57 protein-coding genes, 1 other RNA gene and 2 riboswitches (2 of these 60 running past the window's edge) are annotated in these 57,671 nt (G+C 45.1%); of the genes, 16 read left to right on the forward strand and 42 right to left on the reverse strand.

What is annotated here, in order from left to right; all coding sequences use genetic code 11:
• The 4 genes in view from CW370_RS09590 to CW370_RS09605 are tightly spaced (at most 22 nt apart) and all read right to left on the reverse strand, a layout consistent with a single transcriptional unit that may run on beyond the window.
• On the reverse strand, positions 1-107 hold the start of the coding sequence (locus tag CW370_RS09590; protein WP_024573172.1) for a cob(I)yrinic acid a,c-diamide adenosyltransferase. The gene continues 475 nt to the left of window position 1, outside the view; 107 of the gene's 582 nt are visible here — the first part of the coding sequence; it begins with the start codon at positions 105-107; the stop codon falls past the left edge of the window.
• A gap of 22 nt (positions 108-129) precedes the next feature.
• Entirely contained in the window at positions 130-1,458 is a 1,329-nt protein-coding gene (locus tag CW370_RS09595; protein ID WP_088327491.1) for an ABC transporter ATP-binding protein, read from the reverse strand.
• Entirely contained in the window at positions 1,458-2,519 is a 1,062-nt protein-coding gene (locus CW370_RS09600) for a FecCD family ABC transporter permease (protein WP_009968147.1), read from the reverse strand. Before CW370_RS09600 ends, CW370_RS09595 begins: the two co-directional genes overlap by 1 nt.
• Positions 2,482-3,426, reverse strand: a complete 945-nt coding sequence (locus CW370_RS09605; RefSeq protein ID WP_024573377.1) for an ABC transporter substrate-binding protein — start codon at positions 3,424-3,426, stop codon at positions 2,482-2,484. The genes CW370_RS09600 and CW370_RS09605 overlap by 38 nt, the downstream gene beginning before the upstream one ends.
• A 105-nt stretch (positions 3,427-3,531) precedes the next feature.
• Positions 3,532-3,670, reverse strand: a riboswitch (cobalamin riboswitch).
• A 152-nt stretch (positions 3,671-3,822) separates the two neighbouring features.
• Here CW370_RS09605 and CW370_RS09610 point away from each other — a divergent pair.
• Positions 3,823-4,614 carry an SDR family NAD(P)-dependent oxidoreductase gene (locus CW370_RS09610; protein ID WP_015384617.1) on the forward strand — a complete coding sequence of 264 codons (792 nt, stop codon included), beginning with the start codon at positions 3,823-3,825 and terminating at the stop codon, positions 4,612-4,614.
• A gap of 37 nt (positions 4,615-4,651) precedes the next feature.
• Here the strand turns inward: CW370_RS09610 and CW370_RS09615 are convergent, their stop codons facing one another.
• The 5 genes from CW370_RS09615 to sigO all read right to left on the reverse strand — a co-directional run bounded on the left by CW370_RS09615 (position 4,652) and on the right by sigO (position 8,979).
• Positions 4,652-5,530, reverse strand: a complete 879-nt coding sequence (locus CW370_RS09615; RefSeq protein WP_024572125.1) for an SMP-30/gluconolactonase/LRE family protein — start codon at positions 5,528-5,530, stop codon at positions 4,652-4,654.
• Positions 5,531-5,601: 71 nt separating this feature from the next.
• On the reverse strand, positions 5,602-7,344 hold the full coding sequence (gene yvrG, locus CW370_RS09620) for a two-component system sensor histidine kinase YvrG (RefSeq protein WP_015714690.1): 1,743 nt from the start codon (positions 7,342-7,344) through the stop codon (positions 5,602-5,604).
• Positions 7,341-8,054 (reverse strand): two-component system response regulator YvrH, encoded by a 714-nt coding sequence (gene yvrH, locus CW370_RS09625; protein ID WP_003243545.1) that lies wholly within the window; start codon positions 8,052-8,054, stop codon positions 7,341-7,343. The genes yvrG and yvrH overlap by 4 nt, the downstream gene beginning before the upstream one ends.
• Positions 8,055-8,205: 151 nt before the next feature.
• Positions 8,206-8,445: a sigma-O factor regulator RsoA gene (gene rsoA, locus CW370_RS09630; protein ID WP_003228484.1), complete on the reverse strand. Its 240-nt coding sequence runs from the start codon at positions 8,443-8,445 to the stop codon at positions 8,206-8,208.
• Between the two features lie 3 nt (positions 8,446-8,448).
• On the reverse strand, positions 8,449-8,979 hold the full coding sequence (sigO, locus tag CW370_RS09635; protein WP_014477957.1) for an RNA polymerase sigma factor SigO: 531 nt from the start codon (positions 8,977-8,979) through the stop codon (positions 8,449-8,451).
• Between the two features lie 201 nt (positions 8,980-9,180).
• Between sigO and CW370_RS09640 the strand changes: the two genes are divergently transcribed.
• The 3 genes from CW370_RS09640 to rsiO all read left to right on the forward strand — a co-directional run bounded on the left by CW370_RS09640 (position 9,181) and on the right by rsiO (position 11,082).
• Positions 9,181-9,333 carry a YvrJ family protein gene (locus CW370_RS09640; protein ID WP_003244090.1) on the forward strand — a complete coding sequence of 51 codons (153 nt, stop codon included), beginning with the start codon at positions 9,181-9,183 and terminating at the stop codon, positions 9,331-9,333.
• A 120-nt stretch (positions 9,334-9,453) separates the two neighbouring features.
• A complete protein-coding gene (gene oxdC, locus CW370_RS09645) occupies positions 9,454-10,611 on the forward strand; it encodes an oxalate decarboxylase (RefSeq protein ID WP_024572127.1) in 1,158 nt (385 codons plus the stop codon).
• A 60-nt stretch (positions 10,612-10,671) separates the two neighbouring features.
• Positions 10,672-11,082 carry an acid stress-sensitive anti sigma factor RsiO gene (gene rsiO / locus CW370_RS09650; protein WP_003243579.1) on the forward strand — a complete coding sequence of 137 codons (411 nt, stop codon included), beginning with the start codon at positions 10,672-10,674 and terminating at the stop codon, positions 11,080-11,082.
• 33 nt (positions 11,083-11,115) lie between these two features.
• Here the strand turns inward: rsiO and CW370_RS09655 are convergent, their stop codons facing one another.
• The 6 genes from CW370_RS09655 to CW370_RS09680 form a co-directional block, all read right to left on the reverse strand.
• Positions 11,116-12,345, reverse strand: coding sequence for an ABC transporter permease (locus tag CW370_RS09655; protein ID WP_024572128.1), 1,230 nt, complete (start codon positions 12,343-12,345; stop codon positions 11,116-11,118).
• On the reverse strand, positions 12,338-13,027 hold the full coding sequence (locus CW370_RS09660) for an ABC transporter ATP-binding protein (RefSeq protein ID WP_014480848.1): 690 nt from the start codon (positions 13,025-13,027) through the stop codon (positions 12,338-12,340). Before CW370_RS09660 ends, CW370_RS09655 begins: the two co-directional genes overlap by 8 nt.
• Complete coding sequence (locus CW370_RS09665; protein WP_024573358.1) at positions 13,011-14,204, reverse strand: efflux RND transporter periplasmic adaptor subunit; 1,194 nt, start codon at positions 14,202-14,204, stop codon at positions 13,011-13,013. Before CW370_RS09665 ends, CW370_RS09660 begins: the two co-directional genes overlap by 17 nt.
• A 170-nt stretch (positions 14,205-14,374) precedes the next feature.
• The gene (locus CW370_RS09670) at positions 14,375-15,184 is read right to left on the reverse strand and encodes an ABC transporter ATP-binding protein (RefSeq protein ID WP_024573357.1); all 810 of its coding nucleotides are present in this window, start codon (positions 15,182-15,184) and stop codon (positions 14,375-14,377) included.
• Positions 15,185-15,199: 15 nt separating this feature from the next.
• Positions 15,200-16,210 (reverse strand): FecCD family ABC transporter permease, encoded by a 1,011-nt coding sequence (locus CW370_RS09675; RefSeq protein ID WP_024573356.1) that lies wholly within the window; start codon positions 16,208-16,210, stop codon positions 15,200-15,202.
• Positions 16,210-17,256: a FecCD family ABC transporter permease gene (locus tag CW370_RS09680; protein WP_029946323.1), complete on the reverse strand. Its 1,047-nt coding sequence runs from the start codon at positions 17,254-17,256 to the stop codon at positions 16,210-16,212. Before CW370_RS09680 ends, CW370_RS09675 begins: the two co-directional genes overlap by 1 nt.
• A 207-nt stretch (positions 17,257-17,463) precedes the next feature.
• Between CW370_RS09680 and CW370_RS09685 the strand changes: the two genes are divergently transcribed.
• Positions 17,464-18,411, forward strand: coding sequence for an iron-hydroxamate ABC transporter substrate-binding protein (locus CW370_RS09685; RefSeq protein WP_024573093.1), 948 nt, complete (start codon positions 17,464-17,466; stop codon positions 18,409-18,411).
• Between the two features lie 286 nt (positions 18,412-18,697).
• On the opposite strand, the gene CW370_RS09690 is transcribed toward CW370_RS09685, so the two are convergent.
• Positions 18,698-20,107 (reverse strand): amino acid permease, encoded by a 1,410-nt coding sequence (locus CW370_RS09690; RefSeq protein WP_024573094.1) that lies wholly within the window; start codon positions 20,105-20,107, stop codon positions 18,698-18,700.
• A 103-nt stretch (positions 20,108-20,210) separates the two neighbouring features.
• Positions 20,211-20,390, reverse strand: a riboswitch (Lysine riboswitch).
• Positions 20,391-20,506: 116 nt separating this feature from the next.
• Positions 20,507-20,647 carry a small acid-soluble spore protein SspJ gene (gene sspJ, locus CW370_RS09700; RefSeq protein ID WP_003221612.1) on the reverse strand — a complete coding sequence of 47 codons (141 nt, stop codon included), beginning with the start codon at positions 20,645-20,647 and terminating at the stop codon, positions 20,507-20,509.
• A 166-nt stretch (positions 20,648-20,813) separates the two neighbouring features.
• Here sspJ and CW370_RS09705 point away from each other — a divergent pair, with 166 nt between their 5' ends.
• Together CW370_RS09705 and CW370_RS09710 are read left to right on the forward strand one after the other, a co-directional pair.
• Positions 20,814-21,296: a metal-dependent hydrolase gene (locus tag CW370_RS09705; protein ID WP_017696394.1), complete on the forward strand. Its 483-nt coding sequence runs from the start codon at positions 20,814-20,816 to the stop codon at positions 21,294-21,296.
• Between the two features lie 99 nt (positions 21,297-21,395).
• Positions 21,396-23,249: an LTA synthase family protein gene (locus CW370_RS09710; protein WP_101169599.1), complete on the forward strand. Its 1,854-nt coding sequence runs from the start codon at positions 21,396-21,398 to the stop codon at positions 23,247-23,249.
• A 27-nt stretch (positions 23,250-23,276) separates the two neighbouring features.
• Here the strand turns inward: CW370_RS09710 and CW370_RS09715 are convergent, their stop codons facing one another.
• On the reverse strand, positions 23,277-24,203 hold the full coding sequence (locus CW370_RS09715; protein WP_024572858.1) for a substrate-binding domain-containing protein: 927 nt from the start codon (positions 24,201-24,203) through the stop codon (positions 23,277-23,279).
• Positions 24,204-24,313: 110 nt separating this feature from the next.
• Here CW370_RS09715 and modA point away from each other — a divergent pair, with 110 nt between their 5' ends.
• A complete protein-coding gene (modA, locus tag CW370_RS09720; RefSeq protein ID WP_024572857.1) occupies positions 24,314-25,099 on the forward strand; it encodes a molybdate ABC transporter substrate-binding protein in 786 nt (261 codons plus the stop codon).
• Entirely contained in the window at positions 25,071-25,763 is a 693-nt protein-coding gene (gene modB / locus CW370_RS09725) for a molybdate ABC transporter permease subunit (RefSeq protein ID WP_154217723.1), read from the forward strand. Before modA ends, modB begins: the two co-directional genes overlap by 29 nt.
• 30 nt (positions 25,764-25,793) lie before the next feature.
• On the opposite strand, the gene pgoN is transcribed toward modB, so the two are convergent.
• Positions 25,794-26,624 carry a glyoxal/methylglyoxal reductase gene (gene pgoN, locus CW370_RS09730; protein WP_015483687.1) on the reverse strand — a complete coding sequence of 277 codons (831 nt, stop codon included), beginning with the start codon at positions 26,622-26,624 and terminating at the stop codon, positions 25,794-25,796.
• A gap of 222 nt (positions 26,625-26,846) precedes the next feature.
• On the opposite strand from pgoN, the gene yvgO reads away from it, so the two are divergent.
• Positions 26,847-27,332 (forward strand): stress response protein YvgO, encoded by a 486-nt coding sequence (gene yvgO / locus CW370_RS09735; RefSeq protein WP_014480858.1) that lies wholly within the window; start codon positions 26,847-26,849, stop codon positions 27,330-27,332.
• Positions 27,333-27,378: 46 nt separating this feature from the next.
• Here the strand turns inward: yvgO and CW370_RS09740 are convergent, their stop codons facing one another.
• From CW370_RS09740 to helD, 4 genes are all read right to left on the reverse strand, one after another.
• The gene (locus CW370_RS09740; protein ID WP_015714699.1) at positions 27,379-29,391 is read right to left on the reverse strand and encodes a Na+/H+ antiporter; all 2,013 of its coding nucleotides are present in this window, start codon (positions 29,389-29,391) and stop codon (positions 27,379-27,381) included.
• A gap of 254 nt (positions 29,392-29,645) precedes the next feature.
• Complete coding sequence (gene cysI / locus CW370_RS09745; RefSeq protein ID WP_029946327.1) at positions 29,646-31,361, reverse strand: assimilatory sulfite reductase (NADPH) hemoprotein subunit; 1,716 nt, start codon at positions 31,359-31,361, stop codon at positions 29,646-29,648.
• Positions 31,362-31,386: 25 nt separating this feature from the next.
• On the reverse strand, positions 31,387-33,204 hold the full coding sequence (locus CW370_RS09750; RefSeq protein ID WP_101169600.1) for an assimilatory sulfite reductase (NADPH) flavoprotein subunit: 1,818 nt from the start codon (positions 33,202-33,204) through the stop codon (positions 31,387-31,389).
• Between the two features lie 170 nt (positions 33,205-33,374).
• Entirely contained in the window at positions 33,375-35,699 is a 2,325-nt protein-coding gene (gene helD / locus CW370_RS09755) for a DNA helicase IV (protein ID WP_029946403.1), read from the reverse strand.
• Positions 35,700-36,277: 578 nt separating this feature from the next.
• Between helD and CW370_RS09760 the strand changes: the two genes are divergently transcribed.
• Entirely contained in the window at positions 36,278-36,712 is a 435-nt protein-coding gene (locus tag CW370_RS09760) for a hypothetical protein (RefSeq protein ID WP_024573317.1), read from the forward strand.
• Between the two features lie 109 nt (positions 36,713-36,821).
• Here CW370_RS09760 and CW370_RS09765 read toward each other — a convergent pair whose 3' ends face one another.
• From CW370_RS09765 to csoR, 7 genes are all read right to left on the reverse strand, one after another.
• The gene (locus tag CW370_RS09765) at positions 36,822-37,433 is read right to left on the reverse strand and encodes a trimeric intracellular cation channel family protein (protein ID WP_003228419.1); all 612 of its coding nucleotides are present in this window, start codon (positions 37,431-37,433) and stop codon (positions 36,822-36,824) included.
• Between the two features lie 186 nt (positions 37,434-37,619).
• Positions 37,620-38,036, reverse strand: coding sequence for a disulfide oxidoreductase (locus CW370_RS09770; protein WP_024572513.1), 417 nt, complete (start codon positions 38,034-38,036; stop codon positions 37,620-37,622).
• Positions 38,037-38,040: 4 nt separating this feature from the next.
• The gene (bdbD, locus tag CW370_RS09775) at positions 38,041-38,709 is read right to left on the reverse strand and encodes a disulfide bond formation protein BdbD (RefSeq protein WP_003228414.1); all 669 of its coding nucleotides are present in this window, start codon (positions 38,707-38,709) and stop codon (positions 38,041-38,043) included.
• A 119-nt stretch (positions 38,710-38,828) separates the two neighbouring features.
• A complete protein-coding gene (locus CW370_RS09780; RefSeq protein WP_154217714.1) occupies positions 38,829-40,937 on the reverse strand; it encodes a heavy metal translocating P-type ATPase in 2,109 nt (702 codons plus the stop codon).
• Positions 40,938-41,096: 159 nt separating this feature from the next.
• Positions 41,097-43,508, reverse strand: a complete 2,412-nt coding sequence (gene copA, locus CW370_RS09785) for a copper-exporting P-type ATPase CopA (protein WP_024572511.1) — start codon at positions 43,506-43,508, stop codon at positions 41,097-41,099.
• Between the two features lie 83 nt (positions 43,509-43,591).
• A complete protein-coding gene (gene copZ / locus CW370_RS09790; RefSeq protein ID WP_003244260.1) occupies positions 43,592-43,801 on the reverse strand; it encodes a copper chaperone CopZ in 210 nt (69 codons plus the stop codon).
• A 73-nt stretch (positions 43,802-43,874) separates the two neighbouring features.
• Positions 43,875-44,180, reverse strand: a complete 306-nt coding sequence (gene csoR / locus CW370_RS09795) for a copper-sensing transcriptional repressor CsoR (RefSeq protein WP_003228404.1) — start codon at positions 44,178-44,180, stop codon at positions 43,875-43,877.
• Between the two features lie 127 nt (positions 44,181-44,307).
• On the opposite strand from csoR, the gene iolW reads away from it, so the two are divergent.
• Positions 44,308-45,384 carry a scyllo-inositol 2-dehydrogenase gene (gene iolW, locus CW370_RS09800; protein ID WP_024572510.1) on the forward strand — a complete coding sequence of 359 codons (1,077 nt, stop codon included), beginning with the start codon at positions 44,308-44,310 and terminating at the stop codon, positions 45,382-45,384.
• 36 nt (positions 45,385-45,420) lie between these two features.
• Here the strand turns inward: iolW and azoRB are convergent, their stop codons facing one another.
• The 11 genes from azoRB to secG all read right to left on the reverse strand — a co-directional run bounded on the left by azoRB (position 45,421) and on the right by secG (position 55,304).
• Positions 45,421-46,056 (reverse strand): FMN-dependent NADH-azoreductase AzoRB, encoded by a 636-nt coding sequence (azoRB, locus tag CW370_RS09805; RefSeq protein WP_024572509.1) that lies wholly within the window; start codon positions 46,054-46,056, stop codon positions 45,421-45,423.
• 159 nt (positions 46,057-46,215) lie between these two features.
• Entirely contained in the window at positions 46,216-48,111 is a 1,896-nt protein-coding gene (locus tag CW370_RS09810; RefSeq protein WP_029946052.1) for an FUSC family protein, read from the reverse strand.
• 165 nt (positions 48,112-48,276) lie between these two features.
• Positions 48,277-48,678, reverse strand: coding sequence for a YvaD family protein (locus tag CW370_RS09815; protein WP_017695155.1), 402 nt, complete (start codon positions 48,676-48,678; stop codon positions 48,277-48,279).
• A complete protein-coding gene (locus CW370_RS09820; RefSeq protein ID WP_024572579.1) occupies positions 48,675-49,034 on the reverse strand; it encodes a DMT family transporter in 360 nt (119 codons plus the stop codon). The genes CW370_RS09815 and CW370_RS09820 overlap by 4 nt, the downstream gene beginning before the upstream one ends.
• Complete coding sequence (locus CW370_RS09825) at positions 49,031-49,603, reverse strand: TetR/AcrR family transcriptional regulator (RefSeq protein ID WP_024572578.1); 573 nt, start codon at positions 49,601-49,603, stop codon at positions 49,031-49,033. Before CW370_RS09825 ends, CW370_RS09820 begins: the two co-directional genes overlap by 4 nt.
• 109 nt (positions 49,604-49,712) lie before the next feature.
• Positions 49,713-50,507, reverse strand: coding sequence for an SDR family NAD(P)-dependent oxidoreductase (locus tag CW370_RS09830; RefSeq protein ID WP_003228388.1), 795 nt, complete (start codon positions 50,505-50,507; stop codon positions 49,713-49,715).
• A gap of 182 nt (positions 50,508-50,689) precedes the next feature.
• Positions 50,690-51,052: a transfer-messenger RNA gene (ssrA, locus tag CW370_RS09835) on the reverse strand.
• Between the two features lie 176 nt (positions 51,053-51,228).
• Positions 51,229-51,699 carry an SsrA-binding protein gene (gene smpB / locus CW370_RS09840; protein ID WP_003220025.1) on the reverse strand — a complete coding sequence of 157 codons (471 nt, stop codon included), beginning with the start codon at positions 51,697-51,699 and terminating at the stop codon, positions 51,229-51,231.
• A gap of 144 nt (positions 51,700-51,843) precedes the next feature.
• Entirely contained in the window at positions 51,844-54,183 is a 2,340-nt protein-coding gene (rnr, locus tag CW370_RS09845; protein ID WP_101169601.1) for a ribonuclease R, read from the reverse strand.
• A gap of 18 nt (positions 54,184-54,201) precedes the next feature.
• Positions 54,202-54,942, reverse strand: a complete 741-nt coding sequence (locus tag CW370_RS09850; RefSeq protein ID WP_157829190.1) for an alpha/beta hydrolase — start codon at positions 54,940-54,942, stop codon at positions 54,202-54,204.
• Positions 54,943-55,073: 131 nt separating this feature from the next.
• The gene (gene secG, locus CW370_RS09855) at positions 55,074-55,304 is read right to left on the reverse strand and encodes a preprotein translocase subunit SecG (RefSeq protein ID WP_003220028.1); all 231 of its coding nucleotides are present in this window, start codon (positions 55,302-55,304) and stop codon (positions 55,074-55,076) included.
• A 149-nt stretch (positions 55,305-55,453) separates the two neighbouring features.
• Between secG and CW370_RS09860 the strand changes: the two genes are divergently transcribed.
• On the forward strand, positions 55,454-56,224 hold the full coding sequence (locus CW370_RS09860) for an alpha/beta fold hydrolase (protein WP_003228381.1): 771 nt from the start codon (positions 55,454-55,456) through the stop codon (positions 56,222-56,224).
• Positions 56,225-56,263: 39 nt separating this feature from the next.
• Here the strand turns inward: CW370_RS09860 and CW370_RS09865 are convergent, their stop codons facing one another.
• Positions 56,264-56,497, reverse strand: a complete 234-nt coding sequence (locus CW370_RS09865) for a helix-turn-helix domain-containing protein (protein WP_009968172.1) — start codon at positions 56,495-56,497, stop codon at positions 56,264-56,266.
• Positions 56,498-56,648: 151 nt separating this feature from the next.
• Between CW370_RS09865 and rghR the strand changes: the two genes are divergently transcribed.
• From rghR to catR, 3 genes are all read left to right on the forward strand, one after another.
• Complete coding sequence (rghR, locus tag CW370_RS09870) at positions 56,649-57,056, forward strand: transcriptional repressor RghR (RefSeq protein ID WP_003220034.1); 408 nt, start codon at positions 56,649-56,651, stop codon at positions 57,054-57,056.
• 29 nt (positions 57,057-57,085) lie between these two features.
• Complete coding sequence (locus CW370_RS09875; RefSeq protein WP_014480905.1) at positions 57,086-57,505, forward strand: helix-turn-helix domain-containing protein; 420 nt, start codon at positions 57,086-57,088, stop codon at positions 57,503-57,505.
• Between the two features lie 91 nt (positions 57,506-57,596).
• On the forward strand, positions 57,597-57,671 hold the 5' end (the start) of the coding sequence (catR, locus tag CW370_RS09880; protein ID WP_003242888.1) for a catDE operon transcriptional regulator CatR. 252 nt of this gene lie beyond the right edge of the window; the window shows 75 of its 327 coding nt (coding positions 1-75); its start codon is at positions 57,597-57,599; its stop codon lies beyond the right edge, outside the window.

Genomic DNA, 57,671 nt, shown 5'->3' on the forward strand with positions numbered 1-57,671 from the left:
AGCTCGTCAATCGTGCCGTAGCTTTCGACGCGTAGGCTGTCCTTGTCCGTTCTGCCCCCGACTAAGCCCGTTTGTCCCTTATCGCCTGTTTTTGTATATAGTTTCATACCCTGAATCTCCTTTACAGACTTATTCAAACAACTCAGCAGCCTCTTCTACACATTCAGCCGTCCCTTTCTTTATCAATTGGTTCAGCCGCTGTTCTATGTTTTCGGATTGCTGAGTTTGAGTCGCGGCGATGAGAATATCACCTGTGCCTCTTCCGTCTCCCAGCACTTTCGTCCGTTCTGCTTCGGCAGCCATAAGAGCTTTGATGAAGTATTGATCTGCCGCATAGCCGTTAATCAAAATCCAAATCGAAAAGCCGGTCTGAACGCATATGAAAACGGATAACTCTCCGTCTTCATACGTTCGATACACGAAACGGTCAAGTCTTTCTGAAGAAGCCATCGCACACGTCTCCTGCAGTTGAAAACCGCTTTCTGAAAGATAGGCCATAAGTCCTTCTATCGGATCTGGCTGATCTGGCAGCCGTTTATGGATCAGCGTCCTGCTCCACGAAAACCCTGCACCGATAGGCGTCGAGGACAATGTTCGAAGCGGAATTTCCGTTTGCAGAAGAATGTCATCACGTCCCGCTTGGAGCAATGCTTCAAATGGGATAGACTGCCGCTTTACGCTATCTTTTTCAGGCTGAATCACAATCATCGGTTTAGGTGAGCTTTGATGTATCAAGGCGGTGACATCTGTATCGTACACCGCCTTTATGCTTTGTTCTGTAACAGCATATTCCGGTTTTTGCTTAGGCCCGGCGGTACCGTTTTTCATAAACATGAGCTCATCACAGTACAGGCTTGCGGTGTTCAGATCATGAAAAACGCTGACAGCTGCCAATCCGCTTTCTCTCGTCAGGCGTTTGATCAGATCAAGCAGGTCTTTTTGATAAGCCAGATCGAGAAAATTAGTCGGCTCGTCCAAAAATAAAATACGCGGCTGCTGCGCCAAAGCTTGTGCCAAATACACCCGCTGCTGTTCCCCTCCGCTTAGTTCGCGAATCGGCTTTTGCGCAAAATCGGCCACTCCTGTTTGCTCCATTGCTTCCTGTACAATGGCTTCATCCTTTTCAGTCTGCTGTCTGAACAGCCCCGTTTGGAATGGATATCTGCCAAAGGCTACAGTTTCTTCGACGGTAAAGGTGAAGGCTTGATCCATTTTTTGCGGCAGGACAGCCATGATTTGCGCCAGTTCCTTCGGTTTATAGTCCGCCAGCAGTTTTCCGGCCAGATAAACCCTGCCTTTCTTGGCCGGCAGCGTACCTGTCAGCAAGTGCAAAAGCGTGGTTTTTCCGCTTCCATTAGGGCCGAGAATTCCGAGAAATTCTCCCTTCTCCACGGTTAAGCTGACATTGTTAATTAGGCGGCTGTCGCCGTATCCTCCCGACAGCCCTTCTGCCTTCATCATAAGCTTCTCCCCCCGCGGTGCTGCCGAATTAAAATAAGAGCGAACACAGGCGCTCCCGCCAAGGACGTAATGATCCCGATCGGCAGTTCAATCGGCTCAATGATGGTTCTGGAAAGCAGATCGGCTAAAACAAGAAACCCTGCCCCAAGCAAGGCGGACAGCGGCAGTAAATGCCGATGGTCCGTTCCCCACAAAAGCCTTGTGATATGCGGAATCACAAGGCCGACAAAACCAATCGTACCCGATACTGCCACAGCGCTTCCCGTCAAAAGAGATCCGGCTATTAAAATCATCATCTTCCTCTGCTGAACGCTGACTCCAAGAAGCTTTGCTTTATCTTCTCCATATGTCATCACGTTCAGTTCCCTTCCGTTTATAATCAATAAAATGGTTCCCAAAAGAAAAAACGGGAGAAACAAAATAACATAGCTCCAGCCCCTCATTGAGACGCTGCCAAGCAGCCAATGCACAATCGGAAGCAGGTTGTCTCCTGTCAAGGCGATGATAAGAGAAATAAATGCGCCTAAAAAAGAGTTGGTGATGACACCGGTCAAAATGAGGGTGGAAACAGACATCGAAGCATGAACGAGGCGGCTGAAGAAAAGGACCGCCGCCATCGTGGCCAGTGCCGCGGCTACACTCAAAACCGGGAGTGTAAACCCTCCGATGACAGGAAGGTGCAAACCTAAGAACAGAGTCACAACAGCTCCGACTGAAGCACCGGATGACACACCTAGCGTATAGGGATCAGCAAGCGGATTTTTCAACAATCCTTGAAAAGCGGCCCCTGCAATAGAAAGAGCCGCCCCCACAAGGGCGGCCAGCACAACTCTCGGCAGTCTGATATTCATCATAATATTAGTGTACATCGGATCATCAGAACCGATAGAGCCGCCGAAACCTTGATGCCAAAAGACACGAAAAACAGCGGGAATAGGAATATGCAGGCTGCCGCAAGAAATTCCTAAGATGATGCTCACGGCTAAAAATGAGAAACCAATGATATATGCGGCATAACGATTATTCCTTAAACGTATCCGGGTAAATGCTTTCCGCAAGTTCTTCGACCCCTTCGATCAGACGGGGACCGGAACGTGTCACAAGATCAGGGTCCACATCATATACACGATGATGTTTCACAGCATTGATTTCGCTCCAGCCATCGCGTTTTTCCACAGCTTTCGCTTTCACACCGTCCGTTGTAACAATTGCATCAGGATTGAGTTTTACGATCGCCTCGTCTGTCATTTGCACCCATCCTGCCTGATCCGCAGCTGCGTTTTTAGCATGGATGACATTCAGCATTTCATTCATAAACGTATCTTTTCCGGTTGTATAAATGTCAGGATCAGGAGAAACCTCGATAAATACGCTTTTCTCCTCGTCTTTTGAAATGGTTTTCGCTTTTTCTTGAATATCCTTTAGATCTGATTTCATGCTTTTCACGAGCTGATCGGCTTTTTTCTCCGCCCCGCCAGCTTCTCCGATCATTTCGATTGATTTGTACACCTCGGAGAATGATTGTGCATCATTGACAGTCAGCACTGTAATGCCCGCGTTTTTCAGCTGTTTGATGGCATCCGCTGATGCTGACATGGAAGACTCATGGGCCAGAACGAGATCTGGTTTTAGAGAAATGACTTTTTCAACGTTTACATTCATATCTCCGACTTTCTCAACCTTTTTGACTTCCTTTGGATAGGTATCGTTTGTGGTGACACCGACCACTTTGTCACCAAGGCCGAGTGCGTATGTAATTTCTGTGTTGCTCGGCATTAATGAAACAATCTTTTTTGGCTCTTTTTTGATGGTTACATCTTGGTTTGACGCATCATCAATGGTGACAGGGAACGCTTCTGTTTTTTGTTTTGCCTTTGAATCCTTCTGATCCGCAGGATTGCCGCAGCCTGCCAGCATAACAGCAGCCAACAGGAGCGCAGTCCATATCCCGGCTCGTCTTTTCATAATCTTTTCCTCCTAAACGAACTAAAAAAGCATCTCTACGACGGTAAAGATGCTGTAAACAACACAAAAAAGCCTATTGTTTACACATCATCTGTCCTCGCAGAATTCGTGCTGATCAAACAGGCAGGTATCCTGGCTCTTGGCGCTTGGCCAATTACAGTGGCGGGACCGCACCGGCTTTTACCGGTTTCCCTTTTAAGCCGGCTGTTGTTCACGGACCGGCACCTATTTGACATTCGTATCCTTTTTTCGGAGTAATTATACTATATGACTGACAGGCTTGTATATGCGTCCTGAATGACTTTTCCCCGTATTATGCATGGGAGCAAAATCCTCGTAAACACTAAATTTGATCTTGTATACTTAATACCATCATCTACAAAAGGAATGATTCTTATGGATTTACAGCTAAAAGACAAACTCGTCTTAATCACCGGCTCGACGTCCGGCATCGGGAAAGCCGCCGCAAAAAGCTTTCTACAAGAGGGTGCGGCAGTCATTGTCAACGGACGCAAACAGGAGACTGTCGATCGCACGATTGAAGAGCTTTCTGGCTATGGAACAGTGCACGGTGCTGCTGCCGATTTGTCAAAAACAGATGAAGCAGCGGCTTTTATTGAAAAAGTAAATGAAATCGGTGATATCGATATCCTTGTCAACAACCTTGGTTTCTTCGAGGTAAAAGACTTTGCCGATGTGACAGATGAAGAGTGGAATCAATATTTCGAAGTGAACGTGATGAGCGCCGTTCGGACAAGCCGTCACTTCCTTCCAAAAATGCTTGCCAAAAACAGCGGCCGTATTTTAAATATTGCAAGTGAAGCAGGCGTCAAACCGCTGCCAACGATGATTCCATACTCAATGACAAAAACGGCACTGATCAGCCTTTCAAGAGGAATGGCTGAAATGACAAAAGGCACAAATGTGACGGTCAACTCAGTGCTCCCGGGACCTACTTGGACAGAGGGCGTGGCATCCTATATGGAAGGCGCCGCACAAGCAGCCGGCCAGGATACAGATACATTTATCAAAGACTATTTCAAGGTCAATGAGCCAACCTCGCTTATTCAGCGATACGCGACAGCAGAAGAAGTCGCCAACACAATCGTATTCCTCGCGTCTGACGCCGCATCCGCCATTAACGGCACGGCACAGCGTGTGGAAGGCGGCATTATCCGTTCTCTGTAGTATAAAAAACGCATCCGTTGTTTCGGATGCGTTTTTTTTATACGTCTCCAGCAAATGGTACCGGCTGATATCCGCCTGTTTCCAATTGTGCTGAAAACAACCCTCCAGCGTGAGGCTGCTCGTATCTCTCTTTTTCTGTCATTTGTTCTGTTGCCGTTGTAATGTAAAGGGTTTTTAAGTCTTTGCCGCCGAACGCGCAGCACGTGACATATTTAGCCGGCACGCTGATTGAATTGATTTCTTTTTTCTGAAACGGGTCAATGTGAACAACGCGGCTGCCGCCAAACAGCGCCACCCACAGCATGCCATTTTGGTCAATTGTCATGCCGTCCGGCAATCCGTCTGACTGATCAAAACGATAGACAGGTTCTGGATTCGAAACATCTCCGCTTTGAGGATCATAGCTGTAACGCACAATCTCCTGCGTCGGCGTGTCGATGTAATACATCAAATTCCGCTCGCGGTCCCAATCCAAACCGTTTGAGGTGGAGACTTGATCCTTGATTTTGACAAGACTGCCGTCTAGATTCAAACGGTACAGCGACGCCTGTTTTTGCTCGCCTTCCATGCTCGTCGTCCCCGCCCAAAGCCTTCCGTACGGGTCACATTTAGCATCATTAAATCTCAGGCTCTCATGCATGTCCTTCGGCTGTTTAATTTTTTCCAAGCTGTCATCCCGAAGATGATACAGGTAAAACCCGTCCTTCATCGTCATAATCAGTTCATCCTTTGAATATTTCGCAAGCGCCGTCACAAAGGATTTGAATTTGATTGATCGGTTGATTTTTTCTTCAGGGTCAAAGATGTGGAGCTCGCTCCCCAGGATATCAACCCAATATAAGCGACCGTTTTCTTCATCCCATAACGGGCCTTCTCCAATCACTGCCCGAGTGTCTGCTTCCAATACTGCATCCATGTGTTACACCTCTTTAGCTTCAGTCTATATATTGTTATTCCCGGCAAAGAGGTGTCCAAACCACATGATGTTTATTGTTTTTTAAAAAGGATGGTAATGACCGTTCCAATGTCCATTCTGCTGTTCACATGGATCGTTCCGTTATGCAGATGGACAAGCTCCTTGGCAATCGCGAGCCCGAGACCCGTTCCGGCAGTTGAATCTTTTGTGTTCGTCCCTCTGTAGTAACGGTTAAACAAATGGGTAATGGTTTCTTCATCCATTCCTTTCCCATTGTCCTTCACCTTTAAAGAAATATGATTTTTTGTTTGCTCCAGAATGACTTGAATCTCTGTTCCTTTGCCGTTGTGCTTCACGGCATTCCCAAGGAGGTTTTCTAATATGCGCCTGAACCACGCTTCATCAAGGGCAAATTCAATATGCTCTTCTTTGGATACAAACGAGATATCATACCCTTCAGAAAACGGATTTTTCTTAAAATCCTCAATGACATTTTTAAAAAACGGGATAAGGCTAGTGAGCTTTCTCTCAATAGGAAGAGCATCATTTTTCAGGCGATACGTTAAATTTAAGTCTTCAATCAGCTTGGACATGTATTCAGATTTTTCTCTGACAACCTGCCCCATTTCTTTCACTTCTTCCGGCGACCAGTCATACTGCTTCGACTCGAGCATCATGCTGTAGCCGTAAATGCTGCTGAGCGGTGTTTTTAAGTCATGTGACAAACCGGCAATCCATTCTTCCCTTGTCGCCTGGATTTTTTCTCTGTTTCTTTTATCCCTTCTCAGCGTTTCAGTCAGCTGATCCATTGATTCAAATATCTCACCGAAGAAGCGGTACGGCTGTTTGATTTTTCCCTTTTTATTTTTGCTGACAGGACGGCCTTCCCGGTTTCTGGGCTCCTCAAGCTTCCCTTTTGACAGATTGACCAGCCATCTAATCGTGTGAAAAATCGGCAGCCCGAATCGGAACATATACCAAACGGTCATCCAAATGATATACATGAACAAAACGGCCATCACGAGAAACATCGCTTTTAATACAACCTTCAGGAATGATTTGTTAAACTCCTGATCGGTTACATAGACAGGGTTCGGCACCGTAGCGACCATCCATCTGTCTTTATTGAGGATCTTAACGGAAATTTCCCGCTTATAGTTCCAAGGCTTAGAGCTGTATTTAAGCAGCTCCAGCTGGTTCATCGTTTTTCTTTCGCTTTTTGTGCTGTTGATGCTGTCGAGAATCTTTCCATTGCTGTCTAACAGGTAAATGGCGCCTTTTTTCCGTTTAATATAGTCGATGGTACTGGACTTATAGTGCGCTAGTGAGTCTATCTTTTGTTCGCGCTTTTCAACGGAAGTCAGGAGCTGTTCACTTTTTGATTTCCAGCCGGACAATAGAAGATACGACTTATCTTCAATATTGATGGCCCAATAATTCAGTTTATAGTTATGAAGCTTTTTGGTTTTATAAATAGACAAAAGCTCTTTCTTGGTATAGGTGCCCGGCACGTCTTTTGGCACGCCGTAGGAATAATCAGTGTTTCCTTCCGAATCAATGATTTGCATCCAGCCGTGCTGTTTATCAACAGATTTCTTCAGGAAATTATCCACTTCCCATGTCCCGTCTTCGTTTACATCGAGATATGCCTCAAGTGTGTCGGTCGTTGCTTTCGTCAGCCCTGAATTGGATTCCGCATCGCTAAAACGAGCGTCTAAATAGAAAAACGACGCAACAAGCATAACCGTAAGCAGCAGGATCACAATCAGCATCTGGCCGAAAAAGTGAAACAAAAACTTCCATCTTAACCTCATGACCGCTTGCCTTCAGGATTTGGGATAAAACGATAGCCGAGACCTCGAACGGTTACAATATACTCCGGATTGCTCGGATCGCGCTCAATCTTCTCCCTAAGCTTGCGAATATGAACCATGACGGTGTTGTTGTCACCGTAGGAAGGATAGCCCCATACTTTTTCATATATTTGATCTTTGGAAAGCACCACGTTAGGGTGTTCACAAAAATACTGCAAAAGCTGCAGAAGCTGGGCTGAACAGGCAACGGCTTCCCCGCCTACGATCAGCTCGGCATTTTGCGGAGAAAAAGTAAAATAATCATATGTGTAGGTTTGATTTGAACTTGTTTCTTTTGATTGATATGTACGCTTGAGATGTGCTCTGATCCGCGCCGCTAATTCCAGCGGATTAAATGGTTTTGTGATATAGTCATCAGCTCCAACCGCAAAGCCCGATAATTTGTCCGCGTCGGATGATCTTGCCGTCAGGAAAAAAATCGGAGCGTCTGAATACTCTCTGATAAGTGTGCAGGCTTCAAAACCGGACATTCCGCCCATCATGACATCCAGCACAATCAAGTCAACCTTATTGGCCTTCACAACGGGAATCGCTTCTTCTGCGCTTGCCGCATCCAGTATATTTCGATAACCTTCTTTTTCGAGAACGCGTTTGATCATGTCCACAATCGCTTTCTCATCGTCTACGATTAAAATTGACGCATTTTCCACTTTTATGTTCCTTTCTGTCACTGTTTTTTTCATCTTATCATTATATCGTTTATTTATGGTACATTTTTGAATACATTGGAGCTTGGCAAATCAAAACAGCAAAAAAGGAGCAAACAAGCGCTCCCTTTTGATGTTTTTTCATATGAAAATATTATGAGTTCTCATCCACCATGTACAAAATAAACTCCCAAAACCCCGGGACATCCTGACACAAAAGCATATCAGCCTTTTCAAACATTTTGATCTTCAGCTCTTGCTCTAAATCTTCTCTTTCTTGATAGGACGTATTGCTGAGTTTTTTTCTGATCATCGGTGAAAAGCATGCAATCAGATGCTCAATGTCATAAGTCTCGTCTTTTTGTTTCTTTTTTTGTTCAAACTGGCCGTCCACAGCTTACTTTTCCCCCTTTTTTTGCGCCGCTAGCTGCTTTCTGATATTCTCCAGCCCCTTTTTATGAATGTTGGAAATGTTTTGTCGGGACTCCCCTAATGAATCTGCAATCTCCTGCATCGTGGCACCGTGAAGATACACTTTCGTCAGCACACTTTTTTGTTTGTCAGTCAGCTTCTGAATCGCTTGGTAGAGCTGGTAATCCTGAACATGCTGGCTCAAATCATCCTGCCTGTCTAAAAATTCTTCAAATGCATCGCTTCCTGTTTCGGAAGGAAGCCGATCTCCTGCCTCCGGATGATCAACCGTCAGCGGATACCGTTTTTGATTTTTGCGAACCCGCTTATCAAAATCAATAGAAAAGATGCGGATCATTGAATTCATATACTTGACGATGCGGATTTCTTTATAAAACTGCTTAAATAGCTCGTCCAATGATTTTGCATCTTTTTCGTTAGGGCTTTCCATTACGTTTTTGAACAAACGGTAATGCTGAGGATTGCTCAAAAAATGCTTCACGATGGGATGCTTCATTATCTCCTTACATTTTGACCGTAAAAGACTTTGATAGTCCATCAAACCGCCTCCCTACTAAATTAAATGAAGGAAAGCAAAAAAAAGTAAACTACTACTTTCCGACTAGTGTCTTCCAAAATACTTTGCAGCAGTTTACGTTTTATCGGATTTCCTTCACTTACATACATGACTGCAGAAAAAGAAGGGAGGTATTTTCCTATGGATCAGGTTTTTATAGAGGAAGTCGTAAAACAGATCGGCAATTTGGGGTTTCCCGCGCTGATTGCAATGTATCTGCTGACCCGATTCGAAAAGAAGTTTGATCAACTAATAGAACTAATGACAGAACTGAAAGATCATGCAAAAAAATAATTTTTCAATCGAAGTTGACTTTTCACTGGTTTTTTTCACTTAACAAAACAGAAGGGAAAACGAAAGGCCTTTCACCTTCTCTTTCTGCTATCACATTTAAATTTAAGGAGGAAACATTTCATGAAAAAACAAAATGACATTCCGCAGCCAATTAGAGGAGACAAAGGAGCAACGGTAAAAATCCCGCGCAATATTGAAAGAGACCGGCAAAACCCTGATATGCTCGTTCCGCCTGAAACCGATCATGGCACCGTCAGCAATATGAAGTTTTCGTTCTCTGATACACATAACCGATTAGAAAAAGGCGGATATGCCCGTGAAGTGACAGTACGTGAATTGCCGATTTCAGAAAACCTTGCATCCGTAAATATGCGGCTGAAGCCAGGCGCCATTCGCGAGCTTCACTGGCATAAAGAAGCAGAATGGGCTTATATGATTTACGGAAGTGCAAGAGTCACAATTGTAGATGAAAAAGGGCGCAGCTTTATTGACGATGTAGGTGAAGGAGACCTTTGGTACTTCCCGTCAGGCTTGCCGCACTCCATCCAAGCGCTGGATGAGGGAGCTGAGTTCCTGCTCGTGTTTGACGATGGATCATTCTCTGAAAACAGCACGTTCCAGCTGACAGATTGGCTTGCCCACACTCCAAAAGAAGTCATTGCTGCGAACTTCGGCGTGACAAAAGAAGAGATTGCCAATTTGCCTGGCAAAGAAAAATATATATTTGAAAACCAACTCCCTGGCAGTTTAAAAGATGATATTGTGGAAGGGCCGAATGGCGAAGTGCCTTATCCATTTACTTACCGCCTTCTTGAACAAGAGCCGATCGAATCTGAGGGAGGAAAAGTATACATTGCAGATTCGACAAACTTCAAAGTGTCTAAAACCATCGCATCAGCGCTCGTAACAGTAGAACCCGGCGCCATGAGGGAACTGCACTGGCATCCGAATACACACGAATGGCAATACTACATCTCCGGTAAAGCTAGGATGACCGTTTTTGCATCTGACGGCCATGCCAGAACGTTTAATTACCAAGCCGGTGATGTCGGATATGTACCATTTGCAATGGGTCATTACGTTGAAAACATCGGGGATGAACCGCTTGTCTTTTTAGAAATCTTCAAAGACGACCATTATGCTGATGTATCTTTAAACCAATGGCTTGCCATGCTTCCTGAAAAATTTGTTCAAGGGCACCTTGACTTGGGCAAAGACTTTACTGATGTGCTTTCAAAAGAAAAGCACCCAGTAGTGAAAAAGAAATGCAGTAAATAAAAGACTTGCGGCTTGCAGAGAGCACTCGTTCTCTGCAAGCCTTCATAAGGAGCTGAACCAGTGAAACATCAAAACCCTTCAAAACGCTTATTGCGGCTCTCCATAAAGTACTTGCTGGCCGCAGCAGCAGTGGTGTTGACCTATTTTGCTGTCATCTATATATTGTTTTCTTTAGCGGGAACGAGCTACCGCTCAGCAGCTCATGTCCTGCTTTTTGCCGTGGTATTTCTTGTTCTCGGATTATGCTTTGAACCATTTGAACGGCTGATGATACATAGCTTTACATTTTTCAAGACAGGAAAACGTCTATTCATTCTCCTTGCCGGCATCGTACAGCTGCTGTTTTTGTGGATGACTGCTCATACAACAGACCAATTGATCAGCGACATCTGGCTGTCCACCACAGAAGAAATGATCGTCGCAGCCGTTTTTTTGATTTTAGACAAATGCAACTCGGCTCTTCCCAGCTAAAAAAAGAACGCATTCCAATTGGATGCGTTCTTTTTATTCATAGCGAAGCGCGTCTACAGGCTGAAGCTTCGAAGCCTTGATAGACGGAAGCAAGCCGAAGATAATACCGACTGCCATTGAAAAGATGAGTGCTCCGACAACAGCTGGAATGGAGACGATAAAAGGCATCGGAAAAATGACCGTCAGCAGCTTGGCGATGCCGAAGCCCGCCAGCACACCGAGTATTCCGCCAATGCTTGTCAGCACGACAGCCTCGGTTAAAAATTGAAATAAAATCACACGCCGCTTAGCACCGAGCGCTTTCTTAATTCCGATTTCCCTCGTGCGCTCCGTTACGGAAACGAGCATAATGTTCATGACGCCGATACCGCCCACCAAAAGTGAAATACTGGCGATACCGCCAAGCAGCAATGCAAATGACTGATTAAAGGACTCCACTTCCTGCGCGATCTCCTGAAGATCCATTACACTGTACTCTGCTTTTTCCAGCTCAGCTTCTGACAGTCCCTGATTTAAAAGATCTGCAGCCATTACACCCGCTTCTTGGATATGCTCAGAAGAATCAGCCTGCACGGCAATCTGCGTTGGCGCGTCAAATCCTTCAATAAGCGGCCACACTTTTTTCGGCACGTACAAAACCGGGTTCGCATAGTCGCCTTCAAACATGCTTTCCTGTTGATTTTTTTCTTTAAAAACACCGACGACCTTAAACGGCACACCATTCATCTCAATGTTTTTATGCAGAGCTTCTCCGTCTGGAAACAGTTCATCTCTGACAGCTTCATTGATCATCACTACTTGGTGTGTGCTGTTTAAATCGTTTTCCGTCAGCTTTCTCCCTTCGGTTATTCGGATTGGAAACATATCGAAGTAATCATCGTCCACTCCATACACTTGGGGATACGAAACGTTTGTTAAATGAAAAACGCTCGCGCCTTCTGACAAGTAATATAAGGATAATCCTTTGACCATCGGATCTGATTTGATCGCCTTTACTGTTTCTTCCGCTACAGGCGGCGCGGACGCATACGACACCTGAGGGCCGCCGCTCTCCTCTTCTCCGCCAGACGGCTGGTAGACAACATTGATGGCGTTGTTTCCCATGCCGATCATACTTTGCTTTAATTGCTCACTTTGGCCCTTCAGCATTGAAACAATCGCGATGATTGCCGCTATGCCGATAATCACGCCGAGCATTGTCAGAATGGATCTTAATTTATGAGAGAAAATGGATTGAATGGAGATTCGAATATGTTCAAGCATGGCTGATATCCCCTCTCTCATCTAATACCAGCTCTCCGTCTCTGATAAAAACGGTTCTGTCAGCTTTTTTGGCGACGTCCGGGTCGTGGGTTATCATAATAATGGTCTTGCCTTCCCGATGCAGTTCAGAAAACAGTGACAAAATTTGTTCACTTGATTTGGTATCAAGCGCCCCGGTCGGTTCATCAGCTAAAATAAACCTCGGCTGATTGACAAGGGCCCTCGCTATCGCCACCCGCTGCTTTTGGCCGCCGGACAGCTTAGGCGGTTTGTAGGAGACCCTGTCTTTTAATCCGACCTTTTCCAGCGCTTCATATGCCCGTTGCCTTCTCTCTTTTTTCTTCACTTTATTGTAGATCATCGGCAGCTCGACATTTTGCAGCGCGGTGAGACGCGGCAGCAAATGAAAAGTTTGAAACACAAACCCGATTGATTCATTGCGAATTTCGGCTAAAGCTCCATCTTTCCCTTTCAATATATCGATCTGGTCAAGCGTATAGGTTCCTGAGGTTGGCCTGTCCAAACAGCCGATAATATTCATTAACGTTGACTTTCCAGAACCGGAAGGCCCCATAATAGCTAAAAACTCCCCCGCCTGAACAGTCAGATTGATATGTTTCAAGATTGGAACTTCTTCTTTTCCCAGCTTGTACGACTTCGAAATATTATTCAGTGTCAGCATTGACTGTAACCTGCTTTCCTTCCTTGACCGCGGGATCAGGATAGATCACATAATCTTCCGGCGTCAGGCCGCTTTTAATTTCCACCATGTCATTTTCATCAGTCTCTCCGATTTCAACAGGCTGCTTAACCGCTTTCTGATTCTCATCAGCTTTCCACACATACGGTTCGCCGTCATCCTGAATGACCATGTCGGACGGCAGCTTGATCGTGTCCGCATCAGCATTATCACTCATCACTTCGATGTTGACATGATAGCCGACTTCAAGACCTTTATGGCTGTCTAATAAAATGGTGAAAGGATAGTTAGAGGACTGGGGATTCATTTCTTCATCAGCAAAGCTTTCTGATTCTTCACCCTCGCCTGCTCCCGCTGGAAGCTTGCCGATCGAGGTGACCTTTCCTTTCCACTCGCCCTCACCGCCTGTTTTCAGCGTGACCCTGACTTTGCTGCCTTTTTTGATCGTGTCCATTAACAGCTCATTGATTTGGCTTTTGACCAGATATTTGCCCGTCGAAACAATCTGGATATACGGGCCCGTTGCCTGGTCGCCTGTTGCACCGTCAGCGATATCCTGATTGACGCTTTGAACGATTCCGTCATGCTTGCTTGTAATGACATTGGAACCTTTGTTTTTCGTCAGGCCAGCCAGTTCTTTTTGATGCTGCTTCAGTTCAAGCTGGCTTGTTTTCAAATCGAAATTGGCCTGATCAAGTTCATCTTGAAGCTGGGTTTTCTCTTCTTTTCCTGCCGCTTTCAGCTTCTTTTCCGTTTCCGTTATTGATTTTTGCAAACGGTTGATTTGCAGATTTGTCATTTCAATTTGCAAATTGGCTTGCTCCACTTCATCAGAATGATCCTCGCCCTCATACTCAAAAAGCTTATCGCCCTTTTTAACCTGATCGCCTTCTTTGACGTATGTTTTTTTAATGCTGCCTTTTTCTGAATCTATGTATACTTTCTGCTGTTTCTCAGGTTCAACCTTTCCAGAAAACGTTTGGCCTGATTCTGAATCTCCTCCCATGTATACCGCGACCGATTCAGCATAGGGCTCCGATGATACGGCAACTTGGTTCATGTGGGTAAAAAAGTAAAAACCGCCAACGCCGATCCCAGCCAATACAAGCACACCGGCACATATCGCACCGCCAATAAGCCATTTTTTCTTCTTGGACACAACGATCTCCTCTTTCTGTAAACTATGTAATATTTTCGAAACATTCTAACCAATATTATCTATTAATTCAAAAAGACTTGCAATCCTTTTATTGAAATGACGGAATCAAATAGAAAAATTGTATTTTCAAAGCCGAATAAAAAAAATCCCGGCTTCAAACCGGGAGTTTTTCATACAGTAACTAGCTCTTTTTCATTTTTAATCAAGTCATATGTCAAGCATACAGGTTTATTTGTACGGGGATCAGTCACGATTTCGGCATCAATCTGAAATACCTGCTTCAAAATGTCCGGTGTCATGACCTCCAGTGCAGTTCCTTCCTTGATGACCGTGCCTTTTTTGAGCGCGATCATATAATGAGAAAAACGAGCTGCATGGTTAAGGTCATGAATGACCATTAAAATCGTCCGCCCTTGCTCTTTGTTGAGTCTGTCAAGCAGCTGCAGAATTTCAAGCTGATGTGCAAGATCAAGATACGTTGTAGGTTCATCCAGCAGAAGCAGTTCCGTCCCTTGCGCAAGCGCCATGGCAATCCACACGCGTTGACGCTGTCCGCCTGACAATGCCTCAATCGGCCGTTCAGCATATTCAGCCATGCCTGTTTCTTCAAGCGCCCATTTGATAATCCGGCGGTCTTCGTCATTTAATCTGCCGAATCCTGATTGATGCGGAAACCTGCCGTACGACACCAATTCGTGCACTGTTAGGCCGCTCGGCGCTTCAGGTGTCTGTGGAAGAATCGCCATATCTTTCGCAATGTCCTTTGTAGACATTTTATGAATCGCTTTGCCGTTTAAATAGACGGCACCTGCATGTGAACGCATAATTCTGGACATTGTTTTTAAAATCGTTGATTTCCCGCAGCCGTTCGGGCCAATTAAGGTGGTAATTTTCCCTTTAGGAATCGATATTTTTAAATCCTCTACAATCACCCTGTCGCCATAACCGATTCCAAGCTGTTCCGTTGATAATGAATTCATATTCGGCCCCCTCCTCTAATTCGCTTTCATCAATAAATAAATAAAGTAAGGCGCACCTAGCACGGAAATGACAAGTCCGACCGGAATTTCTGATGGTGCCAATACATTTCTCGCCAGCGTATCAGCAAGCAAAAACAGGAATGAGCCGATGAAGGCGGAGACCGGTATCAGCGCCTGGTGACGTGGACCGGTCAGCCTTCTAGCCACATGCGGCGCGATCAATCCGAGAAACGCAATGCCCCCCGCAGCTGCCACGCATGAAGCGGCAAGAGTGACCGCTGCCAGAAGAAGAATCCGTCTTTCCTTTTCAACAGCGGTGCCCAGCCCGGTCGCCAATTGGTCTCCGAGCTGCATAATGTTCAAATAGCGTGCCTTATATAAAGTAAACAGAAGCAAGATCACAATCCAAGGGAGAATCGCCCAGATCATATTCCAGTTCGCCCCCCATATTGAGCCGGATATCCAAACCGCGGCTTGCATAAAATCATGAGGGTCCATCTTGAGCTGAAAAATCAGCAACAGGGCATTGAATCCGGCATTCACCCCTATGCCGACTAAAATCAGCCGAATCGGTGTCACGCCTTTTTTCCATGCCAGAATATAAATGAGAAACGCAGCGAGGATTGCTCCTGCCAAAGCACTGAACGGCAGCATAAATGTTCCGAAAAAGCTGAGATCTGAAGCTGACCCTTGAAAAAAGTATATAAAAAGCACTACAGCAAGTGAACCGCCGGCGTTAATTCCGAGAATACCAGGCTCGGCAAGTTCATTTTGAGACACGCTTTGCAAAATGGCTCCAGCTACGGAGATCCCTGCTCCAACAAGCAAAGAAAGGATGATCCGGGGCAGCCTGAACTCAAATAAGACAAGTTCATCACGCGCCGTTCCTTGGCCGAAAAAGACCTGAAGCGTTTTAAGCGGTGCAATTTTGATAACGCCCAAATTGAGACTGATAAAAAAGACCACCACGATAAGCAAAAAGGTCACAGCCATTACGACGAGCGGTTTGTTTGTTTTTGTTTTCATTACAGCCCTCTCCTTTCACGACGTGCCAAATAAAAGAAAAAGGGAACGCCGATAAGAGAAGTCAGCGCGCCGACAGGCGTTTCAAAGGGTGCATTTACGAGTCTGGCCGCTATGTCAGCAAAAACAAGCAAAACAGCACCGAGCACCGCCGAGCAAGGAATGATCCACCGATAATCCACACCTACCAAAAAACGGGTAATATGCGGAATGATCAGCCCAATGAATGCGATGGTGCCGGCAATGGAAACCGCAGCTCCGGTCAGAATTACTACAATAAGCATGCCAACCAGTTTCACCGCTGATGTATATTGTCCAAGCCCTTTTGCCAGATCGTCACCGAGACTTAACACTGTAACAGACCTGGCGATGAAAAACGCGAGCGTTAAACCGACAGCCCCTGCAATAAGCAAAAGCTGGACCCCCGGCCATTTCACACCCGCTACCCCGCCTGCGTACCAAAAGCTGATATCCTGAGCGACATCAAAGCGGATTGCAATGGCAGTTGAAATGCCGGTAAAGAAATAAGTAACTGCCGTACCCGCCAGAGCAAGCTTTACAGGCGTAAGTCCGCCCCTTGAAAACATGCCGATGCCCATTACCGTCGATGCCCCCAGCCCCGCTCCCGCAAAGGACCATAGCACAAGCCCCATTGCAGAAAGCCCGGGAAAAAAGGCAAACGCAATCGAAACCGCAAACGCAGAGCCTGAAGTCACACCCATAATCGAAGGCTCTGCCAAAGGGTTTCTCGTCATCCCCTGCATGATTGCTCCCGACACTGCCAACAATGCGCCTACAAGCGCGGCAGCCGCCGTTCTCGGCAGCCGAAGATCATGTATAATTTGGTGAGATGTCTTTGTCGGCTGATAATGAAAAATGGCGTCCCATACAGTGCGCAAATGAATATCCGCTGCACCGAGGGATATGGATAAAAATGCGCCAAGGCAAAGCAGGCATAGACCTGCAATAAGGACGATGACCCCGCCATATGTCCTTGACGTCCATTGGATTTCTTCTGATGCAGTCTGTATATTTTTATGTTGACTCAACTGCCGTACTTCCTTTCTGTTACTGATAATGATTATCAATTGCTGTTTCAGTATATCACTTTTTTCAGCTGATTTAATAGAGTGTTTTGAACAAAAATGAAAATGCATTTGCAAAAAATATCGTGTCAACCGGCACTTGCAGTGGTATAATCACAGATGATAATGATTCTCTTTTTCATCTATTTTTTTAGAAAGAAGGTATGTGATATGACCCATATATACAAGAAACTCGGAGCCGCGTTTTTTGCCCTGTTATTGATTGCAGCGCTGGCAGCCTGCGGGAATAACTCAGAAAGCAAAGGTTCTGCCTCTGATTCAAAAGGCGCAGAAACCTTTACATACAAGGCTGAAAACGGAAATGTAAAAATCCCGAAGCATCCTAAACGGGTGGTTGTCATGGCAGACGGCTATTACGGCTACTTCAAAACACTCGGCATCAACGTTGTCGGTGCGCCTGAGAATGTATTTAAAAACCCTTACTACAAAGGAAAAACTGACGGCGTCGAAAACATCGGAGACGGCACTTCGGTTGAAAAGGTCATTGATTTGAACCCTGACCTGATTATCGTCTGGACAACACAGGGCGCTGATATTAAAAAGCTTGAAAAAATTGCGCCGACTGTCGCAGTAAAATACGATAAGCTCGACAACATCGAACAGCTGAAAGAATTTGCAAAAATGACGGGAACTGAAGATAAAGCTGAAAAATGGCTGGCCGAGTGGGATAAAAAAGTTGCGGCCGCTAAAACACAAATCAAAAAAGCGGTCGGTGACAAAACCATTTCCATTATGCAAACGAACGGAAAAGACATTTACGTATTTGGTAAAGACTTTGGAAGAGGCGGAAGCATCATTTACAAAGACCTCGGCCTGCAGGCTACAAAGCTGACAAAAGAAAAAGCCATTGACCAGGGGCCAGGTTATACAAGTATTTCATTAGAGAAGCTCCCTGACTTCGCCGGAGATTACATTTTCGCGGGTCCATGGCAATCAGGCGGTGATGATGGCGGCGTTTTTGAAAGCTCCATTTGGAAGAACCTGAATGCCGTTAAAAATGGCCATGTCTACAAGATGGATCCGATCGGATTCTATTTCTCTGACCCGATTTCATTAGAAGGACAACTGGAGTATATTACGGAAAGCTTGACTAAATAAACAAAAGAGCCGCCTGCCCGCGGCTCTTTTGCTTATTTATAAGGAACGGCTCAATTTGAATCATATCGGATATTTTCTTTGAGCCATTCATATTAAGCTGCATCCTCAACACGATCAGTTTTTTTATGCTGGAGAGACTGAAAAACGTTTTTTGCATATTCGATTGTGCCTTAAGGTTTTTCTTTCGATTTCAGCTTTCCTGTCAGCTAGGTTAACGAACGGATTCCTAACAGGAGAAATTGTGATTTTATAAAAAAGACACCTGAGCAAATCAGGTGTCTTTTCATTATGCTTGTTTTTCTTTCTGGAACTTTTTACTCACAAATGGATAAACGATTAAGCCGACAAAGAATAAACCGATGCCAAGGATAAATGTCGTTAAATCTGCTGTGCCTGTTACGATAACAAACACGGAGTATGCACACGCCAGTATCGCGATCAATCCGTCTCTTACACGGGAGCCTTTCAGCTGGTCATACGTTTCACCTTTGATGACTACCTTCAAGCTGTAGATTGCAGATACCAGATACGGAATTAAATATGCGAGTGTAGCCGCTGTCGTTAAAAATGTAAATGCGTCACTTATTGTCCGGGAAATAACCGAGAAAATGAAGACCTGTGACATGACGTTTGTAATAATGAGTGCAATGACCGGACTTCCCTTTTTATTCGTTTTTGCAAAAAATGCCGGGAAATCTCCTGCTTTAGCGGCTTGGTATGGCACCTCAGAGCCAAGCAAAATCCAGCCGAGCATCGTTCCGAATAAACAAAGGATAGCCAAAAGCGCCATAATCACGCTTCCCGCGTTTCCAACAATCGCATAGAGTACATCAACAAATGGTTTTTCAGAGCCGACAAGCTTATCATGCGGCAGAACACCCATCGTAATTAAAGTCACAATAATATATATGCTCAAGGCAATCAGCAAGCCGGTAATTGTCGCACGTTTCACATCACGCTGAGAGCGCGCACGGCCGGACAGGATCACCGCGGATTCAATTCCGACAAACGCCCACAGTGTAGAAATCGCGGCGTTATGAACCTGGCCGCCAATTCCAATGCTTGTGCCGTTTTCTCCTTGAACCGGGAAATAAAAATGACCGAATAATGCCGTTTGAAACACAAACAAACCGGCAACGATAAAGAAGACAAAACCTAATACTTTAGAAAGCGTTGTGACAAAGTTTAGTTTACTTGCGCCGTTAATGCTGGCAACAAGAATCGCGTGCGTTCCCCATAACAAGATCGTACATACGGCAAACGTCAGTAATTGGCCGAGTGTCACCTCTTGCCCGCCGATCGAAAACATCTCACGTTTATCAACCAAGATCGGGAAGAACGAAGTCAAGTAACCGGCGAGACTTGTGATGATCGCCACGTTACTGATCCAGCTCGCCACCCAGTAGCCCCACACCATTGTGAAACCGGCAGCGTTGCCTTTTTTCGGGTCAGCAAACAGCGCTCTTGCATAACTTTGCGGTCCCGCTGTCAGTTCAGGCTTACGAATGGACAAATGTCCGAACACAAGTGCAATCATCAGCACGCCGGCACCTGTCAAAAGCCAGGCGGACGTAGCTCCAAACGGACTCGCAATTGAAGCAAGCGAGCTCGGCAAGGAGAAAATTCCTGATCCAACCATATTTCCAACGACAAACGCCGTTAATAACCAAAAACCCCATTTTTTTGTCTGTTCCATTCCAGTACCTCCATGATTCTTTGTACGGACCAGACCCCGAGATCATATAAACGCAAAAAAAGCCTGAACAAAAGTCCATGCTTAAAGAAACACACACCCTTGATCTCCGGATAGCCCTCCGCGAAAAAGCACGCGGCAGTCCTGCACTTATTCAGATACAGTCCCAGCATAGAGAAGGATCGGCTTTCTCCACACTTCGGCGCTGATGCCTTTTACACATGTTTAACAGCCCCTGTCAGCCTAGCATGTGTGACTCATCATCCGCGCAACCTCTACCTCACTGAGAAAGAGTGAGGATTTAATTATTCAGTTACTCCCAGAAGGTTATCAAAGAAAGGATGATCTGTCAAAGGGAACAGATGGAAAATACGGATAGAGCCAAGCCCTATCCGCATGTGGTTATCGATTATTTTTCTTTTTTTGCACAGCTTCTTGAAGCGGATCATCTTTTAGAGCTGAACCAGCATCTTCAAGAGCTCCTTGGATTACGTTTTTTTCTTTTTCGGAACGTTTTCCTTTATCTTTATTAAAGAAACCCATTCGTATCACCTCTTTTAAAAAATAGGTACATGTTTAAGATGCCTTTTTCCTGAAAAATTATGCGGGATTTTTTTTATCGTCCAAAGTCCTGTTGATCAAACATACATTCTCTTGATATATTTGTAATTCAGAGATTTTTTGCAAAAGATAAAAGGAGAAGCGGCAAATGACAGGAAAAACACACATCATGGGAGGCATCGCTTCTTGTACGGCAGCGGCTTATTATTATGGATTTGATCCAGTGCTTATGGCTGCGTCAGGCGCGGTTGGAGCATTAATACCCGATATCTGCCACACACAAAGCAAAATCGGGAGAAGATTTCCTATTTTATCGAAAGTGGTCAGCTCCGTTTTTGGCCATCGCACCTTTACACACAGCCTGCTGTTTATGCTCATCATGTTTTTTATCACTTCTACATACATTCCAGATAAAAACATATCAGCCGGCCTGATGATCGGAATGGCGAGCCACTTGATTCTTGACGCTTGGACGGTGAACGGAATCAAATTATTATTCCCTTCAACGATCCGCGTTCGGCTTCCATTATATATGAAGACAGGCAGTTTTTCTGAGCAGCTCGTGCTAGCCGGCCTGACCCTTGCTTCATGTTACTACTTTTATATGCTGTTTCATGGGCGCATGTTTTAAACATGAGTGCTGAGACTTGTCTGAACCGGCTGTTTTTAGTAGGTTTTACTTAAGAAGCATTTCATGCAGATGATCAAGAAAACGTGAGGAGTCATTTTGATGAAAGGAACCTTTTTTCACAATCAGCGGTTTTTATGTTTTTCGATCTTATTTATGTGGATCAAAACGTATGTGATATATAAACTCGGCTTTGATTTGCAAATCGATACTCTATTGGAGGAGCTAATGCTGCTGGTCAACCCGCTCAGCTTTATTCTTCCTTTATTCGGGATCGGCCTGTTTCTAAAAGAAAACAAGCAGCGGGCCATTTTGCTGATTGCCAATTTGGTTCTGACTGTTATCTTGATCTCTAATACGATTTTTTACGGCTTTTATATCGATTTTATTACCATCCCGGTTTTATTTCAGGCCAGCAACATGAGCGATATGGGCAGCAGTGTAAAAGAACTGTTCCATCCTCTGTTTATCGCCCTGTTTGTGGATTTGGTTTTTCTGCTGCTGTTCGCCAGAAAAACCAAACACCCACAGACAAAAGCCGCTCCCCGCACGATCAAACGGTACTATGCAGCTTCCTGCGGCATGCTTTTATGCACACTGGCACTTGCAGAAGTACAGCAGCCGAAGCTTTTGGCACATTCTTTTGACCGGGAAATGCTAGTCAAAAGCATCGGTCTGTTTCAGTTCCATATTTACGATACAATTTCTCAGACTGTTAATATCAGCGCGAAAGCTTTTGCCGATGAAGACAGTATAACTGCCATTAAAAACTACACAGAGGCTGATTACAGCAAGCCTGATCAAAGCAAATTCGGCCTTGCAAAGGGGCGCAATGTCATCTTTGTAACACTTGAATCGACCCAAAGCTTTGTTCTGAATGAAAAAGTAAATGGAAAAGAAATTACCCCATTTATGAATGATCTCATTAAAAAAAGCTATTCCTTTGATCATTTCTATCAGCAAACAGAACAAGGCAAAACATCAGATTCAGAATTTATCGTCGCTAACTCACTGTATCCTTCCCTTAGCGGCGCCGTCTTTTTCACGAAAAGCGACCATCAATTTCATACGATGTATAAATCGCTGAAACAGCACGATTATTATTCAGCCGTCTTTCATGCTAACCATAAAACATTTTGGAACAGAGATGTCATGTACGATACGTTTGGCATTGACCGCTTTTTTGATGTTGATGATTTTCATGTCACTCCCGGGACATCGACAAGCTGGGGCTTAAAAGACAAAGAATTTTTAGAGCAGTCCGCCGAAAGGCTGAAAAGCCTGCCGCAGCCGTTCTACAGCAGTTTTATCACGTTAACGAATCATTTTCCGTTTGAGATTGATGAAAAGGATCAGCTGATAGATGAATTCGATTCAAGCAGTGATCTGTTAAACCGCTATGTGACCACGGTTCGCTATGAGGATGAAGCATTGAAGCATTTTATCAAAAAACTGAAGGACGAAGGCTTATACGAAAATTCGATGATCGTATTTATGGGAGATCATTACGGCATTTCTGAAGCCCATAACGAGGCAATGGCTGAGTTTTTAGGGAAAGACGAAATCACACCGTATGACAACGTTCAGCTCCAGCGGGTGCCGTTTATCATACATATCCCGGGAATCACCGATCAAAAGCCGGAAACCATCCCTGATGCCGGGGGACAGGTCGACGTCAGGCCGACGCTGATGCATTTGCTCGGCGTTGAGACAAAAGGCGATATCCAATTCGGCAATGATTTGCTGTCCAGCGACCGCACCCCATTCGCCGTTCTGCGAAACGGCAGCTTTATTACGAACGATTATATATACACAAAGAACACGTGCTATAGCCAAAAAACAGGTGAAGTGCTGGAAAATCAGGATGCGTGCCTCCCTTATAAGGAGAAAGCAAACGAAGAACTGTCTCTCTCTGATAAAATTTTAAATGGTGACCTGCTCAGGTTTTCCGAATGAAAAAATCCCTCTATCAAGAGGGATTTTTTACGTTTCCAATATCACCTTGCCAGTCAGCTTCGTTTCATAGCCGTTTAAATGAGACAAATTCGCCTTGTATTCCTCAGAATTCAAAATCTCCTTCACGGCCTTCAACAGCTGCTCATGTTTTTTCAAAACGACAATATCATATTGTTCGTCGATGAGCGGGATAAAATCAACACTGCCCATATGTGCCGCGTGCTGTGCCCCGATTCCCGCGTCAGCCTGTCCGCTTGAAACTTGTGAAGCGGCAGCGTAATGATCAGTCACGATATCGCCGTATCCCTTTACATCAGCCGGATTCACACCAAGCAAGCCAAGCTGTTCATCAAGGAGCACCCTTGCGCCAGAACCCTTTTCCCTGTTGATGATCCGGATATCGGCTCTTTTCAAGTCTTTCCAGCCTTGAATGTTTTTCGGATTCCCTTTTTGCACATACAGTCCTGCTTTGCGGAGAACGACATTGATGAGACAAAACGGTTCACCTGTCAAGATCCGTTTCACATAAGGCGCGTTATACTGGCCGGTTTCTGCATCGTACAAATGGAGGCTGACAATGTCACACTTGCCTTGATACATATCAATCAGGCTGTTTAAGCTTCCTTTGTATTTACGGAGCGGCGTCTCCTGAATGGCATTCTCCAAATGCTTGCTGAGGAGATCCATCGAAATGTCCTGTCCGCTAATCATGACATTCGGTCTGCCGTCCGGCTCAGCCTCCTGCACCTGTTTCGGCGCTTCTGTTGCAGCGATGGGCTGATACATTCTCATATTCGTTTTATATTGCTTTAAATCTTCTTCATCCACACGCATCTGCCTGCCGACACGGTAAGCAGGCAGCACGCCTTTTTTAATCAAATCATAAACGGTCAGCTTTGATACCTTCAGCAGACCTGCAACTTCTTCTATCGTATAGGAAGAGGTTTCATTCATCATCATCACTCTCCTATTTTATTATACCTTTTCGCCGAATGTAAAAAAACCCACATAAACCAAACATAATCAGTTATAATTAGTTATATCTAATGATAAGGGGTGCAATCATGTTTAAGAAGTATTCTATTTTCATCGCAGCCTTAACTGCTTTTCTGCTTGCAGCAGGCTGTTCTTCAAACCACTCTTCAACGGACAGCAGCGAGAAAAAAGTAACGTTAACCATCTCAGCTGCCGCCAGCGCGCAGGATGCACTTGAGGAAATCCAAAAAAATTATGAAAAAGAACATCAAAATATTACCATCCAAGATAACTATGGCTCATCCGGCGCCTTGCAAAAACAGATTTCTCAAGGAGCAGGAGCCGATCTGTTCTTCTCAGCTGCTGAGGATAAATTTAAAAAGCTGGTGGATGATGGAGATATCGCAAAAAAAGACAGCACTGATTTAGTCGGTAATGAAATTGTGCTGGTCGTACCGAAAAACGGAGATTCACCCGTGACAAGCTTCAGCAATCTGGCTGAATCAGAAAAAATCGCTCTCGGCACTCCGGAATCCGTACCGGCAGGAGCTTATGGGAAAGAATCACTGACAAAGCTGTCTTTATGGGACAAAGTGAAGGATAAAATTGTGTATGGAAAAGACGTTCGCCAAGTTCTTTCTTATGTTGAAACCGGCAATGTAGACGCAGGTATTGTTTATAAAACAGATGCCCTGGTCTCGAAAAAGGTCAACATTATCGACGAGGCAAAAGCAGATACTCACAGCCCAATTGTCTATCCGTTAGGAATCGTAAAAGATACAAAACACCGTAAGGAAGCGAAGGAATTTTACGAATACCTGCAATCTGATGAAGCAATGAAAGTATTTGAGAAATATGGCTTTACTGCCGAGTAGCATAAGCGCTTCAGAATTTTTCACACCCGTTGTGCTTTCCTTTCAGGTGGCGGCAGTTGCCGGAATTGCTGTCATTATTCTCGGAACACTTGCTGGAGCATGGATGTCACGGGCATCATTTTTTGGAAAAACGGCACTCGAAACATGTTTTATGCTTCCGCTCGTTCTTCCGCCTACTGTTGTCGGTTTTATTTTGATCGTCATTTTCGGAAAGCACAGCTTCATCGGACAAGCCATCGAGTGGATCTTCCAGCAGCCTGTCATTTTCACCTGGTGGGCCGCTGTGATCGCCTCGGCTGTTGTAGCCTTTCCGCTCATGTATCAATCAGCCAAAACCGGATTTGCTGACATTGACCCCGATATACAAGGTGCGGCAATGGTAGACGGCGCTAGCAGATGGAAGGTGTTTATCCATATCTCCGTCCCGCTTGCCTATCCTTCATTGCTGACCGGAAGCATCCTCAGCCTTGCGCGGGCGCTCGGAGAATTTGGCGCAACACTCATGTTTGCAGGGAACATCCCCGGTGTTACGCAAACACTGCCGACGGCGATATATGTCGCATTGGATTCCGGCAACAATACTCTTGCCTGGGCGTGGGTCGTCTGTATTGTTGTCATTTCCTTTTTGATGCTGTTTTTCATTCAACAGAAAAAAACGCACTAAAAAAACTCCCCGTAACGGGGAGTTTTTTGATTAAAACAGAAGCTCATCAGGATTTGGGCCGACACGCTCATCTTTATTTAATGCGTCAATTTTGTCCATGTCTTCTTGAGACAATTCGAAATCAAAAATATCAGCGTTTTCGATGATACGGTGTTCTTTAATGGATTTTGGAATGGTTACAACTTCATGCTGCAGATCCCAGCGCAAAATCACTTGAGCCACAGATTTATTGTGTTTTTCAGCAATCTGTGTCAGCACTTCGTTATCCAAAAGCTGTCCCTGCATGAGCGGAGACCACGCTTCCAGCTGAATGCCTTGCGCTTTGCAGTAATCTCTTAATTCTTTTTGCGTCAAGCGAGGGTGAAACTCAACTTGGTTCACCATCGGTTTGATTTCAGCATCTTTCAACAGCTCTTCTAAATGATGAACTTGGAAGTTGCTGACGCCGATCGCGCGGATTTTGCCGTCTTTGTACAGCTTTTCAAGCGCGCGCCATGTATCTTTATATTTATCTTTGCCAGGCCAATGGATCAAATATAAATCTAAGTAATCAAGCTGTAATCTTTCCAGGCTTTTTTCAAAGGCAGCAAGCGTTGTTTCGTAGCCTTGATCTTCATTCCACACTTTTGATGTGATGAAGAGCTCTTCTCTTGCCACACCGGATTCTTTAATCCCGATGCCAACGCCTTCTTCATTTTTGTAGATCGCTGCTGTATCAATACTGCGATAACCATTTTTAATTGCCGCTTTCACTGATTCAGTCGCTTCATTACCATTTTCTACTTTAAAAACACCCAGACCGAACCAAGGCATTTCAACTCCGTTATGTAACTTTACAGTATCTTTTAAACTTGTTGGCACTTGAACATCCACCCTTTCACTGAAATGTAAGCGTCTATATTATCTCACATTCCTCTCAGCCGATACCAATAATACGCTTAAGACCCTCTTTTTGCTTCTTTTTTCACAGCACAGGCAAATTCAAACACTATTTTTTTCCTATTTTAACAATATTGAGATTACAAATACATTGAGCAGGGTATGCGTGTAGTGTAACCAAATGAAAACAAAGGAGGAAACAACTTGAAACGTATTCGTATCCCAATGACACTTGCTCTTGGTGCCGCTTTGACAATTGCCCCTTTGTCCTTTGCTTCCGCTGAAGAAAATCCTGCTCCGAAGATGTCGCAGACAACTGCTGCTGGAACAACTGCCGCTGATGTAGGTTTAAACGTCAATCTGGATGTACTTGGAATTGCCAACCAGATCGCTGATGCCATCAAATCCGCACAGAATAGGGATGGCTTTGTGAAAAACCTCATGGAGTCTTCCTTCTACGCGTCCGGCCAAAAATATAACGTCATGGTCTTTAATTTAAGCCAGGAATATGAAGATCATTTGAACGGTGTGCAATTTTACGGCTCAGCCGTTTACGACGGCATTACGTATGGCATTTGGGTATTTGAAGACGGAACCTTTACAAACAAAGGCGATGGCGGCTGGATCAACTGGGCCTTCAGAGGCTGGTTCGACCGGGATGGCAGCACTGTCGCATTTCATCGCCCTTAATATAGAAAAAAGCTGGTGCTCTAACGCACCAGCTTTTTTGCTGCATTTATTCGCCGCCTTCAAGCATGGCGGCTTCGACATCATTAATGTATTGGCGAAGCTCATGGGAAATGTCCCGGGAAATTTCCCTCTCTTCGAAGAGCGTTTGAATTTCATTTCTGATCGCCTGCACAGCCTTCAGCTTCACTTCCAGCTTCTGATTTTCAAAATGGGCGCTTGATTTCAGCTCATGATGGCTGTGCTCCAGCCTGAAAATTAACTGCTTATAGAATGTAATGACAGATAAAAACACTTCTTTATGCTCTTCCGTCTTATGTTTTTCCAGATATTCTATCGCTGCTTTTGCCGTTTTCACTCTTGTTGCCCGTATCAATCCCGCTTCATTTAAAATCGACATCTCCGGCTTTTTATGTTCACCGAAGAAAATCCAATACATCAGCCGCTTGAGCCTTGTTTTTGATAATCCGACTTTAAACGGGTTCGCATACAAAATTTCCAACTCGTTAAATCGTTCTTGCAGCACATTTGCTGTTTCTTCCGGGATGTCTCCCCGCTCCAGCATTTTCATCAGCGCCTCTTGCTCAGCCTTAACCCCCTGCGCACGGACTTTTCGCTCGTGCTTCTTAATGCGATTAGATGATGTATACTGCTGAAAACGAAGATTTTTCATTTTCTCATTGTATTCAGCTATCACCGCAAGAGAGGCCGTTTTGTTTGTCTCATTCATGTCCTCTTTAATCGTTTGAAGGGCTGTTTTGATCAACTTGCGTCTCGCCGTCAGCAGCTTCTTATTTCGTTCCTCGTCCTCTTCTTCTTTTTCAGTCAGAATTGGCAGCACAACGGTGGCAATGACAAGCGTGCATAAAATGACGCCGGCTGCTAAAAAGAGAATCAGATTTCTTTCCGGAAACGGCGTGCCGTCCTCCAGGAAATACGGAATAGAAAAAGAACCCGCAAGCGTTACTGCTCCACGCACACCGGAAATCGAAATTAACAGCGTCGAACGAAGACCCGGTTTATAGATGTTCTGATCTTTATTAAAGAACCATTTGCCGTTCCAGAAGAACAGCACCCACAGGAATCTAAGGAGCATTAATGTAAATGTGATGACTAGGATATAGCCGATCACCTTCATGTTGCTGATGGCAGTGTCGTTAAAGATAACAGAAATAACATCAGGGATTTGCGTGCCGAGAATAACGAAGACCAGGCCGTTCAAAATAAATAAAATAATGTTCCACGTACTTGAGGAGACGATTTGCAGCTTGATCATCGTAGATTCCAGACGATCCTGTTCAACCGCATGGGTAATACCGCCAGCCACAACAGCTAAAATGCCGGAAACGCCGATTTCTTCAGCTGCCAAATAAATCACAAACGGCGTCAGAATTTGAATCAGCATATGCATCGTGACATCCTGCATGCCAAGGCGGCGCAGAAATAGGCGAAAACGAATAATCAAAAATGAAATGACAACCCCGCACAGCAAGCCTCCGAGAGAAATAAAGACAAAGCTGACAGCCGCTTGTGCTAATGAAAATGCACCAGTCACTGCCGCTGCAATCGCAAACTTAAAGGCCACCAGACCTGATGCGTCATTCATCAGCCCCTCACCTTCCAGCAGGCGAAGAATCCCTTTTGGCATTTTCACTCTTCCTGATAATGCGCTGACAGCGACGACATCAGTCGGTGAAAGAATGGCCGCAAGTCCAAAGGCCGCTGCCAGCGGAATAGCAGGAATCATCCAGTGAATCGTGTAGCCGCCTACAATCACAGTCGCAAATACAAGGCCGAGTGCAAGCAATAAAATCGGAGCCCTTAAATTCCAAAGCTCTGCCCGCGGTGTCCTCTTTCCATCATTAAATAGCAGAGGGGCGATAAACAGAACAAAAAACAATTCGGTGTTTAATTCAAAATGAAGTCCCTGTGGAAATGAGGCGGCAAGAATCCCAAGAGCCACTTGAATCAGCGGCACCGGAATAAACGGAATAAACCGGTTCACGATATTAGAAATCGCAATAATCGTTAATAATACGAGCACAACTAAAAATATGTCCAAATGCATGACCTCCTTCGTCTGTTGTGTGTCGGCATGATGAGCCAAAAAATCTGTTTGTCTAAAAGCCCTTGAGCTAGGGTGGCCTTGCATCCGCTATGTGGTTTCGCAGGAGTTCTCTCCACACTTGTCTTCTTTTATAGTACCCTTTTTAGGGTATTTTTTCTCATGATATGCTCACAGTGAACTTTTTTGCAGAAGAGCAAATTACAGAAAAAAGAGACAGGAAGCTACTCCCTGTCTCTCGTCTTTCTTTCTCAATCATGAAAATTCGTACCGTCAGTTGTTGCTTTAATAATGCCCGCGCGGATGACAAAGTCACCGAAATGCTCGCCTTCCTCGCGTTCTTTCGCATAGCGGGAAAGAAGGATGCGCAGCTCGCTTAAAATGTCTGCTTCACCGATGTTTTCACGGTACATTTTGCTTAAACGGCTTCCGTCAAACGCAGCGCCAAGATACATATTATATTTGCCCGGCGCCTTTCCGATAAATCCGATCTCACCGAGTGCATGACGTGCACAGCCGTTCGGACAACCTGTCATGCGAATGGTGATTTCCTGATCACGAAGGCCGTTTTCGTCAATAATCTCTTCAATCTTATCTAACAGGGTCGGCAAATAACGTTCTGCTTCAGCCATTGCCAATCCGCAGGTCGGAAGAGCGACGCACGCCATCGAGCTGCGGCGGAGCGCTGAATGGTGCTTGCCGTCAGTTAGTCCGTATTGTTCAATTAAAGCACTGATTTCTTCTTTTTTATCGCTTGAAACGTTCGCAATCATTAAGTTCTGATTGGCTGTCAGCCGGAACTCGCCTGTATGAACTTTGGCAATTTCCCGCAAGCCTGTCATCAGCTTATAATCATCGTAATCCGTTATACGGCCGCCTTCGACAAACAGCGTGAAATGCCATTTATCCTCGATGCCTTCCACCCAGCCGTAGCGGTCGCCGTTATGATCGAAATGATAAGGCTTCGCTTCTTCCAGGCTCCAGCCGAGACGGTTTTCCAATTCTTCTTTTACGTTTTCTAAACCTAGGCGGTCAACTGTGTATTTGAACCGCGCATTTTTACGGACAGAACGGTTGCCGTAATCACGCTGAATCGTAATCGTTTTTTCAGCAACGTCATACATTTGATCGGGCCGGCAGAATCCGATGACCTTGGCTAATTGCGGATATGTCGCAGTATCGCCATGCGTCATTCCCATACCGCCGCCGATCGCCACGTTAAAACCGATCAGCTTGCCATCCTCGACAATCGCAATGAATCCGAGATCTTGTGAAAAGACGTCAATATCATTAGACGGCGGAACGGCAATACCGATTTTAAACTTCCGCGGCAGATAGAGCGGTCCGTACATTGGCTCGACTTCTTCCTCCGGCGTGCCGGCAACTCTTTCTTCATCAAGCCAAATTTCATGATATGCTCTCGTCCGCGGCAGCAGATCATCACTTAATTTTTTAGACCACTCGTATACCTCTGAGTGGATTTCAGATTGATAAGGGTTTGATGCACACATGACGTTACGGTTTACGTCTCCGCAGGCTGCGATCGTATCCAAAAGTGCTGAGTGGATCGTCTGAATGGTTTTCTTCATGTTCCATTTCAGAATCCCGTGCATTTGGAACGTTTCACGTGTCGTCAATTTTAATGTGCCGTTCCCGTATTTCTGGGACAGATCATCCATGACAAGCCATTGTTCAGGCGTTGAGACGCCCCCTGGCATACGCACGCGCAGCATGAACTGATATGCGGGCTCAAGCTTCTGCTTTTGGCGTTCATTTCGAAGATCTCGGTCATCCTGCAAATAACTGCCGTGGTGTTTCATCAGGCGGTTGTCATCATCCGGAATTCCGGCACTGATTCGATCGAGCATCACTTCTTTCAGCGTGCCGCGCAAATAATCACTTTCTTTTTTAATGCGTTCAACATCACTTGGAGAGCCGTCCGGTGCTTTTAAAATTTTGGTCACCATGTTGAAAAACTCCTTTCAAATCAAATCAGTATACATCACGCTGATAGCGTTTTTGCTGCTGCATATCGGCAAGATAAGCCTCCGCTTCTTCGCGGCTCATATTGCCTTCTTTTTCGATAATTTCAAGCAATGTGTGATGGACGTCATGCGCCATGTGCTTTTCATCTCCGCAAATGTAAACAGCCGCTCCTTCTTGAAGCCATTCAAACAATTCTGCGCTATGTTCGAGCATGCGGTGCTGCACATAAACTTTTTCTTCCGTATCACGTGAGAACGCCACATCCATTTTTGTCAGCACACCGTCTTTAAGCCAATTCTGCCACTCTGTCTGGTAAAGGAAATCCGTGACAAAGCGCTGATCGCCAAAGAACATCCATGCCTTTCCTTCCGCTCCCGTCTCCTCACGCTCCTGCATAAAGGAACGGAAAGGTGCGACGCCTGTCCCAGGGCCCACCATGATAATCGGTGTTTCAGGGTCTTTCGGAAGCTTAAAGTTTTGATTGTGCTGTACATAAACCGGCAGTGTGTCTCCCGGCTGCAGACGTTCCGCGCACAAAATCGAGCAGACGCCTTTTCGTTCACGGCCATGCGCATCGTAGCGGACTGCGCCGATTGTTAAATGCACTTCATCCGGATTTGCGGATAAACTGCTTGCAATCGAATAAAGGCGGGCAGGCATTTTTCTCAAAATCGAGACAAACTCCTGTGCAGATACACTAAATGGGCCATAGTCACGGACAAGATCAAGCAAATCGCGCCCTTCAATATAGGCTTTTACATTCTCCTCATTTCCCGGGGCTAAAAGCTCTCTAAGCTCATCGTTCCCTGTCAGCTGGGCTGCCTGTTCAAGAAGCGGTTTTGTGAGAACGGTAATCTCATAGTGAGAAATCAGCGCTTCTTTCAGCGGACGGACATCACCTTGCTTATTAAGCGTCACAATTTCTTCCGGGTCCCAATTCATTTCCTTAAGGAGCAGCTCGACAAGTTCCGGATCGTTTTCCGGATAGACGCCGAGGCTGTCACCAGGCTCGTAAGTCAGGCCAGATCCTTCAAGAGACAGCTCCACATGGCGTGTTTCTTTATTTGATCCTCTGCCGTTTAAATTTAAATTTTCTAATACTTCAGCCCGAAACGGGTTTGTTCTGGAATACGAAGACTCACCGGTTTGAGACGCAGCCGCCGGCGCAGGCGCGGCGCTTCCGCCCCCAGCTTCATTTAATCCCTTCAATACCCCCTCAAGCCATTCGGCTGCCGGTTCATCATAGTCAAGATCGCAATCAACGCGCGGAGAAATCCGTTTTCCGCCGAGTTCTTCTAAGCGCTGATCAAATTCTTTCCCTGTCTGGCAGAAAAATTCGTACGAACTGTCACCAAGCGCCAAAACGGAAAAGCGCAGATCTTCAAGCTTAGGCGCCCGTCTTCCGTGCAGAAATTCGTGAAACGACAGCGCGTTATCAGGCGGCTCACCTTCTCCATGCGTACTGACGACGATTAAAAGATTGTTTACTTTCTTCAGCTGATTCGGCTTAAAATCGCTCATGGATGAGACGGTCACTTGAAAACCGCTCTGTTCAAGCTGCTTGCCGGCATTTTCCGCAAGCCCCTGTGCGTTTCCCGTCTGTGAACCATAAAGAACGGTCACTTCTTTTGAAACGGCCGGTGCCGGTGCTTCCGCAGACACAGCTGCAGCCGGCGCACCCGCAGCTTCTTGGGCGGAAACAGATTGAGCGGATAAATATCCGCTCAGCCAGATTTTCTGGGATTCGGTCAAGGTTGGCAGAAGGCGGTTAAGGAGCTCTGCCTGCTCCTGATTAAACGGACTGTTCATTACCTGAAGTTGCAACGTATCCACCTCACAAAGTTATAAACTGATCGAAAATTGCATCTAATTGAACTTTACCGGAATACTAGGCTTAAGTAAAATATATTTACATGATGATAACTATTAAGAATCCTAATGATAAAACGGCTATGCTTCATGTAAATAGAAAAAAGAGAAGGACTCCCTTCTCTTCATTCAGCCATCTGATATAAGTGAGGCGGCACAGCGGTTACAAACGGACTGGCTTCACCTGTATAAAATACCGCCAGCATGTGCATCGCACGGGTGCACGCAGTATATAAAAGCCTGCGGTCGTGCTCTGTATGATAGTGTTCTTCAGATGCATCATAGACAAGCACTGCGTCAAATTCAATTCCCTTCGCTAAATACACCGGAATCACGCAAACACCCTTTTGAAATGGTTGATTTTCTTTATGAATCAGGCGAACATCTGTATATTCACTCATGTGGGCGTGCGCCTGTATGCATTGCTGCGCAGTCTTGCAGATGACGGCTATTGTTTCGTGCCCTTTTTTCTTGAGCCGGCCAATTTCTTGCGCGAGCTTTTGGCAAAGGCTCTCATGTCCTTCAGTTTTGACAACGAGCGGCATTTCCCCGCTTCTATTAAACGGCTCAATATCCGCTCCATCTTGAAGCATCGCTTTGGTAAACTCGACAATCTGCCTTGTTGATCTGTATGTTCTCTTTAAACGAACATACTCAGCAGGCTCATCCTCAAAGCACGCATCCATACGCTGATCCCCGTGTATGGTATGCGCGTAGATGGACTGATTGATATCACCGAGCACTGTCATGCTGGCAGCCGGAAAAATGCTTCTCATGTAAACCATCTGAAACGGTGAATAGTCCTGGGCTTCGTCAATAAATAGATGTTTGATCTTCGTATTTTTCTTTCTGCCCTCAATCAGATCCTGCATATAAAGAAACGGTGCTGCGTCCTCATAGAGCAATTTATTATCCGTAAATGCCGAACGGGTCAGCTCACCTATCGCGTCCATCTTCTCATGCTGAAATTTTCCTCCCCAGCCAGAAAACAATTGCAAATAAAGTTGTGTAACATCAAGAAATGCAAGGAGTCTGACCGCCTGTTTGAGCGGTTTGAAAGCTTTTTTCACAATGATGGCGGCAAGCAGCTGCTGCTCTCTTTGATAATCGTTAAACGTACTCTCGCTGAACCGTTTCCTTTCCTGCAGTTTTTTGTACACGTCCAAGTAGTCCTCTTTGTCAAGCAGCTCAGCTTCATGAACAACCCAATCCTTTCGCCGTTCCTTTTTCTCAAGCTTGTTAAGCTCACTCAGCAGCCACTTCGCGGTTTGCTCCATCCGATTCGGAATGGAGTGATTTTGATCCAATGAGTAAAAATAGGATTGAATTTGCTCCTTTGTGATCAGCTTTTGTCCGCGGAATATAATATTTTTAAAAATCATCCCTTCAGAGGAAAGCCGTGTGACGTATTCATTAATGAATTGCTGAAAGGATAAACCCGCCTTCCATGTGATTCCCGCAAGCCTTGTTGGAAAATCGCCTTCCTTAGTTTCGGTCAGGCAATATTCGAGCTGATCAAAGGCGCTTTCACATTTGAACTTGCGGCCAAGACGATGCTCGATATATTCCTGAAACGTCGCCTGCTCCATATTCTCTTCTCCTAACTCAGGCAAAACAGAGGATACATAGCTGTTAAATAAGAAGTTGGGAGAAAACAAAACGATTTGTCCGGCATCAATGACGCCGCGGTGCCTGTATAACAAATAAGCGACACGCTGAAGCGCAGCCGATGTTTTCCCGCTGCCAGCCGCTCCCTGCACGATCAGGATCTTGCTTTTTTCATTACGGATAATCTGATTTTGTTCTTTCTGAATCGTAGACACGATGTTTTTCATTTGGGTATCGGAGTGCTGGCTTAATACCTCTTGCAGCATTTCATCGCCAATCGTCATATCGGTATTAAACATCGCCTTGAGAGTGCCGTTTTTGATCATAAACTGGCGTTTCAGCACCATTTCCCCTTCTATCGTTTCACCGGGCACCTCGTACTCCGCTTTTCCTGGGGAATAATTGTAGTACAAACTTGATATCGGCGCCCTCCAGTCATAAATCAGAAAGTGTTCCTCCTTCTCATCCAAACAGGAAGCTAAACCGATATAAATTCGCTCTGCCTGCTCCTCGCCGTTTTCAATAAAATCAATCCGGCCGAAATAAGGCGATTTTTTTAATTGATGAATTCGTTTGAGCTGCTGATCCATGCGCCGATGATTCTGTTCCCGATCAGACAGCAGCTCTGCCTGCTGCTTAATGCTTGCCATCGTTTCAATCGCTTCATGGGCATCATCAAAATTAACCTTAACATCTTCCCAAAAGCTTTTTCTTAATCCGATGATATCATGCTTCAACCCGCCCGCAGACGTTTCCAGAAACCGCTCTTTTTTTTCGAGCTCCTTCAGCACCTCATCTATTCTCGACTGCTCTTCCTTCCATTCCTTATCCTGCTGATTCATGAACGGCACCTCCAGAAAATAGTTGACAAACATAGATGAAATACTGTAAAATATAATTGGATACATATATTAAATATATGATGAAAACTGGCAAATACAATTTATCTTAGCACATTCACCCAATATCAATCAAGGTTTGGGTTATTTATATGCAGAAAAAACCGATTTCAACTCGAAATCGGTTTTTTCTCTTATGATTTCACATTGATCACTGTTGGACGTGCTTTTCTTAGGTTGCGAATCTTCTCTTTCATCAGTATCGATTCCTTATTCCATTCAATCCTCGATATAATATATCTTTTTCATTTTAAAAACACCGCAGAGCTTTACCGTGTTTGTCTGTTCATCTAACGTGAAGAATGACTAAACTGGCTGTTATTGTCATCTTCCATAAAGCAACTACATCTCTGCTATCGTATCTATAGTCGCAGTAAAATAGTCATTTTTCATCTAATTTCGACATATTTCAACAAATTAAAGTTTTTCATTTGGGATAATAGGACGATGTTACATTATTTCTCTCGGTTTATGATATGAACATGAAGAAAGAACCAGAATTAGTTAGGAGGAAATACTCAGTGAAGAAAAAGCTATCTATGATGTTGCTGGCATTCGTCGTAGCCCTAACAAGTTTTACGGCTATTGACCTAGTAAACAACAAAGCGGAAGCTAAAGATTGGGTTAAAAAAGGTCAAATATGGAGTACTCATTATCATTCGGGCTCATTTAAAAACTATACTTACTCGCCAACTTTTCATATTTATTATCCAGGACAAGGAACTTGGGCCAACATTACAGCAAACGGATCAGGCAGCGGGAAAATTACAGCAACTCTGCAACAAAAGACAAATAAAGGCTGGAAAAATGTTAAAACTTTTTATGCAACAAAAAAAGGCTCTACAAATTTAAGTTACAAACAAGCTTCTAAAAGCTACAAAACAAAATACAGATTCAAATTCACTAACACAGGAACTAAAAAAACCATCAGCTATACCTTTTGGGCTACCTATTAATTTCAAATAGCTTTGCTCTGCGCGGTCAGCATTTGAAAAGGACTTTTTATTTGATCCCGGCAGGCTACCATAAAAGAAACCTCTCCATGACGGAGAGGTTTCTTTTATTTTACTGACTATCTAAGCGAAAAGAACGGTTTGGCAGCTTCCAATTAAACATATAGGAACAAACCCGGCATACAACGAGCACGAAAAACAGAACGTATAAGCCGAACGAGTTCCCCAGCCAGCCCAAGCCGACGATTAAACCGCCGAGAGCCGCCCAGACTGCATAAATTTCTGCCTTCAGCACAAGCGGTTTGCGCCCGGCAAGAAGGTCACGGATGATTCCGCCCCCGCTTCCCGTCAGCACCGCAGCCACGATCACGGCACTAAGCGGATGGCCCATTTTGACGGCATACAGTGCGCCTTGGATAGCAAAGGCAGCGAGGCCGATCGCATCTGATAAATTGCCCCACTTATTCCAATGCTTCAGCAGCAGCTTCGGAAACAGAAACACAATTGTAATAGATAAAAGCGCGATTTGAAAGTACGCTCCCTGCTCCCATAGCGCTGACACCGGAACGCCGATCAGCAAATTGCGGATCGCTCCTCCTCCAAAAGCTGTGACAATCCCTAATATATAAACTCCTAAAATATCATATTCCTCTTCCATCGCAACAATTGCGCCGCTGACTGCAAACGCAATGATGCCAATCACACTGAGCAGCTCCCAAGCCATTCTGATGACTCCCTTTTATGTTTGTTAAATTTTCTGACGACCTCTAGATTTTATAATCGCTCAAGCGTAAAATCAATAACATTTTTATGAGAAAAAAAGATAAATTTAGAGGGAATACGGCTATTGCTGATGGACATGAGTTTGCGAAATTAAAAAAGCGCCCGGCATACGCGGGCGCTTTTTTTGTTATTCAGATTTTTCGCCTTTCAGCAGGCACATAAAAACGATAATCAGGATAAAAGCAATCAGGGCCAGGAATGGAATCGTAATAAAACCAAACCAGTTAATATATTGGCCCGAGCACGGCACGCCGCTGACACATGGCTTAATGCCGCTAAAACCGGGCACTTTTTGCTCTAAGTAATGCATAGTCGAAATGAATGCCCCTATAATCGCCATCGGGAGCACATATTTTTTCACTCGTGTGTCCCCTTGAAAGGTGGCGATGCCTAAAATCAGGACGAGCGGATACATGAGGATACGCTGGTACCAGCACAGTTCACATGGAATAAACTTTCTGATTTCACTGAAATACAGGCTGCCCAGCATAGCGATAAGAGCCACAACCCAGGAAGCATATAAAAATACGATTCTATTTTTCATATCGTTACTTCCCTTTCAGCTCTTTTTCTATTGTCTCTTTGATTTCATCATAATCCGCAAAATTTTTGATCACTTTATCATTGACGTAAATCGTCGGTGTTGCCTGTATGTTCATTTTTTGATTAAGGTCAGAATCCTTTTCCACTTGAGAAGCGAATGTTTCCTTATCAAGATTTTCCTTGAGCGTCTCAGGTTTTATCTTTGTGGTGCTTTTTGCAAGATCACCAAGGAGGCCTGGGGTTACCCATTCCTGTTCCGTATCCGGCTGTTTTTCGAACAGCTTTTCATGGAAATCCCAGAAAGAGTCAGGGTCTTCCTTCCATACTTCTTCAGATGCAAGAGCCGCTAATCTTGAACCTTTTCCATGGAACATGACGTTCACGAAAGAAAATTTCACATCGCCCTTATCAATAAAGTCTTTTTGTATTTTTGGAAAGATGTCACTGTTAAACACCTTGCAAGACGGACATTTGTAATCTCCGAATTCTACTACAGTTACCGGTGCATCGTCCTTGCCAAGCACAGGCTGCCCTTTGATAGACGGCTGTCCGGACACCGCATCATTGCCTTGTTCCGTTTTGTTATTAATGATGACAATGGCTGCTAACAATACAACAACCACAACCGTAAGGATGACCGCGAATTTCGCAGAAGACTGCTGTTTCTTTTTCACTCCGACACCTCATCGTTTTAAAATTAAAAAAGAAGCGGATCGCAATTGACCCACTTCTTTATTTTAACAAGACAAGCGCCTATAAGAAAACCCCGAAAAAATGAATTCTCTCCGACAATTTATCTGTTTTCGAGACGCATGACGCGCATCGCGTTTGCCACAGCGAGCAGTGTAACACCGACATCTGAGAAAACCGCTTCCCACATGGTTGCAATTCCAAATGCTCCAAGAATGAGAAAGATCGCTTTCACACCTAAAGCAAAGCCGATGTTTTGCCACACGATTCGCCGTGTCCGTTTCGCAATCCGAATCGCTTCTGCTATTTTTGACGGCTGATCTGTCATCAGCACGATGTCTGCGGCTTCTACCGCGGCGTCTGAGCCAAGGCCTCCCATCGCAACCCCTATATCTGCGCGTGCAAGCACCGGCGTATCATTGATGCCGTCACCGACAAAAATGAGTTTTTCACTAGGCAAAAGCTTAGCTTCTAATGCTTCGACCTGCGCGACTTTATCTTGCGGCAGCAGCTCTGCATATACCTCACCAATCCCAAGCTGTTTTCCGACGGCTTCTCCCGTTTGTTTCGAATCACCCGTCAGCATAGCTGTCTGTTTGATCCCAAGCGACTTCAGATCAGCAACCGCCTGTGCTGCGTCTTCCTTTACTTCATCCGCTATGATGATTGCTCCGGCATAGCGTTGATCAACAGCAACGTGTACGATTGTTCCAGCATTTTCATCCGGGACATCCTCAATTTGTTCTCTTTCCATGAGCTTTTTATTCCCGGCAAGGATCTCAGTTCCATTTACCTTTGCAAAAATGCCGTGGCCGGGGATTTCTTCGTATGACTCTATCTCATCGGAGGAAAGCATTTTCCCATAAGCTTTACGCACAGATTCAGCAATCGGATGCTGTGAATGAAGCTCAGCGTATGCCGCCGCTTCAAGTAATCTATCCTTTGTAAAACCTTCCGCGGGTTTGATTTCTGTCACTTCAAAGCTGCCTTTTGTTAGTGTTCCCGTTTTATCAAACACTGCGTATTTGACTTGATTCAAGGCTTCTAAATAATTGCTTCCCTTTACAAGCACTCCGGCCTTTGAGGCCGCTCCGATTCCGCCGAAGAAACCGAGCGGAATAGAGACAACAAGCGCACAAGGACAAGAAATCACTAAAAAGATAAGCGCGCGGTACACCCAATCGGAAAGCGCGGCGCCAGAAAGAACAAGCGGCGGAACAAAGGCCAGCAATACCGCAATGATCACCACAGCAGGTGTATAATACTTGGCAAACTTCGTGATAAAGTTTTCTGTCCGGGCTTTACGGCTGCTCGCATTCTGAACCAAGTCTAATATTTTTGATACTGCTGATTCCTGATAGCCCTTTGTGACTTCAATATGCAGAACGCCGTTTTGATTGATAAAGCCTGACATTACATCTTGTCCTTCCGCAGCTTTTCTCGGAACGGACTCACCTGTTAAAGCAGATGTATCAACCATCGCTGACCCTTGCACGACCTTACCGTCCAGGGGTATGCTTTCTCCCGGATTAACCACAATGATGTCTCCTGTCTGAACGTCCTCCGGGGAAACCTGTTCGATGCCGTTCTTTGTTTTGAGATTGGCGTAATCAGGCCGTATGTCCATTAACGCACTAATTGATTTTCTGGAACGGCTGACCGCGGCTCCTTGAAAAAGCTCACCGATTTGATAAAACAGCATAACGGCAACGCCCTCAGGGTATTGCTGAATCAGAAAGGCGCCGATTGTGGCAAGAGCCATTAAGAAATGCTCATCAAACACCTGACCGCGGATGATGTTTTTGACTGCGCGGATCATAATGTCACCGCCGATGATTAAATAAGCACCGAGGAAAAGGAAAAATTCAATGGTTCCCGAATGAACCAAATATGCCGCTGCGCCGAGAATGACAGCCGCCGCCATTCTGATCAGCATATTGACCATTCTATTACGATAGCCATCATCAGCTGATTTCTTTATATGCTTTTGGCGAACCGTTACATGCGGATCAATTGATTTCACTTTTTTCTCTACTTTATTCGTGACCCATTGCTCTTCTTTCCCATCGGCTGAGACAGTTAAGGTGCTTGCCGCAAAATTTACCGCGCATCCGTCAATGCCTTTTATGCCTTTGACTCCATTTTCGATTTTTTGGGCACAATTGCTGCAATCCAAACCGTCCAGAACGTATTCCTGTTTCACTAGTCTCACCTTACCTTCCGATTTAGGGTTCCCTCTTCAAAGCGTATCAATGAGTATTGTATTTATTTTATATATATGAGCATATACTCATATATAAGTTACACCTATTATATGTTGTTTTCCAAGAAAGTGTCAATGAAAAACAAAAACCGGCATATAGCCGGTTTTTCATTTTACTTTCTGCAGACGAAGAGCATTCAGAACAACGGAAACGGAGCTGAATGCCATTGCTGCTCCTGCAATCCATGGTGCTAAAAATCCAAGTGCTGCGATTGGGATGCCGAGGCTGTTATAGCCAAGCGCCCAGAATAAATTTTGTTTAATGTTTTTCATTGTCAATCTGCTCATGCGGATTGCGTCGGCAATGCTGTTCAGATCGCCGCGAATCAGTGTAATGTCTGCTGTTTCCATGGCAATGTCCGTTCCAGTTCCAATCGCCATGCCGATGTCAGCTGTGGCAAGCGCCGGCGCATCGTTAATTCCGTCGCCTACCATTGCTGTCTGGCGGCCTTCTTTTTGCAGGCGGGCAATTTCTGCTGCCTTTTGTTCTGGAAGGACTTCCGCAATGATATTCGTAATTCCCGCTTCCTTCGCGATGGCTTCTGCGGTTCTGCGATTGTCTCCTGTCATCATGATGACATCAAGGCCCAACTCTTTCAGACGGGCAACAGCCTTCCGTGACGTGTCCTTAATCGTATCTGCAACCGCTACTAGCCCAGCTGCTTCTCCATCAATGGATACAAGCATAACTGTTTTTCCTTCTGCCTCTAGCTCTTCCATTTTGGCGAGAAGAGCCCCATGCTCAACCTGTTCGCTCTCCATTAATTTTCTTGTGCCGACGAGAATGCTTTTTCCTCCGGCTTCAGCCAAAATGCCTGCGCCGACTTTTGCTTCAAAACGGGTTAGCTTCGGTATCTCAAGCCCTTTATCTTTCACGCCAGCAATAATCGCTTCGCCAAGCGGATGCTCTGATCCCGTTTCGGCTGCCGCTGCAAATTGAAGCAAATCTTTTTCTTCAAAACGGCCGAATGGAATGGCATCCGTCAGACGCGGCTTCCCGTTTGTCACGGTTCCGGTTTTATCAAGAACAATTGTATCGAGACGATGCGTTTTTTCTAAATGCTCGCCGCCTTTAAATAAAATCCCGAATTCAGCAGCGCGTCCAGATCCAGCCATTATGCTCGTCGGAGTGGCAAGACCGAGGGCGCAAGGACAGGCAATGACAAGAACCGCAATGAACTTGCTGATCGCTTCAGCAAAATCGCCAGGAGCCGCCCAAAGATACCAAATGAGAAAAGTGAGAACGGCAATCCCCAATACAATGGGAACAAAAATACCTGAAATCTGGTCAGCGAGACGCTGGATCGGCGCTTTTGACCCTTGTGCTTCCTCAACAATTTTGATGATATGAGAAAGCGCAGTATCCTTTCCGACGTTGACAGCTTTAATTTTCAGAAAGCCGTTTGCGTTAACGGTTGAACCTGTCACGCTGTCACCAGGATTTTTGTCAACAGGAAGACTTTCTCCTGTAATCATCGATTCGTCAACTGCTGAGCGGCCTTCAACCACTTCTCCGTCGACAGGAATTCGTTCGCCGGGTTTGACGTAAACAATGTCATTAACAAGCACTTCGTCGATCGGGATGATTTGCTCCTGTCCGTCTCTTACAACAGTCGCTGTTTTCGCTTGAAGCTTCATCAGCTTTTTAATCGCATCCGAGGAACGGCCTTTTGCTTTTGTTTCAAACAACTTGCCTAATAAAATCAGCGTCAGCAAAATCGCGCTTGTTTCATAGTAAAGGCCGTCTGTATGCCCATGGGAGCCAAGGCTTTGAAAAGTAAGATAAAGACTATAAGCGTAAGCAGCCGTCGTACCGAGGGCGACCAATACATCCATATTGGCGCTTTTATTTCTAAGCGCCTTATACGCACCCACATAAAACGGCCAGCCGATCAGAAACTGGACTGGTGTCGCCAGCGCAAATTGCATCCACGGATTGAGAAATATATCCGGTACCCAAATGAATGATGTAAATGTAAAATGGCTCACCATCGCCCAAAGCAATGGAAATGACAGGACAGCTGAAAAAATCAGTCTCGCCGTTTGCTTCCGTTCTTCTTTCTTTTTAGCAGCAGCAGCCTCACTGTCCTGTTCACCCTTCAACTTTAGCTTATATCCAAGCTTATCTACCGCTTCTTTCAAATCGCCGACAGACGCTTCTTTCGGATTGTACTCGACCGTAACCGTTTCTAAAGCGAAGTTTACTGGTGCATTTGCGACGCCTTCTATTTTGTTAAGCCGTTTTTCAATCCGATTGGCGCAAGCCGCACAGGTCATGCCCTCAATATCGAATTCAGCTTTTTCTGTAACGACGTGATAGCCCAGCTTCTCTATTTTTTCCTGAATCGCTGCAGTCTCTGTTTCAGCAGGATCGTAGATTACATTTGATGTTTCCGTTGCCAGATTAACATTTGCATCCGTGACACCGGGCATCCGCTTCAGGCCTTTTTCAATTCTGGCAGCACATGCCGCACAGGTCATACCAGAGACCTGCATCGCGATTTCCTTTTGTTCACTCAACATACTCACTCCTTTATATACACCTGGGGGGTATATAAAAATGAAAGAAATATCGCGCCTCCCTAAAGGCGCGATACCTTGAATCACTTGGCTACATCATAGCCCTGATCTTCTATCGCATCCGCAATATCTTTGACTGATACTTTGTCAGCATCAAACGAAACATCGACTTTACCCGCTTCCAGATTGACATGAACGGCACTGACGCCGTCCAGTTCTCCTACGCTTGTTTCTACTGCTTTGACGCAGTGCTGACAAGACATTCCTTCAACTTGCAATGTTTTTTGTTCCATATCAATTCCTCCTGTTTATTCTTTCTATTTTCATCCTACCATACCCCCGTAGGGTATTACAATAAAAAACGCTTTATGATTTTGTGAACTTTTTAAATACGTCCAAAAGCTCAGAAATGGCCTGTTCCCCGTCTCCGCTTTTGATGGCATCTGCTACACAATGATGGGCATGATCCTCAAGCAAATGAAGCGCTACATTTTTCATTGCCGCCTGAACAGCTGAAATTTGCACAAGAATATCTACACAATATCTGTCGTTTTCCACCATGTTTTGAATGCCTCTGACTTGACCCTCAATCCGCTTAAGCCGGTTTGTAATCTGATCCTTTTCTTTCGAGCTTTTATGGTTTAATGTTTTATGTTCGTTATGCTTTTCCATGCGTACACCTCTGTTTAATGATATTAATTCCCATTATACTGATTGTCCAAACGGTTGTCTAAGCATGCCGATCCAAAAAATGAATCAGTTAGGTTTTACCATTTGATCAGGAGGGTATATACTTCTGTTGATAACGCTTTTAAAGGGGAGAAGAAAAGTGGATACGATCAAGGTTGGAATATTAGGATACGGATTGTCCGGTTCTGTTTTTCACGGGCCGCTGCTGGATGTTCTGGATGAATATCAAATCAGCAAAATCATGACATCTCGGACAGAAGAAGTGAAACGGGATTTTCCAGATGCTGAGGTTGTACATGAGCTTGAGGAAATCACAAATGACCCTGCCATTGAGCTTGTCATTGTCACCACCCCGAGCGGCCTTCATTACGAGCATGCTATGGCATGCATACAGGCCGGAAAACATGTTGTGATGGAAAAACCAATGACAGCAACGGCCGAAGAGGGGGAAACATTAAAAAGGGCTGCCGATGAAAAAGGCGTATTATTAAGCGTATATCATAACCGACGCTGGGATAACGATTTTTTAACGATTAAAAAGCTGATCTCTGAGGGATCCCTTGAAGATATCAATACATATCAAGTTTCCTATGACCGCTACAGACCTGAAGTTCAAGCGCGGTGGCGGGAAAAAGAAGGCACTGCCACTGGTACGCTGTATGATCTCGGCTCCCACATCATAGACCAAACCCTGCATTTGTTTGGGATGCCTAAAGCCGTGACTGCAAACGTGATGGCCCAGCGGGAAAATGCCGAAACGGTTGACTATTTTCATTTAACCCTGGATTATGGCAAGCTTCAAGCCATTCTATACGGAGGATCAATCGTTCCGGCAAACGGACCTCGTTATCAAATCCATGGAAAAGATTCCAGCTTTATCAAATACGGAATTGACGGACAGGAAGACGCACTCAGAGCGGGAAGAAAACCAGAGGATGACAGCTGGGGTGCGGATGATCCCGAGTTTTACGGACAGCTTACAACCATTCGTGGCTCCGGCAAAAAAACAGAAACGATCCCATCAGTAAATGGCTCCTACCTTACTTATTACCGTAAAATAGCGGAAAGCATACGGGAAGGTGCTGTGCTGCCAGTCACTGCTGAGGAAGGTATTAATGTCATCCGCATCATTGAAGCCGCGATGAAAAGCAGTAAAGAGAAACGAACCATTATGCTGGAGCAATAAAACAAAAGCCTCCCCAAATAAGGGGAGGCTTTTTCATTAGAATGTTTTTCCAGCTTCTTTCGCACGCGCAATCGCGTCTTCTTTGATTTGCTGTGCTTTATCAGGCTCCGCATTATGTCCCTCTACGAAAATGCCATCGAATGATGGTACCCCGAAGAAGTTCATCATGATGCCGATGTAGCGGTGCCCCATTTCCATCTCAGACGCAGGGCCTTCTGAATAGTAGCCGCCGCGCGCTTGGATATGAATTGCTTTTTTATCAGTCAACAAGCCAATAGGGCCTTGTTCTGTGTATTTGAATGATTTTCCTGCAACAGCAACAGAATCGAGATACGCTTTCATCACTGGCGGGAATGAGAAGTTCCATAAAGGAGTAACAAATACGTACTTATCAGCTGATGCAAATTGATCGCTAAGCTCTCCCAAACGGCCTACTTTCGCTTTTTCGCTTTCAGAAAGCTCTTCAAAGCCTGTACCTGACTGAAGCTTTCCCCATCCGCTAAATACATCTGCGTCAATATGCGGGATGTTTTCTTTGTACAAATCGATATGTACAACTTCATCATTTGGATTCGCTTCTTTGTAAGATTCGATAAATGCTTTACCTGTTGCCATACTGTACGAAGTTGCTTCGTCATGTGGATGAGCAGTGATATATAATACTTTTGCCATTTTTACCAGCCCTTTCGTTTTTAAAAATCACACATCAATTATTATCATACAGATGCATAATGATTATTCTGTCTCTCTTAGACTTTATTATAGAGACAAAGAAATTTACTTTCAAGTAAAACATCTCGAATTAAAGATTATTTAACTTTCCCAAACAGCTTACTTTTCAAAAGCTGTTCTCAAGCCGGAATACAGCGCGGACAATTCTTTACTGATCCGAGGATAATGAGGGACATGCGGCACTTGAATATCCGCAGGCATCCTTTTCACTATAAAGGATTGCTCAGCCTGTTCAAAAAACGCCCGCAGCTGGTTGATCTCTTCATCAGAAAACGGAGCAGGCGGACGGCGGTGAGCTTGGGCCGAAAGCAAATAGTACCCTAAGTGCTGAGCACCGGAAATGGCAGGCCAGAGCGCCTCCGCATTCGCATGAGGAAACTCTCCAAGGGCCTTGTCATACGCATCCCGAAGCCTGACAAGACTCACCCTTAACTTGTGTTCGTCGGCATTCTGCCCGGTTAACAGTTTCTCCATAAACTGCCCTTCCAGCCGGATGACGTTCCTCATCAGTTCAGGCAGTCGCTTCGTTGAAAACCGCCGCCACAAAAGCATTGTTCCCAACAGCCCGATCACGCTGCCGACAGCTACATCAGTCAGCCTCGCTATCATAAAATAACCGGCGCCCGCCCCGCCATGCATACTTTCTGTGATAACAAGCGCATTTGCGGTTAAAAAGGGAACAGCCAGCGCATAATTGCGGACGATCAGCATCTCAAGAAGACATTGCAGCGCTGCAATACAAAACGCAATATAAACACCGCCCGGCTTAAAAAACAGGATTGCGCCTGCCAGTATAACACCGATCACCGTTCCGGCCGAACGCTGAATAGCCCTGTGAAGCGTAAAAACAACAGTAGTGCCAAGCATGACCGCTGCTGCCGAAAGCGGAATCCAATAGGAACGTGCAAAGCCGAATGCGAGGGCAAACATATCGGCGGCAAACAGAACAATTCCATACTTTAACGCTCTAATCAAAACCGGAGACTTCCAGTCAAAGGCATTTCTCAAAAAGTAAAAAGAGGATGGCAGGCGGCTCGGTTCCCCGTCAAGCTGCTTATCAAAACGTCCTGAAGCGATATGCAAAACCTCATTGATTTCTTCAAACAGCTTCCGCCTAGGCTCAGATTCGTTCTCATTAATCTGAAACGTACCGGAAACCCGTGCATGCGCAAGCATATCTCCGGTTTGGCGAAGTGCCTTTTCAATCTGCGCGGTCTCTCTGTCCGGCGTTTCAGCTGAAAAATGAATAATGGCAAGGAATATGTCGTCAGCTTTTTCAAGGAGGCGGAAAAATCGTTCATCATGCCGCGATTTTTTCCGTCTGTTCCCTTTCCCAAGAACCGTTTGGCGGGCTGTTCTAAGCATGAGCACGGTCTGATGCTGTGCGTTATGAAAACCTGGCGTTCCGACGGCTGAAAGACATGCAGCCAGCTGATGATATGTTTTTTGCAGCACCGCTCCCTCCGGTCCATGTTTGTTCCATAACCAGCCGATTAAAGCGATACCCATGGCGAAAATGGCGCCGAGAAACGTCAGTCCCGCTCTGAACAGCGCTTGTGAAGGATCGGCCGGCAGCCCGGAACTGACTAAAAAGGCCAGGACAAAAAACATCGGCGCAGGGCCTTGAATGCCGAGCGCGCTAAAAATAAACATCGCCGCTGCCCCGATCAGCCCCAAAACAGCCGCCATCATCCAAAGCATCCCGGACAAAAGCGTCCCTAAACCAAATGAGAGGGCGATCCCAATAGAAACCAAGAGCAGCTTCAAGGCGCGCTTTTTGTACGATTCACCGCCCGCATATAAATAAACAAAGCCTCCGATACTTGTAATTAATCCGTAATCCGTGTGACCTGCCAATGCACCGACCAGCACAGGAAACCCTGAAGCGAAACCTGATCCGATAGCCTTCTTCCAAGGAAATGGATTTGCATGAATGCGAAAGGCATCCTTCACGATAGGCATGATTCTTTGATTGTTCGCAGCAGTTTTGTTCATTTGACAAAATCCTTTTCAATGAATGTGTAGAACTTTTCCCGTTTCTTCGCTTTAGTATGCCCAAAAACGCGGTTAGCTTCTCAATTGGTGCGCCCGATAAAAAAACAGAGACTTATACCGTCTCTGCTTCATTACATCAGTTTATTATCATAAAAGCGGCACCTGTCAGGACTGTTTTGTCCTTCTGCCTTCCTTTAAGAGCAGGTGAATAAAAAATAAAGGATAAATCAATAGATACCCATTAAACAGCCACCACACAAGATCAAAGTCCCTGCTGAATGTCCAGAATGATAGCGCCTGCAGACCTGAACAACAGGTCAGCACAAGAGAAATCAGCGCCATCAGCTTCCAGTCAGCACGATTCACCCGCTGTAGGTACAAGCTGTACAACCCTGTGACAGAAATCAGGATATCCAGCGGAAAAAAAGACCAGTTCCAAGCGATCATAAACGGATGGTCATGATGTTTAAAAGCCCAGCTTTCCGGTATGAGCGAAAACCCGGCTGACAGCCAGTACAAGATAAAACCGATATCAGTCACGAGAAAAAACAGCTTCATATATCTCATTTGTACTGCCCGCTTTTATGTACCGGCTCAGACACCGTAGCATGCTCGATCAGGTTTAAAGACACAACACCGGCAATAATCAAACCAATTGAAATGACTTTCATGACACTAACATGTTCTTGAAAAAACAAAAAACCAATGACTGTAATCAGGACGATTCCCATCCCTGACCATACAGCATAAGCAACTGATACATCAATGGATTTAAGCGTAAGCGTCAGAAAGAAAAGACTTCCTCCATAAAAGAAAATCAACAGCAAACTGGGAATAAGCTTTGTAAAACCGGACGATAGCTTCATGCTGACCGTTCCCGCAACCTCAAACAAAATCGCCAAGCATAGAAACACCCAATTCACGTGGCATCAGCCTCCTCATCAGCTGTTATACCGTTAAACAAAACATCTACAATTGATTCAAGCACCTCTCCTGTCGTGAACTGATGTTTCAGTGGATATTCAGGGTCATACACTTGGTTGATGCTCCCTATATACATGTGAACAAACAGGTCCGGATTGATGTTTCTGATTCTCTTTTGCTGTTTGCACTCGTCTAATAATTCTAGGACAATGGCCCATTCTGCCTTAATAAACGTGTCTAATGTAAGCCAAGCATCGTAATGGTATTTCTTTAGTTCATTTAATAATCCCATGTTCAGCAGTTCCATCCCCTGCGGAAGGCTGATCAGCATTTTTTTCACCTTTTCAAGCACATTTAAACTATCATTTTCATAGATGTCTCTTTCCATTTGCTTCATTTCAGCTATAAATTGTTCGACAACCGCCTCAACAAGCTGATCTTTAGATGAATAATATGCATAGAGCGTCCGTTTGCTCGTTCCCAGCGCTGCAGCCAAATCATTCATCGTAAATGAAAATCCTTTCTGCTTGATCAGCCGGATGGTTTCCGCCATAATTCTTTTTTCCACATTAATCCCCCGCTTTCGGTACCGAGAAAACTATTTTGGTACCAATATTATACGAGAGAAATTTATGGAAATCAACAATATAAAAAAAACCTCTCCTATTGGGAGAGGTTTAAAAGACACTGCGGACCAAACCGCCGTCCGCCCGAAGTGCCGCGCCATTGATCGCAGAGGAAAGCGGACTGCTTAAAAATGTAACGAAGTGGGCGATTTCTTCCGGACGGATCAGTCTTTGAATAATAGATGTCGGCCGGTTTTCTTTCATAAAACGTGCCTCAGCTTCTTGAACAGTCAGGTTTTCACCAGGATACAGCGAGTTCAGCATGGTTTCCACACCCTCTGTTAAGGTAGAGCCCGGCATGACGGTGTTGACTGTGACATTCGTGCCGGTTGCCAGCTCCGCCAAACTGCGGGAAATGGACAGCTGCATCGTTTTTGTCGCACTGTAATGCGCCATTTCCTGTGACGGCATAATCGCCGCTTCACTGGCAATGAAAATCACACGCCCTTCCTTTTTCTCTATCATGTTATGCAAATACCTGCGTGTCAGCCTTACACCGCTCATAATATTCACTTCAAAAAAACGAAACCATTCATCGTCGGGAATATCAAAGTACTCCGCCGGTTCAAAAATCCCTAAATTGTTGACCAAAATATCAACCTCTGGATATGCCTGAAACAGCTCATTGCAGCCTTCTTCTGTTCCCAAATCAAATGCAGCCGGATAAAGAACCGCTTCAGCATGTTGTGTTTTCAGTTCATCTATCGTCTGATTCACTTTCTCTTCCCGGCGTCCGTTAATGATCACTGCCGCACCTTCTTCAGCTAACGAAGAGGCAATAGCTTTTCCGATCCCAGATGTCGAACCGGTCACCAGTGCGGTTTTTCCTTGTAAATTCAGCTTCATTATTCATTCCTCCGTTTTTGATTCCTCTTATTTATTGACAGAAATCTGATTGGTGAAACATCTGCTCTGCAATCAGTATGAAACAGCTGGGATTGAAATGGAAGTACGCACTTTTTGGTGCCTGTGGTTTGGAGAAAAAATAAAGCAGAACCTCTTGAGAGGTTCTGCTTTATTGTCAGTATGTATGGAGACGGTGGGAGTCGAACCCACGTCCAGAAACATCGATTACTTAAGCGTCTACGAGCGTAGCCTGCATATTTATGGTTTCACTCATCTTCTTGCCTGCGGGCGGGCCTTCCGAGAGCTAGTCTGTTCATCTCTTCTTACGTTCTCAGACAGGAACGCAAGCGTAGCCTACTTGGATGTGCTCTTCACAGACACATAGGCAATGTCAGGAAGAGCTCGCTGCGCTTATTAGGCAGCTAATGCTACGTTTTGGTTAAAACTGTTAGTTTTGCCAGTTATATTTAAGTGCGTGTTTACGAGATCGCCTCTCGGCTCGCAGCTCAAGCTCGATCCATCCCTGTCGAATCCGTAACGTCCCCTTGGTATAAGGGAAATACGGGAGAAAATATCAAGCTCTCACTCAAACTGGCTATAGCCTTATTATAACATGATCACGGCTCTTTTCAATTGTCAAATCCTTCAAATGAATGGCGACGTGATCTGATCGTGAACACAGTATAGCACAGGCCTGATTTTCGAATCAAGCACTATGCCTTTAGAAGCCTTTTTGACTGTCTCTGAACGCTCTTTCGATTTCCCGCTTCGCGTCCTTGCGCTTCAGATCTTCCCGTTTGTCATAGTTCTTCTTCCCTTTTCCAAGGCCGAGAAGCACTTTCGCAAAGCCGTTTTTTAAATACAGCTTCAGCGGAACGAGAGAATAGCCTTTTTCCTTTGTTAACCCGATCAGCTTATTAATCTCCTTGCGGTGCATTAACAGCTTTCTTGTCCGGAGCGGATCGTGGTTATAGCGGTTTCCCTGCTCATATGGGCTGACGTGCATATTGTGGAGAAACACTTCTCCCCGTTCGATTTTGGCGAAGGAATCTTTAAGGTTTACGCGGCCGGCGCGAATCGATTTGATTTCGGTTCCTTGCAGAACGATGCCTGTTTCATAGGTTTCTTCTATAAAATAATCGTGGTTGGCTTTCTTATTTTGAGATAATACTTTTCCTGACCCTTTTGGCATGCCAGAACCTCCTCTCTCTAAGGAAAAACTGTCCACCTTTTGCGATACGCTCTATTTTACCAAATGTCACGTACCGCTACAATGAAAAGCTGTTTCCGAAAGAAAGCAAATAGAGCGCTGCGGCCCTATTTGCTGGTTGAGCTGCTATTTCTTCTTTTTCCGTTTCTGTTTCGGAGCATTCTGGAAGCCGCGTTTTTTCTTTTTCTTCTTCGGCTTAGTGAACCACTCCCCTTTTTCCTCAGACGGAGCTGGAGAAACAGGCGTATTGGTGCTTTGAACACGTTTTCTGGCAGGCTTTCCGCGTTTTCTGCTCCGGCTGCTGTCCAATTCTCTCGGACGCCGCGGAGTGCCCTTCATGCCGACAATTTCAAAGTCGATATTGCGCTCATCTTTATTGACATCGACAACCTTGACTGTGATTTCATCCCCGATGCGGAAGACGTTGCCTGTCCGCTCGCCGATCATTGCGAAATGCTGTTCGTCAAAGCGGTAGTAGTCATCTGTCATAAAGCTGACATGGACGAGTCCTTCAATTGTATTCGGCAGCTCGACGAACATTCCGAAGTTTGTCACAGAGCTGATCATGCCGTCAAACTCTTCACCGATTTTATCAAGCATGTATTCCGCTTTTTTCAGATCATCCGTCTCACGCTCGGCGTCAACTGCACGGCGCTCCATAGATGATGTATGTTCGGCGATATCCGGCAGGCGTTCAGCCCACTTTTCCTGTGTCGCTTCATCGACTTTGCCGTTGATCAAATACGTTCGGATCAGACGGTGAACGATTAAGTCCGGGTAACGGCGGATCGGCGATGTGAAATGCGTATAGAATTCCGTTGACAGACCGAAGTGCCCCAAGCTTTGCGGGTCGTATTTCGCCTGTTTCATCGAACGGAGCATAACAGTAGATATAACCGTTTCCTCTGGTCTGTCACGCACAGCGTCCAGAATGCTTTGCAGCGCGCGCGGATGAATATTCCCCGCCGTTCCTTTCACCACATAGCCAAATGTCGTCACAAACTCTAAAAACTTTTGCAGCTTTTCAGCATTCGGCTCTTCGTGAATCCGGTATATAAACGGGACGTTCATCCAATGGAAATGCTCCGCCACTGTTTCGTTTGCTACAAGCATAAATTCTTCAATCAGCTTCTCGGCGACAGAGCGTTCTCTGATCACAACGTCTTTAACCGCTCCTTCGTCATCAACAAGCACCTTTGCTTCTTTGAAATCAAAGTCAACGGCGCCGCGGTCCATCCGCTTATCGCGAAGAATTTGAGCCAGGCGCTCCATGTCTTTGAACATCGGAACAAGAGGCTCGTATTTTTGCTTCAGCTCTTCATCATCGTCAACAAGAATTTTATTCACATCTGAATACGTCATTCTTTCCGTTGTTTTGATGACACTTTGGAAGATCTCATGCTCTGTCACCTGTCCCTGACTGTTAATGGTCATTTCACAAGAAAGCGTCAGGCGGTCAACCTTTGGATTTAAGGAGCAGATGCCGTTTGACAATCTGTGCGGAATCATCGGGATGACACGGTCAACCAGATACACACTTGTCCCTCTTTCAAGCGCTTCTTTGTCAATCGGCGAGTTTTCGGTTACGTAATGGCTGACATCAGCTATGTGAACGCCAAGCTTGTAGCTTCCATCTTCAAGTTTCGTCACGGTAACTGCATCATCCAAATCCTTCGCATCCGCACCATCAATGGTGACAATCACCTGGTCACGGAGATCACGGCGGTCTTTCAGATCTTTTTCATCAATAGTGTCAGGCGTACTGGATGCCTGTTCCATCGCGTCAGCTGGAAATTCTCCCGGCAGGCCGTGCTTATGAATGACCGATAAAATATCAATGCCCGGGTCGTTTTTGTGGCCGAGAATGGTTTCAACCTCACCCTCTGCGTTCATGCGGCCTTCAGGATAGCTCGTCAGCTTGACAACAACCTTATGCCCTTCCGTAGCTCCATTTTTCCCATTTTTTGGAATGAAGATGTCACTCGTGATTTTTTTGTCGTCCGGAATGACAAAGCCGAAGTTTCTCGTTTCTGTATACGTGCCGACAACCCGCTGAATCGCTCTTTCTAAAATCCGTATGACGGTTCCTTCCTGCCTGGAGCCGCTTGACTGTGAGTTCAGACGCACCATGACGATATCGCCGTTCATTGCCGTATTTAGCTCATTAGGCGGAATAAACACATCACTTAACGACGTATCCTCAGGCAGCAAAAAGGCGAATCCTTTCGCATGGGCTGAAATCTTTCCTTTTATTAAATTCATCTTCTCCGGAATGCCGTAGCGGTCGCTTCTCGTCCGTACGATAAGCCCTTTTTCTTCCAAGGCGACTAACGCTTTGACGAGCTCTTTAAACTCCTCGGCTTCCGTAATATTTAACATCTCCTCAAGTTCCTGAACGGTCAGAGGCTTGTACGCCTCTTCCTTCATAAACGAGAGAAGCTTTTCCATAAATGCTTCTTTTTCCATTATCCGACCTCCTGTTGATTACCAATCGAGCTTCTCTAAAAATTCATACACATCCTGATGGACGAGGTCACGTTCTTTGTCGAGTGTAATGACATGCCCTGATTCCTCGTACCATTTCAGCTGTTTATCATCAGTTTCCACTTCGTTGTAAATAATATTGGCGCTTTCGGTATTAATCATGTGGTCATGACGGGCCTGCACCACAAATGTCGGTGAATAAATCATATCGACATTATTCCGCACATCAGCAATTAAGTCTTGCAGCGCCTTGAGGGTATTCATCGGCGTTTTTTCGAATTCTTTCATTTCCTTTTCAATTTGCTCCGGGCTTTTCCCCTCAAACTTTTTGTAATTGCGAGCGTATGAAAGAACGCCCTGATACATGACCTCTTCACTCTTAATATGCATCGGTGCGCACATTGGGACAATTCCCTTTATGGGTACAGTGTAACCCAATTTCAGCGAAAAAACCCCGCCAAGCGACAGTCCGCAGGCAGCAATGCTCTCATAGCCTTCAGATTTTAAGTATTCATAGCCATCCATTACGTTTTTCCACCAGTCTTCGGGCCCCGTATGTACAAGTTCTTCAGGCGGAACGCCATGTCCTTCATATTGAGGCGCGTGGCACGTATAGCCGCGTTCATTCAAATATCGTCCCAGCATCCTTACATCCGCTGTATTTCCTGTAAAGCCATGCAGCAAAAGCACCGCTTTGTCTCCGCCTTTAAATGTAAATGGTTTTGGTGTCACAACTTTCATGCTCATGTCTCCCTTTCTATCTGCACGATCATTTTAGTTTTCCACAGTTTAATCAGAAAAAAACGTTTTGAATATCATCCAGAAACGTGAAAAAGGCCTGACTTCACATCAGACCTTATACAAACATTGCCCTATAGGATATAAGCAAGCGCAATCGTTAACACGAAAAACAAGACTGCCAGCACTACCGTAATGCGGTGCAAAATTAAATCAAGACCTCTTGCTTTTTGTTTCCCGAAGAGCTGCTCCGCTCCGCCTGAAATCGCACCAGATAATCCGGCGCTTTTACTGGATTGAAGCAAAACGACAATAATAAGTGCAATGCTGACGATAACCAATAAGGTAATCAAAACTGCGTGCATCCCATACACCTCCAGACTCACTGGCTACATTACTTCTATTTTACATGAAAAGGGTTGGCATGTCACGCTGTATCAGACGCCAAAAGGCCGGATAAGACGTTTTATCTTGGTTACCCTATTCATAATGAAAAGGTCAAAGGAGAAAAGCGATGCCGCTTATCAGCATAGACAGCAGGAAACATCTTTTTTATGAAGAATATGGACAGGGAATCCCTATCATTTTTATCCACCCGCCGGGCATGGGACGCAAGGTTTTTTATTATCAGCGCCTTCTATCCAAGCATTTCAGGGTGATTTTTCCCGATTTAAGCGGCCACGGTGATAGTGATCACATCGATCAGCCAGCGTCTATTTCCTATTACGCAAACGAGATCGCGCAATTCATGGACGCTTTGCACATTGATAAAGCTGTGTTATTCGGGTATTCTGCCGGAGGCTTAATCGCGCAGCATATCGGCTTCACCCGCCCGGACAAAGTGTCACACCTTATTCTGTCCGGCGCCTACCCCGCTGTTCATAACGTAATCGGCCAGAAGCTGCACAAACTGGGAATGTATCTGCTTGAAAAAAACCCCGGTTTACTCATGAAAATCCTCGCTGGCAGCCACACAAAAGACAGACAGCTTCGCAGCATATTAACAGACCATATGAAAAAAGCAGACCAGGCCCATTGGCATCAGTATTATCTGGATTCGCTTGGCTACAACTGCATTGAACAGCTGCCCCGCCTAGAAATGCCAATGCTGTTTATGTATGGCGGCCTGCGGGACTGGACCTTTACAAACGCAGGCTATTACCGAAGATCGTGCAGACATGCCGAATTTTTCAGATTGGAATATCAGGGACATCAATTGCCGACAAAACAATGGAAAACGTGCAATGAGCTGGTGACAGGGTTTGTGCTGACACATCATTCATAGGAATAGAAAACGCTTGGCTTCCTTGCGTTTTTTGTTACTTTATTGACTTTTGTCAACAAAATCATAGTAAAAAAGATCCTCAAATTTCAAATTAAAATAGTGAAGCATTTTACCAATCACAAGCTGCCCCGGCCTTCTTTCTCCATTCAGCACGCGGCTCAGTGTGGCGGGTGAGACTCCGATTTCCAGCGCAAGCTGATTAAGGGAATAATCGTTATTAACCATATACTGCAAGACATAATCACGTCTAATCTGTATCTTTTCTACTGGCACTTTCCTCACCTTCCATTCCTGAAAAACTTTTTTCTATACTTTTACATTACGGCTTATGTTAACTTTTGTCAATACATTTCCAGTCTACCTATTCCCTTTAGTCAATAAACATACTAAAATATGAGTAACAGTGAGGGACGGGGTGAGATATATGGAAAGCTTTGGCGAACAATTACGGGCATTGCGTGAAGAGAGAAAGTTAACAGTCAACCAGCTGGCGACTTATTCAGGCGTAAGTGCGGCCGGCATCTCCAGAATCGAAAACGGAAAACGGGGCGTTCCCAAACCTGCCACCATCAAAAAACTGGCAGAGGCCTTAAAAATTCCTTATGAGGGGCTTATGTACAAGGCTGGTTACATCGAAGAAGTGCATGAAGCCAGGGCCCCTTATGAAACGAAGTGCAAGCTGCTTGAAAAAGCGGAGGCCTATGACCTGAAAAACCTTGCGCTTCTTGAGAACGAAAAGTGGCAATATCTCAATAAAGAAGATTTGCTCATGCTGGATCATTATTTTTCGTTTATTTCAGATGAAGCCAAAAAACGGTCTGCTGATGACTGACTCTTGATAGAAATGTGAGGCGATAGACCATGTCACCGTTCGGACAGCAATTACGGGAGCTGCGCCGCGCCCGCAAACTGACAGTGAATCAGCTTGCGGTGTACTCAGGCATCAGCTCGGCCACCATTTCAAAAATTGAAAACGGCAAACGCGGGACGCCAAAACCCGCCACGATTAAAAAACTGGCAGCCGTCCTGAAAGTGCCGTACGAAAACCTAATGGCCGCCGCAGGCCATATTCAGGCCTTTCCTGAAGAAATCCGCGAAGCATCTGAAAGCTATCAATCCGTTTATGAAATTTACCAGACGGCTGTCACACGCGGAGCGGAGCACCTCCCGATTTTCAATAGTCAAAAATGGGAACATCTCTCAAAGCAGGATATTGAAAATCTCAGCAAATACTTCGATTTTTTGTCTTCAGAAGCAAAAAAACGCGCCTCTTCCTCATAATCCCCTGTTTCTCTTTCTATATTTTATCAATCACGCTTGCATACCCTCCCTCGTTATTTGCGTTATAATAGTGACAGACGAGGTGAAAAGTATGAACCAATCAGAAATGTGTCCTAGATTTGAAAAAGCAGTCGACATCTTAAGTAAACGCTGGGTCGCTTTAATC

This window comes from Bacillus sp. SN32 (genome assembly GCF_002837495.1).
In the GTDB taxonomy this organism is placed as follows: domain Bacteria; phylum Bacillota; class Bacilli; order Bacillales; family Bacillaceae; genus Bacillus; species Bacillus subtilis.

What these genes read in the sequence shown, in the direction of transcription:
- rnr (WP_101169601.1), bottom strand. Translation starts at nt 54,183, where the DNA reads ATGGAAAAAGAAGCATTTATGGAAAAGCTTCTCTCGTTTATGAAGGAA.
- CW370_RS09850 (WP_157829190.1), bottom strand. Translation starts at nt 54,942, where the DNA reads ATGAAAGTTGTGACACCAAAACCATTTACATTTAAAGGCGGAGACAAA.
- sigO (WP_014477957.1), bottom strand. Translation starts at nt 8,979, where the DNA reads ATGAAGCATCCCATCGTGAAGCATTTTTTGAGCAATCCTCAGCATTAC.
- modA (WP_024572857.1), top strand. Translation starts at nt 24,314, where the DNA reads ATGTTTAAGAAGTATTCTATTTTCATCGCAGCCTTAACTGCTTTTCTG.
- CW370_RS09710 (WP_101169599.1), top strand. Translation starts at nt 21,396, where the DNA reads ATGAAAGGAACCTTTTTTCACAATCAGCGGTTTTTATGTTTTTCGATC.
- CW370_RS09770 (WP_024572513.1), bottom strand. Translation starts at nt 38,036, where the DNA reads ATGAAAAATAGAATCGTATTTTTATATGCTTCCTGGGTTGTGGCTCTT.
- CW370_RS09765 (WP_003228419.1), bottom strand. Translation starts at nt 37,433, where the DNA reads ATGGCTTGGGAGCTGCTCAGTGTGATTGGCATCATTGCGTTTGCAGTC.
- cysI (WP_029946327.1), bottom strand. Translation starts at nt 31,361, where the DNA reads ATGGTGACCAAAATTTTAAAAGCACCGGACGGCTCTCCAAGTGATGTT.
- CW370_RS09655 (WP_024572128.1), bottom strand. Translation starts at nt 12,345, where the DNA reads ATGCTTGAACATATTCGAATCTCCATTCAATCCATTTTCTCTCATAAA.
- csoR (WP_003228404.1), bottom strand. Translation starts at nt 44,180, where the DNA reads ATGGAAAAGCATAACGAACATAAAACATTAAACCATAAAAGCTCGAAA.
- CW370_RS09670 (WP_024573357.1), bottom strand. Translation starts at nt 15,184, where the DNA reads ATGAATTCATTATCAACGGAACAGCTTGGAATCGGTTATGGCGACAGG.
- CW370_RS09815 (WP_017695155.1), bottom strand. Translation starts at nt 48,678, where the DNA reads ATGAGATATATGAAGCTGTTTTTTCTCGTGACTGATATCGGTTTTATC.
- helD (WP_029946403.1), bottom strand. Translation starts at nt 35,699, where the DNA reads ATGAATCAGCAGGATAAGGAATGGAAGGAAGAGCAGTCGAGAATAGAT.
- oxdC (WP_024572127.1), top strand. Translation starts at nt 9,454, where the DNA reads ATGAAAAAACAAAATGACATTCCGCAGCCAATTAGAGGAGACAAAGGA.
- rghR (WP_003220034.1), top strand. Translation starts at nt 56,649, where the DNA reads ATGGAAAGCTTTGGCGAACAATTACGGGCATTGCGTGAAGAGAGAAAG.
- smpB (WP_003220025.1), bottom strand. Translation starts at nt 51,699, where the DNA reads ATGCCAAAAGGGTCAGGAAAAGTATTATCTCAAAATAAGAAAGCCAAC.
- CW370_RS09615 (WP_024572125.1), bottom strand. Translation starts at nt 5,530, where the DNA reads ATGGATGCAGTATTGGAAGCAGACACTCGGGCAGTGATTGGAGAAGGC.
- CW370_RS09715 (WP_024572858.1), bottom strand. Translation starts at nt 24,203, where the DNA reads ATGAATGAAACCTCTTCCTATACGATAGAAGAAGTTGCAGGTCTGCTG.
- CW370_RS09860 (WP_003228381.1), top strand. Translation starts at nt 55,454, where the DNA reads ATGCCGCTTATCAGCATAGACAGCAGGAAACATCTTTTTTATGAAGAA.
- CW370_RS09605 (WP_024573377.1), bottom strand. Translation starts at nt 3,426, where the DNA reads ATGAAAAGACGAGCCGGGATATGGACTGCGCTCCTGTTGGCTGCTGTT.
- azoRB (WP_024572509.1), bottom strand. Translation starts at nt 46,056, where the DNA reads ATGGCAAAAGTATTATATATCACTGCTCATCCACATGACGAAGCAACT.
- secG (WP_003220028.1), bottom strand. Translation starts at nt 55,304, where the DNA reads ATGCACGCAGTTTTGATTACCTTATTGGTTATCGTCAGCATTGCACTT.
- CW370_RS09705 (WP_017696394.1), top strand. Translation starts at nt 20,814, where the DNA reads ATGACAGGAAAAACACACATCATGGGAGGCATCGCTTCTTGTACGGCA.
- CW370_RS09690 (WP_024573094.1), bottom strand. Translation starts at nt 20,107, where the DNA reads ATGGAACAGACAAAAAAATGGGGTTTTTGGTTATTAACGGCGTTTGTC.
- CW370_RS09675 (WP_024573356.1), bottom strand. Translation starts at nt 16,210, where the DNA reads ATGAAAACAAAAACAAACAAACCGCTCGTCGTAATGGCTGTGACCTTT.
- CW370_RS09595 (WP_088327491.1), bottom strand. Translation starts at nt 1,458, where the DNA reads ATGAAGGCAGAAGGGCTGTCGGGAGGATACGGCGACAGCCGCCTAATT.
- sspJ (WP_003221612.1), bottom strand. Translation starts at nt 20,647, where the DNA reads ATGGGTTTCTTTAATAAAGATAAAGGAAAACGTTCCGAAAAAGAAAAA.
- CW370_RS09685 (WP_024573093.1), top strand. Translation starts at nt 17,464, where the DNA reads ATGACCCATATATACAAGAAACTCGGAGCCGCGTTTTTTGCCCTGTTA.
- CW370_RS09660 (WP_014480848.1), bottom strand. Translation starts at nt 13,027, where the DNA reads ATGCTGACACTGAATAATATTTCGAAGTCGTACAAGCTGGGAAAAGAA.
- CW370_RS09830 (WP_003228388.1), bottom strand. Translation starts at nt 50,507, where the DNA reads ATGAAGCTGAATTTACAAGGAAAAACCGCACTGGTGACCGGTTCGACA.
- CW370_RS09610 (WP_015384617.1), top strand. Translation starts at nt 3,823, where the DNA reads ATGGATTTACAGCTAAAAGACAAACTCGTCTTAATCACCGGCTCGACG.
- CW370_RS09640 (WP_003244090.1), top strand. Translation starts at nt 9,181, where the DNA reads ATGGATCAGGTTTTTATAGAGGAAGTCGTAAAACAGATCGGCAATTTG.
- CW370_RS09810 (WP_029946052.1), bottom strand. Translation starts at nt 48,111, where the DNA reads ATGAACAAAACTGCTGCGAACAATCAAAGAATCATGCCTATCGTGAAG.
- CW370_RS09875 (WP_014480905.1), top strand. Translation starts at nt 57,086, where the DNA reads ATGTCACCGTTCGGACAGCAATTACGGGAGCTGCGCCGCGCCCGCAAA.
- yvrG (WP_015714690.1), bottom strand. Translation starts at nt 7,344, where the DNA reads ATGAGGTTAAGATGGAAGTTTTTGTTTCACTTTTTCGGCCAGATGCTG.
- copZ (WP_003244260.1), bottom strand. Translation starts at nt 43,801, where the DNA reads ATGGAACAAAAAACATTGCAAGTTGAAGGAATGTCTTGTCAGCACTGC.